Source organism: Stutzerimonas stutzeri (assembly GCF_038561965.1).
GTDB lineage: Bacteria > Pseudomonadota > Gammaproteobacteria > Pseudomonadales > Pseudomonadaceae > Stutzerimonas > Stutzerimonas stutzeri_AA.
Genome location: NZ_CP139348.1, coordinates 517,796 through 575,466, shown reverse-complemented (window position 1 = coordinate 575,466; position 57,671 = coordinate 517,796). Strand labels below are relative to the sequence as shown.

The 57,671-nt window shown below is 62.5% G+C and carries 53 protein-coding genes and 1 riboswitch (1 of these 54 cut by a window edge); of the genes, 20 read left to right on the top strand and 33 right to left on the bottom strand.

What is annotated here, in order from left to right; all coding sequences use genetic code 11:
* The first annotated feature begins 24 nt into the window (after positions 1-24).
* The 5 genes from leuS (at position 25) to SM130_RS02485 (ending at position 5,956) form a co-directional block, all read left to right on the top strand.
* On the top strand, positions 25-2,631 hold the full coding sequence (gene leuS / locus SM130_RS02505) for a leucine--tRNA ligase (RefSeq protein WP_102824260.1): 2,607 nt from the start codon (positions 25-27) through the stop codon (positions 2,629-2,631).
* A gap of 43 nt (positions 2,632-2,674) precedes the next feature.
* Entirely contained in the window at positions 2,675-3,280 is a 606-nt protein-coding gene (gene lptE / locus SM130_RS02500; RefSeq protein WP_102824259.1) for an LPS assembly lipoprotein LptE, read from the top strand.
* Between the two features lie 36 nt (positions 3,281-3,316).
* A complete protein-coding gene (holA, locus tag SM130_RS02495) occupies positions 3,317-4,345 on the top strand; it encodes a DNA polymerase III subunit delta (protein ID WP_102824258.1) in 1,029 nt (342 codons plus the stop codon).
* A 91-nt stretch (positions 4,346-4,436) separates the two neighbouring features.
* Positions 4,437-4,595: an alternative ribosome rescue factor ArfA gene (arfA, locus tag SM130_RS02490; RefSeq protein ID WP_003285150.1), complete on the top strand. Its 159-nt coding sequence runs from the start codon at positions 4,437-4,439 to the stop codon at positions 4,593-4,595.
* A 62-nt stretch (positions 4,596-4,657) separates the two neighbouring features.
* The gene (locus SM130_RS02485) at positions 4,658-5,956 is read left to right on the top strand and encodes a lytic murein transglycosylase (protein ID WP_102824257.1); all 1,299 of its coding nucleotides are present in this window, start codon (positions 4,658-4,660) and stop codon (positions 5,954-5,956) included.
* 85 nt (positions 5,957-6,041) lie between these two features.
* Here SM130_RS02485 and SM130_RS02480 read toward each other — a convergent pair whose 3' ends face one another.
* From SM130_RS02480 to SM130_RS02420, 13 genes are all read right to left on the bottom strand, one after another.
* Positions 6,042-6,386, bottom strand: a complete 345-nt coding sequence (locus SM130_RS02480) for a hypothetical protein (protein WP_102824256.1) — start codon at positions 6,384-6,386, stop codon at positions 6,042-6,044.
* Between the two features lie 201 nt (positions 6,387-6,587).
* Positions 6,588-7,565 (bottom strand): lipoyl synthase, encoded by a 978-nt coding sequence (gene lipA, locus SM130_RS02475; RefSeq protein WP_102824255.1) that lies wholly within the window; start codon positions 7,563-7,565, stop codon positions 6,588-6,590.
* Positions 7,558-8,214: a lipoyl(octanoyl) transferase LipB gene (gene lipB / locus SM130_RS02470; protein WP_102824254.1), complete on the bottom strand. Its 657-nt coding sequence runs from the start codon at positions 8,212-8,214 to the stop codon at positions 7,558-7,560. The genes lipA and lipB overlap by 8 nt, the downstream gene beginning before the upstream one ends.
* Positions 8,214-8,495: a DUF493 domain-containing protein gene (locus SM130_RS02465; protein WP_023444922.1), complete on the bottom strand. Its 282-nt coding sequence runs from the start codon at positions 8,493-8,495 to the stop codon at positions 8,214-8,216. The genes lipB and SM130_RS02465 overlap by 1 nt, the downstream gene beginning before the upstream one ends.
* Positions 8,496-8,561: 66 nt before the next feature.
* The gene (locus SM130_RS02460; RefSeq protein WP_102824253.1) at positions 8,562-9,719 is read right to left on the bottom strand and encodes a D-alanyl-D-alanine carboxypeptidase family protein; all 1,158 of its coding nucleotides are present in this window, start codon (positions 9,717-9,719) and stop codon (positions 8,562-8,564) included.
* Positions 9,720-9,766: 47 nt separating this feature from the next.
* Positions 9,767-10,759: a septal ring lytic transglycosylase RlpA family protein gene (locus SM130_RS02455; protein WP_102824252.1), complete on the bottom strand. Its 993-nt coding sequence runs from the start codon at positions 10,757-10,759 to the stop codon at positions 9,767-9,769.
* Positions 10,756-11,733 (bottom strand): lytic murein transglycosylase B, encoded by a 978-nt coding sequence (gene mltB, locus SM130_RS02450; protein ID WP_102824251.1) that lies wholly within the window; start codon positions 11,731-11,733, stop codon positions 10,756-10,758. The genes SM130_RS02455 and mltB overlap by 4 nt, the downstream gene beginning before the upstream one ends.
* Before the next feature lie 47 nt (positions 11,734-11,780).
* Positions 11,781-12,926 carry a rod shape-determining protein RodA gene (rodA, locus tag SM130_RS02445; protein WP_102824250.1) on the bottom strand — a complete coding sequence of 382 codons (1,146 nt, stop codon included), beginning with the start codon at positions 12,924-12,926 and terminating at the stop codon, positions 11,781-11,783.
* Positions 12,923-14,812 (bottom strand): penicillin-binding protein 2, encoded by a 1,890-nt coding sequence (gene mrdA / locus SM130_RS02440; protein ID WP_102824249.1) that lies wholly within the window; start codon positions 14,810-14,812, stop codon positions 12,923-12,925. Before mrdA ends, rodA begins: the two co-directional genes overlap by 4 nt.
* A gap of 18 nt (positions 14,813-14,830) precedes the next feature.
* Positions 14,831-15,298, bottom strand: coding sequence for a 23S rRNA (pseudouridine(1915)-N(3))-methyltransferase RlmH (gene rlmH / locus SM130_RS02435; protein WP_102824248.1), 468 nt, complete (start codon positions 15,296-15,298; stop codon positions 14,831-14,833).
* Positions 15,299-15,301: 3 nt separating this feature from the next.
* Positions 15,302-15,661, bottom strand: coding sequence for a ribosome silencing factor (rsfS, locus tag SM130_RS02430; protein WP_102824247.1), 360 nt, complete (start codon positions 15,659-15,661; stop codon positions 15,302-15,304).
* Positions 15,662-15,676: 15 nt separating this feature from the next.
* The gene (gene nadD, locus SM130_RS02425; protein ID WP_102824246.1) at positions 15,677-16,336 is read right to left on the bottom strand and encodes a nicotinate-nucleotide adenylyltransferase; all 660 of its coding nucleotides are present in this window, start codon (positions 16,334-16,336) and stop codon (positions 15,677-15,679) included.
* Positions 16,336-17,601 carry a glutamate-5-semialdehyde dehydrogenase gene (locus SM130_RS02420; RefSeq protein WP_102824245.1) on the bottom strand — a complete coding sequence of 422 codons (1,266 nt, stop codon included), beginning with the start codon at positions 17,599-17,601 and terminating at the stop codon, positions 16,336-16,338. The genes nadD and SM130_RS02420 overlap by 1 nt, the downstream gene beginning before the upstream one ends.
* A gap of 215 nt (positions 17,602-17,816) precedes the next feature.
* Here SM130_RS02420 and SM130_RS02415 point away from each other — a divergent pair, with 215 nt between their 5' ends.
* The gene (locus tag SM130_RS02415) at positions 17,817-19,136 is read left to right on the top strand and encodes a bifunctional DedA family/phosphatase PAP2 family protein (RefSeq protein ID WP_102824244.1); all 1,320 of its coding nucleotides are present in this window, start codon (positions 17,817-17,819) and stop codon (positions 19,134-19,136) included.
* A gap of 169 nt (positions 19,137-19,305) precedes the next feature.
* Positions 19,306-21,060: a bifunctional alpha/beta hydrolase/class I SAM-dependent methyltransferase gene (locus SM130_RS02410; RefSeq protein ID WP_102824243.1), complete on the top strand. Its 1,755-nt coding sequence runs from the start codon at positions 19,306-19,308 to the stop codon at positions 21,058-21,060.
* Between the two features lie 83 nt (positions 21,061-21,143).
* Here SM130_RS02410 and SM130_RS02405 read toward each other — a convergent pair whose 3' ends face one another.
* Genes SM130_RS02405 through SM130_RS02395 form a run of 3 tightly spaced genes read right to left on the bottom strand, consistent with a single transcriptional unit; the run spans position 21,144 to position 22,817 of the window.
* Positions 21,144-21,728, bottom strand: a complete 585-nt coding sequence (locus SM130_RS02405) for an LON peptidase substrate-binding domain-containing protein (RefSeq protein WP_102824242.1) — start codon at positions 21,726-21,728, stop codon at positions 21,144-21,146.
* Positions 21,729-21,738: 10 nt separating this feature from the next.
* Complete coding sequence (locus SM130_RS02400; protein ID WP_102824241.1) at positions 21,739-22,458, bottom strand: LrgB family protein; 720 nt, start codon at positions 22,456-22,458, stop codon at positions 21,739-21,741.
* A complete protein-coding gene (locus SM130_RS02395; RefSeq protein WP_102824240.1) occupies positions 22,455-22,817 on the bottom strand; it encodes a CidA/LrgA family protein in 363 nt (120 codons plus the stop codon). Before SM130_RS02395 ends, SM130_RS02400 begins: the two co-directional genes overlap by 4 nt.
* A 226-nt stretch (positions 22,818-23,043) precedes the next feature.
* On the opposite strand from SM130_RS02395, the gene SM130_RS02390 reads away from it, so the two are divergent.
* From SM130_RS02390 to SM130_RS02380, 3 genes are all read left to right on the top strand, one after another.
* Positions 23,044-23,499: a MaoC family dehydratase gene (locus SM130_RS02390; RefSeq protein ID WP_102824239.1), complete on the top strand. Its 456-nt coding sequence runs from the start codon at positions 23,044-23,046 to the stop codon at positions 23,497-23,499.
* 77 nt (positions 23,500-23,576) lie between these two features.
* Positions 23,577-25,250 (top strand): C13 family peptidase, encoded by a 1,674-nt coding sequence (locus tag SM130_RS02385; protein WP_102824238.1) that lies wholly within the window; start codon positions 23,577-23,579, stop codon positions 25,248-25,250.
* Between the two features lie 19 nt (positions 25,251-25,269).
* Positions 25,270-25,911, top strand: coding sequence for an oxidoreductase (locus tag SM130_RS02380; RefSeq protein WP_102824237.1), 642 nt, complete (start codon positions 25,270-25,272; stop codon positions 25,909-25,911).
* Positions 25,912-26,098: 187 nt separating this feature from the next.
* Here SM130_RS02380 and orn read toward each other — a convergent pair whose 3' ends face one another.
* Positions 26,099-26,641, bottom strand: a complete 543-nt coding sequence (gene orn, locus SM130_RS02375) for an oligoribonuclease (protein WP_102824236.1) — start codon at positions 26,639-26,641, stop codon at positions 26,099-26,101.
* Positions 26,642-26,669: 28 nt separating this feature from the next.
* Entirely contained in the window at positions 26,670-27,476 is an 807-nt protein-coding gene (locus SM130_RS02370; RefSeq protein ID WP_102824235.1) for a trans-aconitate methyltransferase, read from the bottom strand.
* Positions 27,477-27,598: 122 nt separating this feature from the next.
* On the opposite strand from SM130_RS02370, the gene rsgA reads away from it, so the two are divergent.
* On the top strand, positions 27,599-28,630 hold the full coding sequence (rsgA, locus tag SM130_RS02365; RefSeq protein WP_102824234.1) for a small ribosomal subunit biogenesis GTPase RsgA: 1,032 nt from the start codon (positions 27,599-27,601) through the stop codon (positions 28,628-28,630).
* 10 nt (positions 28,631-28,640) lie between these two features.
* Here the strand turns inward: rsgA and motB are convergent, their stop codons facing one another.
* Positions 28,641-29,618, bottom strand: a complete 978-nt coding sequence (gene motB / locus SM130_RS02360) for a flagellar motor protein MotB (protein WP_102824233.1) — start codon at positions 29,616-29,618, stop codon at positions 28,641-28,643.
* A gap of 9 nt (positions 29,619-29,627) precedes the next feature.
* Positions 29,628-30,479, bottom strand: a complete 852-nt coding sequence (gene motA / locus SM130_RS02355; RefSeq protein WP_102824232.1) for a flagellar motor stator protein MotA — start codon at positions 30,477-30,479, stop codon at positions 29,628-29,630.
* Positions 30,480-30,644: 165 nt separating this feature from the next.
* Here motA and SM130_RS02350 point away from each other — a divergent pair, with 165 nt between their 5' ends.
* The 6 genes from SM130_RS02350 to SM130_RS02325 all read left to right on the top strand — a co-directional run bounded on the left by SM130_RS02350 (position 30,645) and on the right by SM130_RS02325 (position 39,264).
* Complete coding sequence (locus tag SM130_RS02350) at positions 30,645-32,174, top strand: HDOD domain-containing protein (protein WP_102824231.1); 1,530 nt, start codon at positions 30,645-30,647, stop codon at positions 32,172-32,174.
* A 47-nt stretch (positions 32,175-32,221) separates the two neighbouring features.
* Entirely contained in the window at positions 32,222-33,037 is an 816-nt protein-coding gene (locus tag SM130_RS02345; RefSeq protein WP_102824230.1) for a rhodanese-like domain-containing protein, read from the top strand.
* A gap of 11 nt (positions 33,038-33,048) precedes the next feature.
* Positions 33,049-33,942, top strand: coding sequence for an archaetidylserine decarboxylase (gene asd / locus SM130_RS02340; protein WP_102824229.1), 894 nt, complete (start codon positions 33,049-33,051; stop codon positions 33,940-33,942).
* A 141-nt stretch (positions 33,943-34,083) separates the two neighbouring features.
* Positions 34,084-35,925 carry a molecular chaperone gene (locus SM130_RS02335; RefSeq protein WP_102824228.1) on the top strand — a complete coding sequence of 614 codons (1,842 nt, stop codon included), beginning with the start codon at positions 34,084-34,086 and terminating at the stop codon, positions 35,923-35,925.
* A 62-nt stretch (positions 35,926-35,987) separates the two neighbouring features.
* Complete coding sequence (locus tag SM130_RS02330; protein ID WP_102824227.1) at positions 35,988-38,054, top strand: GGDEF/EAL domain-containing response regulator; 2,067 nt, start codon at positions 35,988-35,990, stop codon at positions 38,052-38,054.
* Between the two features lie 136 nt (positions 38,055-38,190).
* The gene (locus SM130_RS02325; RefSeq protein ID WP_102824226.1) at positions 38,191-39,264 is read left to right on the top strand and encodes an NAD(P)-dependent alcohol dehydrogenase; all 1,074 of its coding nucleotides are present in this window, start codon (positions 38,191-38,193) and stop codon (positions 39,262-39,264) included.
* 94 nt (positions 39,265-39,358) lie between these two features.
* Here the strand turns inward: SM130_RS02325 and serB are convergent, their stop codons facing one another.
* Positions 39,359-40,573 carry a phosphoserine phosphatase SerB gene (gene serB, locus SM130_RS02320; RefSeq protein WP_102824225.1) on the bottom strand — a complete coding sequence of 405 codons (1,215 nt, stop codon included), beginning with the start codon at positions 40,571-40,573 and terminating at the stop codon, positions 39,359-39,361.
* 202 nt (positions 40,574-40,775) lie between these two features.
* Between serB and SM130_RS02315 the strand changes: the two genes are divergently transcribed.
* Positions 40,776-42,311: an AhpA/YtjB family protein gene (locus SM130_RS02315; protein ID WP_102824224.1), complete on the top strand. Its 1,536-nt coding sequence runs from the start codon at positions 40,776-40,778 to the stop codon at positions 42,309-42,311.
* Between the two features lie 142 nt (positions 42,312-42,453).
* On the opposite strand, the gene SM130_RS02310 is transcribed toward SM130_RS02315, so the two are convergent.
* The 10 genes from SM130_RS02310 to SM130_RS02265 form a co-directional block, all read right to left on the bottom strand.
* The gene (locus SM130_RS02310; RefSeq protein ID WP_102824627.1) at positions 42,454-43,161 is read right to left on the bottom strand and encodes a PqiC family protein; all 708 of its coding nucleotides are present in this window, start codon (positions 43,159-43,161) and stop codon (positions 42,454-42,456) included.
* 182 nt (positions 43,162-43,343) lie between these two features.
* A complete protein-coding gene (gene parC / locus SM130_RS02305) occupies positions 43,344-45,596 on the bottom strand; it encodes a DNA topoisomerase IV subunit A (RefSeq protein ID WP_102824223.1) in 2,253 nt (750 codons plus the stop codon).
* Positions 45,596-45,976: a bleomycin resistance protein gene (locus SM130_RS02300; RefSeq protein WP_102824222.1), complete on the bottom strand. Its 381-nt coding sequence runs from the start codon at positions 45,974-45,976 to the stop codon at positions 45,596-45,598. Before SM130_RS02300 ends, parC begins: the two co-directional genes overlap by 1 nt.
* The gene (locus SM130_RS02295) at positions 45,973-46,506 is read right to left on the bottom strand and encodes a retropepsin-like aspartic protease family protein (RefSeq protein WP_102824221.1); all 534 of its coding nucleotides are present in this window, start codon (positions 46,504-46,506) and stop codon (positions 45,973-45,975) included. Before SM130_RS02295 ends, SM130_RS02300 begins: the two co-directional genes overlap by 4 nt.
* Positions 46,503-47,486: an esterase-like activity of phytase family protein gene (locus SM130_RS02290; protein WP_102824220.1), complete on the bottom strand. Its 984-nt coding sequence runs from the start codon at positions 47,484-47,486 to the stop codon at positions 46,503-46,505. Before SM130_RS02290 ends, SM130_RS02295 begins: the two co-directional genes overlap by 4 nt.
* Positions 47,483-49,369, bottom strand: coding sequence for a DNA topoisomerase IV subunit B (parE, locus tag SM130_RS02285; protein WP_102824219.1), 1,887 nt, complete (start codon positions 49,367-49,369; stop codon positions 47,483-47,485). Before parE ends, SM130_RS02290 begins: the two co-directional genes overlap by 4 nt.
* 160 nt (positions 49,370-49,529) lie before the next feature.
* On the bottom strand, positions 49,530-50,135 hold the full coding sequence (locus tag SM130_RS02280) for a YqiA/YcfP family alpha/beta fold hydrolase (protein WP_102824218.1): 606 nt from the start codon (positions 50,133-50,135) through the stop codon (positions 49,530-49,532).
* Positions 50,136-50,302: 167 nt separating this feature from the next.
* A complete protein-coding gene (gene cpdA / locus SM130_RS02275) occupies positions 50,303-51,118 on the bottom strand; it encodes a 3',5'-cyclic-AMP phosphodiesterase (protein ID WP_102824217.1) in 816 nt (271 codons plus the stop codon).
* A 155-nt stretch (positions 51,119-51,273) separates the two neighbouring features.
* Positions 51,274-51,720 carry a DUF1249 domain-containing protein gene (locus tag SM130_RS02270; protein ID WP_102824216.1) on the bottom strand — a complete coding sequence of 149 codons (447 nt, stop codon included), beginning with the start codon at positions 51,718-51,720 and terminating at the stop codon, positions 51,274-51,276.
* A complete protein-coding gene (locus SM130_RS02265; protein WP_102824215.1) occupies positions 51,717-52,334 on the bottom strand; it encodes an NUDIX domain-containing protein in 618 nt (205 codons plus the stop codon). Before SM130_RS02265 ends, SM130_RS02270 begins: the two co-directional genes overlap by 4 nt.
* Positions 52,335-52,550: 216 nt before the next feature.
* Here SM130_RS02265 and SM130_RS02260 point away from each other — a divergent pair, with 216 nt between their 5' ends.
* Entirely contained in the window at positions 52,551-53,288 is a 738-nt protein-coding gene (locus SM130_RS02260; RefSeq protein WP_102824214.1) for an RsiV family protein, read from the top strand.
* A 60-nt stretch (positions 53,289-53,348) separates the two neighbouring features.
* Here the strand turns inward: SM130_RS02260 and thiC are convergent, their stop codons facing one another.
* Positions 53,349-55,229 carry a phosphomethylpyrimidine synthase ThiC gene (thiC, locus tag SM130_RS02255; protein WP_102824213.1) on the bottom strand — a complete coding sequence of 627 codons (1,881 nt, stop codon included), beginning with the start codon at positions 55,227-55,229 and terminating at the stop codon, positions 53,349-53,351.
* Between the two features lie 100 nt (positions 55,230-55,329).
* A riboswitch (TPP riboswitch) is annotated at positions 55,330-55,436 on the bottom strand.
* Between the two features lie 175 nt (positions 55,437-55,611).
* Between thiC and SM130_RS02250 the strand changes: the two genes are divergently transcribed.
* Entirely contained in the window at positions 55,612-57,066 is a 1,455-nt protein-coding gene (locus SM130_RS02250) for a TolC family outer membrane protein (RefSeq protein WP_102824212.1), read from the top strand.
* A 300-nt stretch (positions 57,067-57,366) separates the two neighbouring features.
* Here SM130_RS02250 and waaA read toward each other — a convergent pair whose 3' ends face one another.
* Positions 57,367-57,671, bottom strand: the 3' portion of a protein-coding gene (gene waaA / locus SM130_RS02245) for a lipid IV(A) 3-deoxy-D-manno-octulosonic acid transferase (protein WP_102824211.1). It continues 964 nt past the right edge of the window; the window shows 305 of its 1,269 coding nt (coding positions 965-1,269); its start codon lies off the right edge, out of view; the stop codon is at positions 57,367-57,369.

The window sequence follows — 57,671 nt, the reverse complement described above, 5'->3', positions numbered from 1 at the left end:
GCCCCCATTCCAACGCCAGTAGCCATGCACGAACAGTATCAGCCCCGCGAAATCGAAGCCGCCGCGCAGTCCCACTGGGATTCGCAGAAATCCTTTGAAGTGAGCGAACAGCCAGGCAAGGACACTTTCTATTGCCTGTCGATGTTTCCCTACCCCAGCGGCAAGCTGCACATGGGTCATGTGCGCAACTACACCATCGGTGATGTGATCGCGCGCTATCAGCGCATGCAGGGCAAGAACGTGCTGCAGCCCATGGGCTGGGATGCCTTCGGTATGCCGGCAGAAAACGCTGCGATGAAGAACCAGGTCGCGCCAGCCAAGTGGACCTACGAAAACATCGCCTACATGAAGGCCCAGCTGAAAAGCCTGGGCCTGGCCGTTGACTGGACGCGGGAAGTCACCACCTGCAAGCCCGACTACTATCGTTGGGAGCAGTGGCTGTTTACTCGCCTGTACCAGAAGGGCGTGATCTACCGTAAAAACGGCACCGTCAACTGGGACCCGGTCGATCAGACCGTGCTGGCCAACGAGCAGGTCATCGACGGCCGCGGCTGGCGTTCCGGCGCGCTGATCGAGAAGCGCGAAATCCCGATGTACTACTTCAAGATCACCGCTTATGCGGATGAACTGCTGGAGAGCCTGGACGAACTGGATGGCTGGCCGGAACAGGTCAAGACCATGCAGCGCAACTGGATCGGCAAGTCGCGCGGCATGGAGATCAGCTTCCCCTACGACGTCGCCAGCATCGGCAGCGAAGGTCTGATGAAGGTCTTCACCACCCGCCCCGACACCCTCATGGGTGCAACCTACGTGGCCGTTGCAGCTGAGCATCCGCTGGCGACCCTGGCGGCGCAGAACGACCCCGAACTGCAGGCCTTCATCGACGAATGCAAGCGCGGCGGCGTTGCCGAAGCGGACATCGCCACCCAGGAAAAGAAGGGGCTGGCCACCTCCCTGCGCGTGCAACACCCGCTGACCGGCGAGCTGCTGCCGGTATGGGTCGCCAACTACGTGCTGATGAACTACGGCGAAGGCGCCGTGATGGCGGTGCCCGCCCATGATGAACGCGACTTCGAGTTCGCCAGCAAGTACGGCCTGCCGATCACACCGGTAGTACGCACCAGCGCCGGCGACATGACTCCGGCACCCTGGCAGGATGCCTACGGCGAGCATGGCGAGCTGATCAATTCCGGCATCTTCGACGGCCTCGATTTCGAGGGTGCATTCGACGCCATCGAAGTGGCACTGCAGAAGAAATGCCTCGGCCAGGCGCGCACCCAGTTCCGCCTGCGTGACTGGGGCATCAGCCGCCAGCGCTACTGGGGCTGCCCGATCCCCATCATCCACTGCGAAACCTGCGGCGACGTGCCGGTTCCCGAAGACCAGCTGCCCGTCGTGCTACCAGAAGACGTGGTCCCAGACGGCGCCGGCAGCCCGCTGGCGCGCATGCCTGAATTTTACGAGTGCAGCTGCCCGAAGTGCGGCGCACCGGCCAAGCGCGAAACCGACACCATGGACACCTTCGTCGAGTCCTCCTGGTATTTCGCCCGCTACGCCAGCCCCAATTACGACCAAGGCATGGTCGACCCGGCCGCCGCCAACCACTGGCTGCCAGTGGACCAGTACATCGGCGGTATCGAACACGCGATCCTGCACCTGCTGTACGCGCGTTTCTTCCACAAGCTGATGCGTGACGAGGGGCTGGTCAGCTCCAACGAGCCGTTCAAGAATCTGCTGACTCAGGGCATGGTGGTGGCCGACACCTATTACCGAACCCTGGATAACGGCGGCAAGGACTGGTTCAACCCGGCCGATGTCGTGGTCGAGCGTGATGCCAAGGCCAAGGTCATCGGCGCCAAATTGGCGAGCGACGGCCTGCCGGTTGAAATCGGCGGCACCGAGAAGATGTCCAAGTCGAAGAACAACGGCGTCGACCCACAGGCCATGATCGACGCCTACGGCGCCGACACCTGCCGCCTGTTCATGATGTTCGCCTCGCCGCCTGACATGAGCCTGGAGTGGTCCGACTCCGGCGTCGAGGGGGCGAGCCGCTTCCTGCGGCGCGTCTGGCGTCTGGCCCATGCGCATGTCAGCGCAGGGGTTGCGGGCGTGCTGGATACCGCCAGCCTGAGCGATGAGCAGAAGGCCGTGCGCCGCGCGATCCATCTCGCCATCAAGCAGGCCAGCGTCGATGTCGGCCAGCACCACAAATTCAACACCGCCATCGCCCAGGTGATGACGCTGATGAACGTGCTGGAGAAAGCAGCGACCGCCAGCGAACAGGACCGAGCCCTGCTGCAGGAAGGCCTGGAGACCGTTGCGTTGTTGCTTGCGCCGATCACACCGCACATCTCTCACGAACTCTGGCAGCAACTCGGCAAGCAGGGCGTGATCATCGACGCGCAATGGCCGAAAGTCGACGAGTCTGCCCTGGTGCAGGACAGCCTGACCCTGGTAGTGCAGGTCAACGGCAAGCTGCGCGGCCAGATCGAAGTGCCGGCCGCGGCCACTCGCGAGGATGTCGAGGCCACCGCCCGAGGCAATGAAAACGTGCTGCGCTTCACCGAAGGCCTGACGATTCGCAAGGTCATCGTGGTGCCGGGCAAGCTGGTCAATATCGTCGCTAACTGATTCGGCCCCGGCGTGCGCGCCGGGCCTGCAAGGGGATAACAGTATGAACAAACGGAATCTGGTGGTGCTGGGCCTGACACTGCTGTTGAGCGCCTGCGGCTTTCAGCTGCGCGGCACCGGCGACGTCGAATTCGGCCTCAAGGAAATCAACCTGCAAGCCCGCAACAGCTACGGCGAAACGGTGCAGCAGCTCGAAGACCTGCTGAAGAGCAACGGCGTACGCGTCAGCCCGGCCGCCAAGTACAGCCTCAACTTGGCCCGCGAGCAGACCCGCCAGCGCACCGCCAGCTACACCAGCTCGGCACGCAGCGCCGAATATGAACTGACCAGCACCCTCGACTACGAATTCCGCGGCCCGCAGAACACGCTGCTGCTCGAAGACAGCATCGAAGTGCAGAAAGTCTACGTACACGACAGCAACAACCTGATCGGTTCGTCGCAGGAAGGCGATCAGCTGCGGCAGGAAATGCGCCGCGAGCTGCTGCAACAGCTGGCTCTGCGCATCCAGCGCATCACTCCGTCGCAACTCGATCGCCTGCAACAGGAAGCCGAAGCCAAGGCACGGGCCGAAGCGGAAGCGATGGAAGCCGCCCGTCGTGCGCAGGATGCACAGCCGCAACAGTCGCCCATCCAGCTGCCCATCCAGTAACAGGTACGGGGGCCTCAAGGCCCCCGTCTTCGCACCATGAAGCTCTCCCCTGCTCAGCTCGGCAAACACCTACACGGCAACCTGGCCCCCGTATACGTCGTCTGTGGTGATGAGCACCTGCTGTGCCAGGAAACCTGCGATGCAATCCGCGCAGCAACGCGCGCGCAGGGTTTCAGTGAGCGTCAGGTCTTTCACGTGGAAACCGGTTTCGACTGGAGCCAGCTGATCGAGGCGGGTGCCAGCCTGTCGCTGTTTGCCGAAAAGCGTCTACTCGAATTGCGCATTCCCAACGGCAAACCCGGTGACAAGGGAGCGGCGGCGCTGCTGGAGTATCTCGCTCGCCCCGCCGAGGACACCGTGCTGCTGATCAGCCTACCCAAACTCGACGGCAGCGCCCAGAAGACCAAATGGGCCAAAGCGCTGATCGACAGTAAGGATGTGCAGTTCCTGCAGATCTGGCCGGTAGATGCCGCGCAGTTGCCGCAATGGATTCGCCAGCGCCTGGCCCAGGCGGGTTTGTCCGCCGATCAGGAAGCCATCGAACTGATCGCTGCCCGGGTCGAAGGCAACCTGCTGGCAGCGGCACAGGAAATCGAAAAGCTCAAACTGCTTGCCGACGCCGGACAAGTCACCGCGGATACCGTGCAAGCCGCGGTCGCCGACAGCGCCCGCTACGATGTCTTCGGCCTGATCGATGCCACCCTGCATGGCCAGGCCGCTCACGCACTGCACATGCTTGAGGGGTTGCGGGGTGAAGGGGTCGAGGCGCCGGTGATCCTCTGGGCGCTGGCACGCGAACTCCGTTTGCTGGCCAATATCGCTCAGCAAATTGCTCAGGGCACCCCGCTTGATCGCGCCTTCAGCCAGGCCCGTCCGCCGGTCTGGGACAAACGTCGACCGCTGGTTTCCAAAGCACTGCAGCGGCACAACGTGGCCGGCTGGAGCCGATTACTGATGGATGCGCAGCGCATTGACGAACAGATCAAGGGCCAGGCGGCCGGCGATCCGTGGATCGGACTGGCCGATATCTGCCTGCAACTGAGCGGTCGCCGGGTCGGCGGCTAGCTGCCGAAGCGGTTTACTGGCCCACTGGACATTTTTTGTACAAGCCCTATGATGCCCTCGCCCGATAGCGGGCCACCAAGAGGGAAATCGCATGAGCACACGCAAAAAGCGACCAAACAAGGCCAAGCACCTGGTCGCGCAGCCACTGTTCCGCCTACGCCAGGAAACGCCGAAAAAAGGCAAAGGCAGCTACCGCCGCGAAGCCTCCCAGTCCACCAACTGGGAGGCTTCGGTCCTTCTGGCAGCCTGAAAACCCAACACCGCTAAAGCGTGATAATGTCTGCGACCGACGACACGTTTCGAGAGTGGTGCATGTATCACACCTTCGTTCCCGTTCTGCTGCTACGTACCCTGGTTGCCGCTTCGGCGATGAGCCTGGTCGTTGCCTGTGCAGCCGAACCCCTCGCGCAGTCCACTCTGGTCAGTAATGCCTCACCCTCGGCCACCCCGCGTAGCGACACCGCCGCGGTCGATGTGCGCCCGGAAGCCGCCCATCTGAGCTTCAGCCAGTGGCGCGAACAGTTCCGTAGCGAAGCCCTGGCGGCAGGTATTTCCGCCAAGACCTTCGACCAGGCGTTCGCTGGCGTTGAACCCGACCCTGCAGTGATTGCCGCAGATCGTAGCCAGCCTGAATTCACTCGCCCCGTTTGGCAGTACCTGGAAGGCGCCATCTCCCCCCAGCGCGTGCGCAGCGGGCAACGCCTGCTTAACGAGAATGCCGCTACCCTGGACAAGATCGAGGCACGCTACGCTGTCGATCGCGAAACCCTGGTCGCCGTATGGGGCCTGGAAAGCAGCTTCGGCCAGATCATGGGTGATAAATCGGTCATCCGTTCGCTGGCCACCCTTGCCCATGAAGGCCGGCGTCCGGCGTTTGCCAAGAGTCAGCTGATCGCCGCACTGGAAATCCTCCAGCATGGCGATGTCGCGCCCCAGCGCATGCGTGGCTCCTGGGCTGGCGCCATGGGGCAGACGCAGTTCATTCCGACCACTTACAACACCCACGCCGTGGATTTCGATGGTGATGGCAAGCGCGATATCTGGAACAGCTCTGCCGATGCCCTGGCTTCGGCCGCGCACTACCTGCAGGCGTCCGGCTGGAAGCAGGGGCAACCCTGGGGATTCGAGGTGCAGTTGCCGAAAGAATTCGACTACGCGCTGGCCGACAACGAGATCCGCAAGCCGCTTGCCGAATGGCGCCGCCTCGGCCTTCGCGGCCTGCCCAGCGACCAGGAAGAAGCCAATGCCAGCCTATTGCTGCCAGCAGGCCATCGTGGCCCGGCGTTCCTCATCATGGATAACTTCCGCGCCATCCTGCGCTACAACAACTCCTCGGCCTATGCGCTGGCGATTGGTCTGCTGGCAGAGAGCTTCCAGGGCAAGGGACAAGTTGCGGGCAGCTGGCCGCGCGGTGAACAGCCGCTGAGCCGCTCCGAGCGCCTCGAACTGCAGGAACGCCTCGTTGCGCAGGGCTTCGATCCGGGTACGCCGGACGGCATCATCGGAGCCAATACCCGCAAGGCCATTCGCGGCTTCCAGCAGCGCCTGGGGTGGCCGGCCGACGGCCATCCCACCCAGGAACTGCTCGGCCGGCTACGCGCCCAGCCCTGATCGCGCAACGCAACTGACGATACAAAAAAAGCCCCGGTCATGCCGGGGCTTTCGTTTTCGTCCATAGCTGGACGCCTGCTTACCATCAGTGTTTGACGGCCACCTCATAGAGGTAATCCGGCAACGGATCGATGACCACCTGCTTGCCTTGGTAATGGGCTTGCACCGCCTCAAGCGGCACGACGCCGTGAGGTACGCGCTGATCGCCACCAAGACGCTGGCGAGCGCGGTAGTCGATCACGCAGCCATCGGTTTCGACCCAGAAATGCGGTGACACCACCTTTCCGTCCAGCTCGACCTGCCCCAACATGGCTCGGTATGGGATGTGCTGCTTGGCCAGCCGCGTCACGACCAGGCGACTCATCGCATCGCACTCGACCTTCGCGGCATCCAGATCGTCAAGGAGGTCCTTTAACTGGGGTTCGTTCATCTGCTGCGGCCCTCGGTTGGCCTCATGGTGTAAACGAACGCCACTATAGACCAAAGTCTAATGCGGCGTAATGCCGCAATTTTCTTGCCATTGCATTCGAGACGACTTCTAGCCATGCAGCGGGCAAGAAAAAGCCGCGTTGGCAGTAGCGCCTGCCAACGCGGCTTCGGGGAGCCAATGCCCCATAAAGGTACGCGCCGTTTAGTCCTGCTTGGCTCCGTGCGCCTGCTGATCGGCGTGGTATGAGGAACGCACCAGCGGACCGGAAGCGATGTTCTTGAAGCCCATCTTCATGCCCTCTTCGGCAAACCAGGCGAAGATATCGGGATGCACGAAGCGCTGCACCGGCAGATGGTTGCGCGAGGGCTGCAGGTACTGGCCAAGTGTGAGCATATCGATCTCATGCTCACGCATGCGATGCATGACCTCGATGACTTCTTCATCGGTTTCACCCAGGCCGAGCATCAGCCCGGACTTGGTCGGCACGCCCGGTACGCGCTGCTTGAACTTCTCCAGCAGATCCAGCGACCACTCGAAATCCGAACCCGGACGCGACGACTTGTAAAGCCGCGGTACGGTTTCAAGGTTGTGGTTGAACACATCCGGCGGTTCGCTGGCAGTAATGTCCAGCGCGATATCCATGCGGCCCCGGTAATCAGGCACCAGGGTTTCCAGCTGGATCGATGGCGACAGCTTGCGGATCTCGCGCAGGCAATCAGCGAAATGCTGGGCACCACCGTCTCGCAGGTCGTCACGGTCCACCGAGGTAATCACCACGTACTTCAGGCGCATGTCGGCGATGGCTTGGGCGAGGTTCTTCGGCTCATCCGCGTCCAGCGCATTCGGGCGGCCGTGGCCAACGTCGCAGAACGGGCAGCGACGCGTGCAGATGTCGCCCATGATCATGAAGGTCGCGGTCCCGCTGGAGAAGCACTCGCCCAGATTAGGGCAGGAGGCCTCTTCGCAAACGCTGTGCAGCTTGTGCTTGCGCAGGGTCTGCTTGATCTGGTCGACCTCAGGGGAGACCGGGATGCGCACGCGAATCCAGTCCGGCTTCTTCGGCAGTTCATCGGTAGGGATGATCTTCACCGGAATCCGCGCAACCTTCTCGGCGCCGCGCAGCTTGACGCCGGCCTCTACCTTGGCTGGGCGCTTGCCTACTGTTTCTATACTACTCATATGCTTCGATTCCGCCCGCGAGGGTCTTCTGTTGCGCGTATCCGAGCTGCCGGACCAGTTGCTCGCGCAGTCTATCGGCCACTTGGCTGATGTCGACCGGCCCGATCAAGTCACGCATCTGGGTCATGGGCAGCCCTGCATAACCGCAGGGATTGATGCGCCGGAAAGGCTCGAGATCCATGTCCACGTTCAGCGCCAGGCCGTGGAAGGAACGGCCGTTGCGAATGCGCAGGCCCAACGATGCGATCTTCGCGCCGTTGACGTAAACACCGGGTGCATCCGGCTTGGCGGCGGCCTCGACACCGTAACCGGCAAGCAGATCGATCAGGCTGCGCTCGATACGGTTTACCAGTTCACGCACACCAATGCCAAGGCGGCGCACATCGAGCAACAGATAGCCAACCAACTGGCCGGGCCCGTGATAGGTCACCTGACCGCCACGGTCCACCTGGACCACCGGAATATTGCCCGGAAACAGCAGGTGCTCGGCCTTGCCGGCCTGCCCCTGGGTGAACACCGGAGGATGCTGCAGCAGCCAGATCTCGTCACCGCTGTCAGCACCACGTGTATTGGTGAACTGCTGCATGGCCTGCCAGGCAGACCGATACTCGATCAGACCGAGCTCACGCACACCCACTTCGTGGGTCATCACAGCACCATGTGAACACGGCCAGTGGCACGCAGATCGACATGGATGGCCTGCAACTGCTCGACGCCGGTGGCGGTGATCAGTACCTGCAGCGAAAGAAAGCGCCCGTTTCGACTGTCACGGGTGACTACGGTGGCCTCATCGAAATCTGGCGCATGGCGCTGGATGACTTCAATCACGACCTCCCGAAAACCCTCGCCGGCGTCGCCGATCACCTTGATCGGGTAGCGCTCGCAAGGAAAGTCGATCTTGGGTGCAGCTACATCTTGGTTATCGGTCATGGCGTAACGGACTCGTGATCCGCAAGTGCGCCGCGGCGGGATCAGCCAGGGCGCACTCGAGCGTGGTCAGTTGAACAAGCTGTAGAAGAAGAGGCGAATGCTATCCCAAAAGCGACGGAACAGCCCACCCTCTTCGATGGTTTCCAGCGCTACCAGGTCGGTGCTGCGCACCACCTTGTCGTCCAGCTTGACCTCGACCTTGCCGATCACGTCGCCCTGCTGGATCGGCGCGGTGAGCGTGCCGTTGAAGCTCATCACAGCCTGCAGTTTTTCTACCTGGCCACGCGGCAGGGTCATGGTCAGATCCTGCGCCAGGCCGGCCTTGAGCTTGTCCTGCTGGCCTTTCCAGACCTGCGCCTGGGCCAGCTCAGTACCTTTCTGGTAGAAGGTGCGGGTTTCGAAGAAGCGGAAGCCATAGGTCAGCAGTTTCTGCGTCTCTGCTGCACGGGCCTGCTCGCTGTCGGTGCCGAACACCACCGAGATCAGGCGCATGTTGTCGCGCACGGCAGACGCCACCAGGCAGTAGCCGGCTTCTTCGGTATGGCCGGTTTTCAGGCCATCGACGGTCTTGTCGCGCCACAGCAGAAGGTTGCGGTTAGGCTGTTTGATGTTGTTCCAGAAGAACTCTTTCTGCGCATAGATGGCGTAGTGCGCTGGATCTTCATAGATGATCGCCCGCGCCAGCTTGGCCATATCGCCAGCCGAGGAGTAGTGATCCGGGTCCGGCAGGCCGGTGGCATTCATGAAATGGGTATTGGTCATGCCCAGACGCTGGGCGGCGCTGTTCATAAGATCGGCAAAGGCTTCTTCGCTGCCGGCGATGTGCTCGGCCATGGCCACGCTGGCATCGTTGCCCGACTGAATGATGATGCCGTGCAGCAGATCGTCCACCGAAACCTGCGTGTTGACCTGGATGAACATACGCGAGCCGCCAGTACGCCAAGCCTTTTCACTCACGGTGACCATGTCGTTGTCGCTGATCTGGCCCTTCTGGATTTCCAGGGTGGCGATATAGGCAGTCATCAACTTGGTCAGGCTGGCGGGTGGCAGACGCTCGTCGCCATTGTGCTCGACCAATACCTCGCCGCTGGCCGCGTCCATCAGCAGGTAGGACTTGGCGGCAAGCTGAGGAGCCGACGGCAGGATCTGGGCCGCCCAGACGGTCGGAGCGACCGTCAGCAGAGCCAGGACTATGAAACGTTGCACGAGGCTGGTGATGTTCATCCGAATCTCAAAGTTGGTCAGGTAAAACAGGCAAGGTTTGCAAAGGGTCAATCGGCGGCGACGCGACGCGGCTGCCCGAGATTGGCCAGGCGAACGCTTTGCTCGAGCTGCATGGCTTCATCCGGCGTATCGATGGGCCCCAGCCGCACCCGATGCAGGGTCTGCTGGTTGTGCACCACCGAGCTGATGAACACCGGCGCAGACACCACGCCGCTCAGCTTGTCCTTCAACAACTGAGCTGCATCCGGATTGGCGAAGGCGCCAACCTGGAGAAACAGGCCAGCGGCTGCGGGCGAAGCGTTTTTTTTTGCGTCGATTTCAAGCGGCACAGTGGCCGCAGCGTGCTGCTGAGGCGGTGGTGTGTACTGCTCGATCGGCTGGGCAATGCTGCTGGCGGGTTTGGCGGCGGCCATCTGCGGCTGCGCCATCATGCTCGGCACCGGCCGGCCCTGCTGCGCCCACCACTGCTCTGGGTCGATGCCTTCGACCTTGACCCGCGCCGTGCCGCTTTCTGCAAAGCCGAGCTTCTTCGCCGCAGCAAAGGACAGATCGATGATCCGATCGGAGTAGAACGGGCCGCGATCATTGACGCGCAACGTCACCACGCGCCCATTATCCAGATTGGTAACCTTGACGTAGGTAGGTAGCGGCAGCGTCTTGTGCGCAGCGCTCATGCCGTAGAGGTCGTACTTTTCGCCATTGGCGGTGGGCTGTCCGTGGAACTTGGTGCCGTACCACGACGCCGTCCCGGTAGCCGAGTAACGGCGGCCATCACTGATCGGGAAATAGGTCTTGCCCAGCACAGTGTAGGGGTTGGCCTTGTACGACCCGTAATGCGGCATCGGTACCGCGTCCTGGATCTGCGAGACGTCAACATCCCACCAGGGCGCGCCGTCCTTGTGCGGCCGGGCATAGTCGCCAGGGCCGCTGCTGCCGGCCGGCTTGCTCTGCGTGCTGCTGGGTGCCGGCGTCGACGAACAGCTCGCCAGCAATACGCCTGTCACACCCAACGCCATCAACCTTGTCCAGAGAGCACTCATTGTTCGCCTCGCGCTTCGGCCAGCAGCTGCGACAGCTGATGCACGGCCATGGCGTACATGACGCTGCGGTTATAGCGGGTAATGACATAGAAGTTCGGCAGGCCCAGCCAGTATTCGTCGCCCTCTGCGCCTTCCAGACGGAAAGCCGTCACCGCCGTGTCATCAGCCACGGACTTGTCGAACTTCCAGCCCAGGGCGCGCATCTCGCCGGCGTTCTTCTGCGACTCGAGGCCGACGGTCAGGCCCTCCTCGAAACGCTTGCCGGATACCTTCGCGCGAGCCACGACGCGATCACCAGCGGTCCAGCCGTGCTGTTTGAAATAGCTGGCCGCACTGCCGATCGCGTCGGTGGGGTTGTTCCAGATATCGATGCGGCCATCGCCATCGAAGTCCACGGCATAGGCGCGGAAGCTGCTCGGCATGAACTGCGGCAAGCCCATGGCACCTGCATAGGAGCCCTTGAGGGTCAACGGATCGACCTGTTCCTCGCGGGTCAGCAGCAGGAACTCCTTGAGCTGCTGGCGGAAGAAAGGCTGCCGCGGCGGGTAGTCGAAGCCCAGCGTCGACAGCGCATCGATCACTCGATGACTACCGGTGTTGCGGCCATAAAAGGTTTCGACGCCGATGATCGCCACGATGATCTCAGCCGGCACGCCGTATTCGGTTTCTGCGCGAGTCAGCGAGGCTTCGTTCTCGCGCCAGAAATCGACGCCCTGAGCGATGCGCGAATCGGTGAGGAAGATCGGCCGGTACTCCTTCCACGGCTTGACCCGCTCGGCCGGCCGCGAAATGGCATCGAGAATCGCCTGCTTGCGTTCGGCCTGCTTGAACAGGTCGCGCAGCTGCTCTCCGGCGAAACCGTAGTCGCGGGTCATTTCCACGATGAACTCGTCCACGTTGGGGCCGGTGTAGTCCGCGGCCTGCAGCGGCAGACTTCCCAGCACAGCGCCGGCCAAGCCCACGCCCCCCAGCATCCGTGCCACCCAGCCACGCCGTAATGAAGTCAACAAATTCACTCTCGTCAAACCTGTGCGATCCACTTGCGATGGGTGTGAATCGACATTAAAACCCCGAACCCTGACAGCAGGGTCACCAATGAAGTTCCGCCGTAACTAATGAAGGGCAAAGGCACCCCCACCACCGGCAACAGCCCACTGACCATACCGATATTGACGAAAACGTAAACAAAGAAGGTCATCGTCAACGCACCGGCCAGCAGTTTTCCAAACAATGTCTGCGCCTGCACCGTGATGACCAACCCTCGGGTAATCAGCAGGATATACACCAACAGGAGCAGACAGACGCCAACCAGGCCGAACTCCTCGGCGAGCACGGCGATGATAAAGTCAGTATGGCTTTCCGGCAAAAAATCCAGATGCGATTGGGTTCCAGCCAGCCAGCCCTTACCGAAAACGCCACCCGAGCCGATCGCCGCCTTCGACTGGATGATGTTCCAGCCCGTGCCCAGCGGATCGCTTTCGGGATCGAGGAAGGTCAGCACGCGCTGCTTTTGGTAATCGCGCAACACGAAGTACCACATCGCCACGGCGATCGGGACCACGGCGGCCACAGCACTGATGATCCAGCGCCAGCGCAGACCGCCGATGAACAGCACGAACGCACCAGAGGCGAGAATCAACAGCGCGGTACCGAGGTCAGGTTGCTTGAGAATGAGCACGAAGGGAGCAAGGATCATCGCCAGGCTGATCGCGGTGTGCTTGATGCCCGGCGGCAGACTGCGCGAGGACAGATACCAGGCGATGGTCATCGGCATGATGATCTTCATGAATTCGGACGGCTGAAAACGGACCACGCCAGGAATATTGATCCAACGTGTGGCCCCCATCGCCGTGTGGCCGACGACCTCTACCGCCACCAGCAAGCCCACGACGCCCAGGTAAGCGAGCGGCACCCAGCGCGCCATGAAGCGCGGCTCGAACTGGGCGATGACCAGCATGGCGCCAAGGCCGAGGCCGAACGAGGTCGCCTGCTTGATGACCAGATCCCAGTTCTTGCCGCTGGCCGAATAGAGGATGAACAGGCTACCGGCCGCCAGCATCAGTAACAGCACGAGCAACAGCCCATCGATATGCAGGCGCTGCAACAGACTCGCGCGGCGGCGCAGCACGTCCTCGCTCGACAGCGTACGGTCGAAATTGCCGCTCATGGTTTCTTCCCTTGGGCGGTCACGGGTGGGGCGAATTCCGCCTTGAGCTTGCCCTCCTCATCCAGCAGCCAGGCGTCCATCACCAGCTTGGCCACGGGCGCCGCGACGCCTGACCCGGATTCGCCGTTCTCGACCATCACCGCGACGGCGATCTTCGGGTCATGGACCGGTGCGAAGGCGACGAACAGTGCGTGGTCGCGATGGCGCTCGGCGAGCTTGGCGCTGTCGTACTTCTCGCCCTGGCGGATCGCGACGACCTGGGCGGTACCGCTCTTGCCGGCGATCCGGTAGACGGAGCTGTCACCGACCTTGCGTGCCGTGCCGCGAGCACCGTGCAACACCTGCTCCATGCCGTGCGCCGCGTAGTCCCAGAAGCGCGGATCACGCAGCTGGATATCCGGCACCGGATCGGAATCGACTGGCGCCTGGCCGCCAACGCTGCGCGCCAGATGCGGGCGAATCCACTTGCCGCGAGTCGCCATCAGCGCAGTGGCCTGAGCCAGCTGTAGCGGTGTGGCCTGCATGTAGCCCTGCCCGATGCCGAGGATGACGGTTTCGCCGGGATACCAGGGCTGACGGTAACGCGCCCGCTTCCAGTCGCGAGACGGCATTAGCCCGGCGGTTTCCTCGTGCATGTCGAGCGAGACGCGCTGACCCAGGCCGAAGCGGGTCATGTAGTCATGCATGCGATCAACGCCCAGCTTGTGGGCCATGTCATAGAAGTAGGTGTCGTTGGAGCGCGCAATGGCCAGATCCAGATCCACCCAGCCGTCGCCGCTGCGGTTCCAGTTGCGGTACTTGTGCTGCACGTTGGGCAACTGAAAGAAGCCCGGATCGAAAACCCGGGTGGTCGGCGTGACCACGCCTGCGTCGAGTCCGGCAACGGCCATCATCGGCTTGATCGTCGAACCCGGCGGATACAGACCACGCAGCACGCGGTTGTATAGCGGCCGGTCGATGGAATCGCGCAGCTCGCCGTAGTCCTTGAAGCTGATACCGGTGACGAACAGGTTGGGATTGAAGCTTGGCTGACTGACCATCGCCACCACTTCGCCGGTAGCCGGCAGCAGCGCGACGATCGCACCGCGACGCCCGCCCAGCGCTTCCTCGGCAGCTTCCTGCAGATCCAGATCGAGCGACAGGGTGATGTCCTTGCCGGGAATCGGATCGGTTCGCTTGAGCACCCGCAGCACGCGGCCGCGCGCATTGGTCTCGACTTCTTCGTAGCCGACCTGTCCGTGCAGCTCATCCTCGTAGAACTTCTCGATGCCAGTCTTGCCGATGTGGTGCGTGCCGCTGTAGTTGACCGGATCGAGCTGCTTGACCTCCTGCTCGTTGATCCGCCCGACATAGCCCACCGAATGGGCGAAGTGCGCGCCCTGCGGGTAGTGCCGGACCAGCTGCGCAGCCACCTCGACGCCTGGCAGGCGGAACTGGTTCACCGCAATACGGGCGATCTGCTCTTCGGATAGCTCATACATGATCGGCACCGGCTCGAACGGCCGTCGCCCCTGCAGCACGCGCTTCTCGAACAGCCCGCGCTCTTCTTCGCTGAGATCCAGCACCTCGACCACTGCGTCGAGCACCGTCTTCCAGTCGCCGGCGCGCTCACGGGTGACGGTCAGGCTGAAGCTCGGCCGGTTGTCGGCAATCACGCGCCCCTGCCGATCGAAGATCAGCCCGCGATTGGGCGGAATCGGTTGCACATGGACACGGTTGTTTTCCGACAGCGTCGAATGATGCTCGAACTGCACCACCTGCAAGTAATACATCCGCGCCACCAGCACACCGATCAGCAGCAACACCAAGGCAAGGCCCACGGCCACGCGCCGGCGCACCAGCACGGCGTCCTTCTCGTGATCCTTGAGCTGAATCGGTTGCGGCATATCGAAGGGGTTCGCGGACTACTTGTGATAAGGATGACCGGACAGCAACGTCCAGGCGCGGTAGATCTGTTCGCCGATCAGAATTCGCACCAGCGGGTGCGGCAGGGTTAGCGGTGACAGCGACCAGCGCTGCTCGCTGCGCGCGCAAACCTCCGGCGCCAGCCCTTCCGGGCCGCCAACCATGAGATTGACGTTGCGTGCGTCGAGCCGCCAGCGCTCGATTTCAGCAGCCAGCTGCTCGGTGCTCCACGGTTTGCCATGCACCTCGAGCGTGACGATGCGCTCGCCCGGCTGGACCTTGCCCAGCATGGCCTCGCCTTCCTGGCGAATCAACCGCGCCACATCCGCATTCTTACCGCGGGTGTTGAGCGCAATCTCGTGCAGTTCCAGCGGCAGCTCGGACGGCAGACGCTTGGAATATTCCTGCCAACCGTCCTCGACCCAACGCGGCATCTTCGAGCCGACCGCGATCAGCTTGATACGCACGGATTATTCCGAGTCGTGGGTGTGCTGCGCGCGGCTCTGTTCGGCGCCCTGCCACAAACGCTCCAGGTCGTAGAACTGACGGGTCGGTACCTGCATCACATGGACGACCACATCGTCCAGGTCCAGCAGTGCCCACTCGCCACCCTCGAGCCCTTCGCTGCCGAGCGGACGAACGCCCTGCTCCTTGACCTTCTCCAGTACGTTTTCGACGAGCGACTTGACGTGCCGGCTGGAGCTCCCGCTGGCAATGATCATGTAATCGGTGACACTGGTCTTGCCGCGAACATCGATGGTGGTGATGTCCTGGCCTTTCAGATCTTCCAGGGCGGTAATTGCCAGCTGGACCAACTCTTCAGTTTGCATAACGTGAAAACAACCTCAGTTCGACGCCCGGTACAGTCCGTGCGCGTTGATATAAGCCAGTACGGCATCGGGAACCAGGAATCGGACCGACTTGCCACTGGCCAGCAATTGGCGAATCTGCGTGGCGGACACCTCCAGTGGTGTCTGCCAGACGAAAGCAATCTGCCCACTCCCCCCACAAAGCACCTGAGGGTCTGGCACGCTGCGCGCAGCCAGCAGATCACGTAGCGCTTGCGGCGCCTCGCTGCCGGCGTCCGGCCGCTGCAGTACGAGGATATGGCAATAATCGAGCAGCTCCTCCCAGCGATGCCAGGTGGGCAGCCCGCAGAAGGCATCCCAACCCACTACCAGCAACAGTTGGTCTTCCTCGTCCAGTTCGGCGCGCAGCGAGATCAGCGTATCGATGGTGTAGGACGGCTTCTCCCGCTCCAGCTCGCGTGCGTCCACGCACAGCGGCGGCAGATCCTGCACCGCCAGACGGACCATCGCCAGGCGATCCTGCGCCGAGCAATTAGGGGTGTCACGATGCGGCGGCCGTGCATTGGGTATCAGCCGCAGCTCGTCGAGAGCGAACATCTCAGCCACTTCCAGCGCGCCGCGCAGGTGGCCGATATGTACCGGATCGAAGGTGCCGCCGAGAATACCAATGCGCCGGGCGCCGCTGCCTTGGCTCATCAGGTACGGACGTGGCCGTCGCCGAAGACGACGTACTTCTCGCTGGTCAGCCCCTCCAGGCCAACCGGGCCACGGGCGTGAAGCTTGTCGGTGGAAATACCGATCTCAGCACCCAGGCCATACTCGAAGCCATCGGCGAAACGCGTCGAGGCGTTAATCATCACCGACGCCGAATCCACCTCGGTGAGGAAGCGTCGGGCATCGCTGAAGTTCTCGGTGACGATCGCATCGGTATGCTGCGAGCCGTATCGATTGATGTGTTCGATGGCCGCATCCAGTGAATCAACGATGCGGATCGACAGGATCGGTGCGTTGTACTCGGTCGCCCAGTCTTCTTCGCTGGCCTCGAGCACGCCGCTGCCAAGCAGCGCTCGAGTCCGCTCGCAGCCGCGCAGCTCCACGCTCTTTTCACGGTAGATCGCGGCCAGCGGCGGCAGGACCTGCTCGGCGATATCCGGATGAACCAGCAGCGTCTCCATGGTATTGCATGGTGCAAAGCGCTGGGTCTTGGAGTTGTCGGCGATGCGAATGGCCTTGTCGACGTCTGCTGCGACGTCAACGTAGACATGACAGATGCCGTCAAGATGCTTGATCACCGGCACCCGTGCGTCGCGGCTGATGCGTTCGATCAAGCCCTTGCCGCCGCGCGGCACGATCACATCGACAAACTCCGGCATGCTGATCAACGCGCCGACCGCGGCCCGGTCAGTGGTTTCCACGACCTGCACGGCGGCTGCCGGCAATCCGGCCTCGGCCAGGCCGAGCTGAATGCAACGGGCAATCGCCTGGTTGGAATGAATCGCTTCGGAGCCGCCACGCAGAATAGTTGCGTTGCCCGACTTCAGGCACAGGCTGGCGGCGTCGATGGTTACGTTGGGCCGCGACTCGTAGATGATTCCGACCACGCCCAGGGGCACGCGCATCTTGCCGACCTGGATGCCGGACGGCATATAGCGCATGTCGCGGATCGCACCGATCGGGTCTGGCAACGTGGCGACCTGGCGCAGCCCTTCGATCATGCCGTCGATTACCTTGGGCGTCAGTGCCAGGCGGTCGAGCATCGCGGCGTCCAGACCATTGGCACGGCCACCGGCCAGGTCCAGCTCATTGGCAGCCACCAGCTCGTCGCGGGCGGCGTCGAGCGCGGCGGCGGCAGCCTGCAGGGCGCGGTTCTTCTGCGCCGTACTGGCGCGCGCAAGCACTCGCGAGGCCTCGCGCGCGGCGCGGCCCAGGCGGGTCATGTAATCGAGTACGGACTCGGTCATGGATCTAGCTGGCCTGACTGAAGGGAAAGCGGCGGATTATAGCCACCCCGGGCGCCCACGCACAGCGGCGCCGGGCGAAAGGCGCTCGAATGCCATGTCGCCCCGCTCAAGTGCGACGGCGCTGCGCACCCGCCAATGTCGCGGAGTATCCTCGCCTGAGGAAACCCACAGCCCTTTCGCCAGGTCGAAAGCGCTCACGATTCAAGGAATTACCCATGAGCCAATGGCTCGAAACCCTCACCCAATGGCTGGCCGCCAATCCGCAGTGGCTGGGTCTGGCGCTGGTCATCGTCGCCTGCATGGAGTGCCTGGCCGTGGTCGGCCTGATCATTCCAGGCACCATCATGGTCTTCGCCATCGCGGTGCTGGCCGGCAGCGGCGTGCTGACCCTGGGGCAGACTCTGCTGCTGGGCTTTGTCGGCGGGCTCATCGGCGACCTGCTTTCCTATGCGCTCGGGCGGCGCTATCACCAGGGCATTCGCAGCCTGCGCGGCCTGCGCGACCATCCGGAGTGGCTGTTACGTGCCGAGCACTATTTTCAGCGCTACGGCGTGGCCAGCCTGCTGGTTGGCCGCTTCATCGGCCCGCTGCGACCCATGCTGCCGATGACTGCCGGCATGCTCGACATGCCGTTCGGACGCTTCCTGCTGGTCAGTCTGTGCGCTGCAGCTGGCTGGTCGATGGCCTACCTGCTGCCGGGCTGGAGCGCCGGAGCCGCCATGCGTCTGCCGCTGCAAGACGGCTTCTGGAGCGAGGCGGCCGTGGTTGTCGGCGCCCTACTGATACTTGTTGGCGCAACCGCCTTCGGCAGTCTGCGGCAGCTGCGCTGGGTGAGCGCCGTGTCGGCCGGGCTCAGCGTCGTCATCCTTCTCGGGCTATTTTTCGGCTGGCCTCATTTGAAAGAGCTCGATGAAGGTCTGCTCGCGGTAATCCAGGGCGAGCGCAGCGCAACCTTCGACCGCATCATGGTCATCATCACCCGCGTCGGTGACTTCCATACCCAGCTGTGGGCCGCCGTGCTGTTGTGCGTATTGCTCCTGGCGTCGCGCCAATGGCGTGCAACGGTATTCGCCATTCTCACGCTACTGGGAACGGCAACGGCGAACGGTGCATTGAAGGCAACCTTTGCTCGGGTCCGTCCCGAAGTGCTGATGGAGCCGCTGAGCAGCTACAGCTTCCCCAGCGGGCACAGCTCGGCGGCTTTCGCCTTCTTCCTGACCCTCGGGGTGCTCGCTGGCCGCGGCCAGCCGCCCCGCCTGCGGCTCGCCTGGTTGGTACTGGCCAGCCTGCCGGCAACGGCAATCGCGCTCTCGCGGGTCTACCTGGGAGTGCACTGGACCACGGATGTCACCGCCGGCGCATTGCTCGCCGCTTGCATCTGCGCAGTCAGCCTGACCCTGGCGCAGTGGCGCAGCCCATTGACCGCGATGCCGCCGAAGGTCTGGTGGCTGATTCTGCCGGCGTGCCTGGGCCTGCTCGGTGCATTCAGCATCTGGGCGTTACCAACGGCGATGCAGATGTACCGGTATCAGTGATCACGTCTGCGAACCTGCGATCCGCAATATTTTTTAGCGCGAATCAGAAATGTGCGAGACATCGTTGCGCATATCGCACCACCGACGGAAAGTGCCACCTTGGCAGAGCAGCCTTCTGCCGTTGAGTTTTGGATAACTCACTAATTGTCCAGGGACCAGGATCATTCCGATGCGCGAGTCACACCTTCTAACGTTCAGTACCCACGATGCGGTAGAGCTTTCCTACCGCCATTGGCCCGCGCTTTCGCCCGTAGAGACTAAAAGGCGGGCCGTCGTGATGCTTCATCGCGGGCATGAGCATTCGGGTCGACTGACCCACCTCGTCGATGAACTTGAGCTCCCTGACTGTGACTTCTTTGCCTGGGATGCGCGCGGGCACGGTCTGTCGCCTGGCGCACGCGGGGACAGCCCAAGCTTTGCAACGAGCGTGCGAGACGTGCAGACGTTCATTGATCACATTGGCTCGACCCACCGCATCGAAGAGGAAAACCTGGCCATTGTTGCGCAAAGCGTAGGAGCGGTGGTCGTTGCGACATGGGCTCACGACTACGCGCCCAAAGTTCGGGCTCTGGTACTGGCATCACCAGCGTTCAAGGTGAAGCTTTACGTACCGTTCGCACGGACGGCTCTAAAGTTGATACGGGCGCTTCGCGGCAACTTCTTCGTCAACAGCTACGTCAAGGCCCGTTTCCTGACGCACGATCCTGTGCGGATCCAGAGCTATCAGCAGGATCCGCTCATTGCCAGGGCCATTTCCGTGAACATGCTCCTCGGGCTGCATGAAGCTGCACGGCGCGTGGTTGCAGATGCGCAGGCGATTCACATCCCAACTCAGCTCCTCATTTCAGGCGCAGACTTCGTTGTCGAACGCAAACCGCAGGTAACTTTTTTCGAAAGACTTGGCAGCATACGGAAAGAAAAACACGTCCTGCCCGGCTTCTTTCACGACACGCTGGGCGAGCGAGATCGTAGCCGGGTAATAAGCCAGGCCCGTCGCTTCATACGTCACAACTTTGATACGCCAATGGCGTCCCCGTCGCTCCTCGATGCGGACCGAATAGGCCCGATGTGTGCAGAAGCGGAAGCACTGGCTGCCCCTGTTCCTCCGAATTCCATACAAGGACATTACTGGCGCGCCATGCGTACAGGAATGAGCCTTGGCGCCCAGCTTTCCCATGGGCTGAAGCTCGGTTTCGAGACCGGTTTCGATTCCGGCAGCACGCTTGATTACGTCTACAGAAACAAACCGACGGGCCTGACTGTGCTGGGGCGCAAGATTGACCAGCTCTATTTGAGTTCCATAGGCTGGCGCGCAATACGCCGGAGAAAAAGACATGTAGAAGAACTGTTACGCGGGGCGATCAGCCGCCTGCGAAGCGCCGATCAGCCAGTGCGCATCGTGGACATTGCCGCCGGCCATGGTCGCTACATTCTCGAAGCAATACAGGACCTCGAAGAGCGCCCAGCATCGATCGTTCTGCGCGATTACAGCGATATCAACGTCCGCGACGGCAGTGCCCTGATCCAGGCAAAGGGTTTCGGCGAGGTCGCCCGGTTCATCAAGGCAGACGCATTCGACCAAGCGGATCTGGCCACACTCTCGCCGCGCCCCACGCTTGTAGTGGTGTCGGGACTCTACGAGTTGTTCGGCGACAATCAACTGGTCGGCCGCTCTCTGGCCGGCGCCGCCGAAGCGCTGGAACCGGGCGGGTATATCGTGTACACGGGACAACCCTGGCACCCACAGCTGAAACTCATAGCCCGAGCGCTAACCAGTCACCGAGATGGACAGCCATGGGTCATGCGGCGGCGTACCCAAGCGGAGATGGACCAACTGGTAGCAGCGGCAGGCCTGGTTAAAATCACGCAGCGTATCGACGACTGGGGAATCTTTACGGTCTCGTTGGCACAAAAGCCTTACTGACAGCTCCCCGGCCCTCTCTGGCGACACCATGGTCGGCCGATGCGGCTTTAGGTCACTTCGGCTCACACATGAGAAGACAGGCCTTAGGCCCCATCCTGCAGCAACTCGAGCAGGCCTTGAATCTGCTCAAGCTGCTGCTCCGGCTCATCCAGCCCAAGCAGTTCGATCTTCTGCTCCGGCTCGAACGGCAGCAGGTAGGCCAGCTGGCTGGCCAGGGATGCCTGGTCGCTCACCGCGCCGCCCAGGCCCAGGGTTTTCACCATCGGGTGCTGGCCGAGCGCTGCAAGCAGGACGATCAGGTCAGCGTGTTGCTCGGCCAGCGGCTGCGGATCGGGCTCGCTGCGCCAGGCAACCTCGGCGACGGTCAGCTGGTCGCGCAGCACCTCGGATGACTGGACGTCGAACCGCCGCCCACCCTCCACGCGAATGCCCAACAGCCCGTTGGGCAGCTGCTGCCAATCGCGAATCAATGCCTCGCAACCGACCCTGGCGAAGGATGTCGGCGCGGCACCTACTTCACTGCCAGCGAGAATATGCACGACACCAAAGCCATGCCCTGCCTTGAGGCACTGACTGACCATGTCGAGATAGCGCGCCTCGAAAATCTGCAGGTCGAGGGCGCAACCGGGGAACAGCACGGTATCCAGCGGAAACAACGGCAATCTCATGCGGACTCCATCACAGCAACAGGGCCACCACCAACGGCAACAGCACCGCGGTCATCACCCCCATCAGGCTCATGGCCAACGCCGCGAAGGCACCGCATTCGTCGCTTTCCTGCAGCGCTTGCGCGGTGCCCACGGCGTGGGCAGTCAGCCCGAGCGCAATGCCACGGGCTGCAGGATGCTGAACGCCAAAGCGGCGCAACAGTTCCGGACCGAGAATCGCACCGAGCACTCCGGTGATCATCACGAACACCGCAGCCAGGGCCACCACGCCGCCAATCTGCTCGGCCACCAGCATGGCGATCGGCGAGGTCACCGACTTCGGCGCCAGGGTCATCAGGATCATCCGGTCGGCGCCGAACAGCCAGGCCAGCGCCATGCCCAGCGCCGTGGCGAACACACCGGCAAACAGCAAGGTGATCACGATTGGCCCGAACAGCTCGCGGATCCGTCGCAGGTTCAGGTACAGCGGCACGGCCAGGGCGACGGTGGCCGGCCCCAGCAAAAGCGTTAGCCACTGCGCACTGATGCGATATTCGTCATAGTCGATGCCACACAGCAGGAGGATGCCGACGATCATCGTCATCGACACCAGCACCGGCTGCAGGAATACCCAGCGGGTCTTCTCATACGCGGCATAGGCCAGCTGAAATACGGCCAGGGTAATACCCACACCGAACAGTGGATGATGGATCAGCGCCTGCCAGGCGGCATACCAATTCAATTCAATCATGCGGCCTCCTTGCGGCGCTGCTTGCGGCGGATCAGCGTCTGCATCAGCCAACCGGTGAAAATCAGCGAAAGCAGCAGCGAGATCACCAGTACGCCGACGATGGCCCAGAAGTCCTTGAGAATTGCCTCGGTATAAGCCATCACCCCCACCGCCGGCGGCACCAGCAAGAGCGGTAGATAGCGCAACAGACTGCTGGCGGCCAGTTGCAGCGATTCACTTGCCCTGCCGCGCGCCAGCAGGCCGGCAAACAACAGCACCAGCCCTATGATCGGCCCCGGCAGCATGGGCAGGAACAGCACATTGAGTACGGTGCCGAGCAACTGGAATGCGACCAGCCAGGTCAGACCTCTGAGCAGCATGGGAGCCTCCTGCAAAATTGCGACAGTATAAGGGTCAACTCCACCCGGCGCCCGCGCAGCGCTATGACGGGCCATTCGCGTTGCCGATGCTGGTTTGCCGGCACCCACGCTCGTGCTGATCTAGACCTGCTTACGACGCCAACGCCCACTAGCACTTTGGGCCCGGCGGCGCACCTCTAGCCAAGCTGCACGCCTTGCAGCCGTACAAGAACAATCAGGAGGACATATGCCACAGGTACCCGTTGGACAGCTCAAGGACTACATCGGCAAGGAACTGGGCCATTCCGAATGGCTGACCGTCGACCAGGAGCGCGTCAACCAGTTCGCCGACTGCACCGGTGACCACCAGTTCATCCACATCGATAGCGAGAAAGCCGCCCAGACGCCCTTCGGCGGCACCATCGCCCATGGCTTCCTTTCGCTGTCGTTGCTGCCGATGCTCTCTGGCGACCTGCTTGTGGTACCGGAAGGCATCAAAATGGGCGTCAACTACGGCCTGGACAGCCTGCGCTTCATCCAACCAGTGCGCGTCGGCTCGCGGGTGCGCCTGGGGCTCACACTGATAGATGCCCACGAGAAAAATCCCGGGCAGTGGCTGCTCAAGGCCCGCGCGGTTATGGAGATCGAAGGCTCGGAGAAACCGGCCTACATCGCCGAAACCCTGGCCCTGTGCATTCTCTGACCACCACGCCGGCGCAGTTGTCGCAGCCCGCCAGGTTTGCGGCATACTGCGGTCGTCTCGCCTGAGCGGATGTCCGCATGCTGCGTTTTCTTCCCTTCGTTCTGATCGGCCTGCTCACCGCCTGCGGTGAAGGCGAACCTCTCACGCCGGTCAATGCGGTGTTGCCGGATGGCGGCCGCTATCGCGGCGACATCGTCGACGGGCTGCTGCAAGGCGGCGGCCGCATCGACTATCCGAACGGCAGCTATTACCTCGGCCAGTTCAAGGACGGCCAGTGGCACGGTCTGGGCACCTGGCACAGCGCGACCGGCGACCGTTACGAGGGTGAGTTCAAGCAGGGTCTGTTCGACGGCCTCGGCCGTTTCAGCTATGCCGAGGGCGGCGTCTACGAGGGCGAATTCAAGGACGGCAGCATGCATGGCCATGGGCGCTTCAGCCAGGACGGCACGGTCTATGAAGGTGAGTTCCGCGACAACCTTTACCACGGCCAGGGCAGTCTGGAATACGCCGACGGCTTCAGTCATCACGGCCAGTTCCGCAAAGGCCAGCCGGATGGCCCCGGCACACGCAGCGACGCCGATGGCCAGCTCAGTGGCGACTTCATCGCCGGCAGCCTGAAGGGCGAAGGCAGCTTCGTGACCAGTCAGGGCGAGCGCTACAGCGGGCAGTTCGAAAACGATCAGTTCCACGGCCAGGGTCACTACGAAGACAGCGCGGGCAATGCCTGGAGCGGTACCTTCATCCACGGCGAGCTAAGCGGCACTGGCACACATGTCGCTGACGACGGTAGCCGCTACAGCGGTCAGTTCCGCAACTGGCGCTACCACGGCCAGGGTCGCCTCGATCGCGCCGACGGCAGCTTCTATGCCGGCGGCTTCCGTCAGGGCCGCTTCGACGGCGATGGCGTACTGACCCAGGCGGATGGCACCGAACATCGCGGCATCTGGCGCAACGACAGGCAGGTGCGCGACGAACAAGGGCGCGCCCTGCCAGACCCCCTCGAACTTGCCCTGCTCGACCAGGGCGCTCTGCTTGAACGTGCCATAGGAGCGCTACCGCTTTCCAGCCCAACCCAGGAGCTTTACACGCTTACGGTTGCCGGCGACGGCCGCCAGAGCGTGTTCATGCGCGAGGCCGACTATGTGCAAAAACTGCTCGCCGAGCGCTTCGCCGCCCACGGCCAGCTCAGCCTGGTCAACCATCGTGACCATCTGACCGACCGCCCGCTGGCGACTCGGGAAAACCTGGCCCGGGCGATTCGCGCGCTAGCCGAACGCAGCGGCGAGGAGGATCTGATATTTCTCTATTTCACCAGCCACGGTTCGGCCGATCACGAACTGGTGCTGAACCAGCCACGCCTCTCGCTGGACGACTTGCCCGCAGCCGATCTGGCGCAACTGCTCGCGCCACTCGCCGGGCGCAACACCGTTTTGGTCATTTCGGCCTGCTATTCCGGTGGTTTCATCGAGCCATTGAAGAATGAGCACACCCTGATCATGACCGCCGCTCGCGCTGATCGGGTCTCCTTCGGCTGCTCCGAGCAGAGCGACTTCACCTACTTCGGCCGCGCGCTGTTCGCCGAAGCGCTGCAGGAAACCGACGATATCGTGCAGGCCTTCACGCTGGCCACGGCAAAGGTTGCCGAACGCGAGCAGGCCGACGACTATCAAGCATCGGAACCGCAGCTGTGGGCGCCTGAACCGGTCGTCCAACGCTGGCAGGAACTGCAGCAGCGGCGTGCCACCCAATGATCGCCACAGGAGCAAGACCATGTATTTGACGCCCCAGCGTATTTTGCTTGCCGGCGCCACCGGACTGACTGGCGAGCACCTGCTCGATCGCCTGCTCAACGAACCCACCGTCGAACGTGTGCTGGCGCCCACGCGCAGGCCGCTGGCCGCCCATCAGCGCCTGGACAACCCGATCGATGAGCTGCTGACCTTGCTGCCCACCCTCAGCGGCGAGATCGATACAGCATTTTGCTGCCTGGGCAGCACGCTCAAGCAGGCCGGCACGCAGGATGCGTTCCGCGCCATCGACCACGACCTGGTATTGGCCTTCGCCCGGCGGGCCAAGGAGATGGGCGCCCGCCATTTGCTGGTGATCAGCTCACTGGGCGCCAACCCGGACAGCTCGATCTTCTACCTCAAGGTCAAAGGCGAAATGGAAGCGGCGCTGCAGCAACAGGACTGGCCGCAGCTGACCATTGCGCGACCGTCGCAGCTGATTGGTCCACGCCTGGAGCCACGGCTTAGTGAACGCATCGCCGCTCCGCTATCGCAATTGCTGCCAGGCAAGTACCACGGTATCGAAACGTGCACGCTGGCTCGCGCGCTATGGCGACTGGCACTGGAAGAAGGCGAAGGCGTACGCATCGTCGAATCGGACGAGCTGCGCAAGTTGGGGAAATAACTGTCGGCGCCTCGCCAAAAGGCGCCGCTTGACTACTGGATGGACGACGCTGCGGCATCGCTCTCACGATGATCATCAGTGACGTAGGGTGGATGTCGCTTTTTACACCCACCTGGCCTCGCCGGTGGGTCGGCGAAGCGTGATCCACCCTACGATCAGCAAGCGCGTCAGGCGTTAACGCCGCCTTTCAGACCTTGATGAAATGCTCGCGGTAATGGCGCAGCTCGGCGATAGAGTCACGAATGTCGTCGAGCGCCAGGTGAGTGCCACTCTTGTTGAAGCCTTCCATGATCTGCGGCGCCCAGCGTACCGCCAGCTCCTTGAGTGTCGACACGTCCAGGTTGCGGTAGTGAAAATACGCTTCCAGCTTCGGCATCCGTCGGTAGAGGAAGCGCCGGTCCTGGCAGATGCTGTTGCCGCAGATGGGCGACTTACCCTTGGGTACCCATTGCTCCAGAAAGGCCAAAGTCATTTGCTCGGCCTCTGCAGTGGAAATCTTGCTCTCACGCACCCGTTGAGTCAGACCCGAGCCGCCATGCTGGCGGGTATTCCACTCATCCATGCGCGCCAGCGTTTCGTCGCTCTGGTGCACCGCGATCACCGGCCCTTCGGCGAGCACGTTGAGCTGACTGTCGGTAACGATGGTCGCCATCTCGATGATGACGTCGGTATCCGGGTCCAGACCGGTCATTTCCAGGTCGATCCAGATCAAATTTTGCGGGTTCTGCATGGCGGGCTCCTTGGCTGTGCGGCGCAGTTTAGCCGCTCGTATCGACGCCGTCAGGTGCCGTACTGCCTGGGTACCAGATCAGCAGCCGCGAACTGCGCCAATCATCGAGCTGCAGCACTTCGAAGGGCTCGACCCCTGGCACCGCGAAGCTGTTGCTGATCAACAGCGCGCCGGGGCGCATCTCGGTGCGCGCCTTGTTCCACAAGGCCGGCATGGGCGCCGGCGAAAGGAAGCAATAGACCACGTCGTACTCGCCGAGATCGACACGCCATAGACTGAGCAGACGGATATGGCAGTTACGTCGCGGCAGACAGCGCAACCAGGACAGCCCGAAGGTCAGCGGCGCGGTTTCCACGCCGATGAACTGTGCCGCCGGAAAGTCTCGCGCCAGACGTGACAAGGAACCTGCCAGCCCGCTGCCCAGATCGATATAGCGGAAGTCAGTCGGCAGCGCGGCCAGCCGGCTGCGCAACCGGCGCTCGGCTTCACGACCGGTCAGGTAGAGCGGCACCCGCTCGGTGAAGGCGTTCCAGTTCAGCAGCAGCAATAACGAGAACGCGCCCAGCGGAATCCAGCCTGGCACATCCAGATCGCGCAGCAAAACCAAGCCAGGGACGAACATCAGGTTGATTGCCAGCCACCAGACCGATAGCCCGAGCCGGGCTCCGATCAGCGCAGCCAGACAACCCTGCGCCAGTGCGACAACGACAAGACTCGGGCGTACGCCGAGCATGCCGGCCAGGCCAAGCAACAGCAGCCAGACAACCAGCAGCGCCAGCAACTGGGCCAGCAGCGCACGCAGGATCGGCAAGCGAGTAAGGACAGAGACGGGCATGACCGACAATCAACAGGTGATGAAGCGCCAGTCTAACCCTCCGACTTCAACGCCATACAGGCCTAAGTGGCCGTGTTGCAGCGTGCTAGACTCGCTCATCAATCTCAGAGACAACCGAATTCATGGCCAAACGCCAACTCAACCGCCGGCAGAACTGGCGCATCGAGAAAATTCAGGAAGAGCGCGCCGCCCGCGCTTCGCGCCGCGAAAGCCGTGCATTGGAAGAACTCGAAGGCGGCGACCTTGGCCCGGAGCAGACCGGGCTGGTGATTGCGCATTTCGGTGTGCAGGTCGAGGTCGAAGCGCTGGAGGGCGAGCAGAGCGGACAGGTGTTCCGCTGCCACCTACGCGCCAACCTGCCAGCGCTGGTCACCGGGGATCGCGTGGTCTGGCGCCCTGGCAACCAGGGCATTGGCGTCATCGTCGCGCAACTGCCGCGACACTCGGAACTCTGCCGACCGGACACCCGCGGCCAGCTCAAGCCGGTGGCGGCGAATGTCGACCTGATCGTCATCGTCTTCGCCCCGCTACCCGAGCCCCATGCCAACCTGATCGACCGCTACCTGGTCGCCGCCGAGCACGCCGGTATCACTCCGCTGCTGCTGCTGAACAAGGCCGACCTGATCGACGCGGACAACGAGGCAGCGCTGAACCGCCTGCTGGACGTCTATCGGCAGCTGAATTATCCCTTGCTGGAAGTCTCTGCCCACGGTGGCGGCGGCATGGATGCGCTCAAGGCACGACTCGACGGGCATGTCAGTGTTTTTGTCGGGCAATCCGGGGTGGGCAAATCCTCGCTGGTGAACAGCCTGCTGCCGGGCGTCGATACCCGCGTCGGCGCGCTGTCGGAGTTGACCGGCAAGGGCACCCATACCACCACCACGGCACGGCTTTTCCACTTTCCCGGTGGAGGTGAGCTGATCGACTCGCCCGGCATCCGCGAATTCGGCCTCGGCCATGTCAGTCGAGACGATGTCGAAGCGGGCTTCATCGAATTCCAAGATTTGCTCGGCCATTGCCGCTTCCGCGACTGCAAGCATGATCGCGAACCCGGTTGCGCGCTGCTCCAGGCACTGGAAGACGGACGCATCCAGCCGCAACGCATGGCCAGCTATCGGCACATACTCAGCAGCCTGCCAGAGCCCGAATATTGAAGTCGGGCGCTTAGCGAGCCCCAGGCTGACTGAACTGCAGCACGCCGTCTTCGAAGATATTCAGCCGCTCGCGTAGTTCTGGCGCTTGCAGCGGGTCTTCGACTGCAGGCACAGCGCCTTCGGCATCAGGTCGTCCGGCCGCATCGGGTTGCTCGCCCTCGATAGAACGCTGCGCCTTCTTGGTCAGTACGAGAATATCGATTCGACGGTTGACCGGATTGAGCGGGTCTTGGCGGTCGAACAACGCCGATGAGGCGTAGCCCACCACCCGGGCGATCTGATCCTCCGGGTAGCCGCCGATGACCAATGTACGCCGGGCCGCATTGGCGCGGCCCGCCGAGAGCTCCCAGTTGCCAAAGTCGCCACGGCCGGAAAACGGCTTGGCATCCGTATGCCCGCTTACGCTGATCTTGTTCGGCACCGCCGCGATGGTATCCACCAGTGCCAGCAGGATGTCTTCGAAGTACGGCTGCAGCTGCGCGCTGCCGAGGGCAAACATTGGCCGATTCGCGGCATCCATGATCTGGATGCGCAGGCCGTCCTGGGTGATTTCGAAGAGGATCTGGTCCTTGAACTTCTGCAGCTCAGGGCTCTCGTCAACTTTGTTCTGCAGCTCTTGCAGTACGAGATCGAGACGCTCGCGCTCCAGTTGCTCGGCAAAAGTCTCGGCCTGCTCGCTGTCAATCTGCGCTTCCTTCTGCGCCGGCTCCAGCTCCTGATTGAGCGTGCGATCCGGGGAGGGCGTTGGCGTGCCGCCCAAATCGATGACGTGCGGGCTGGCACTCTCGGTGAAGCCGATCGGGTCCTGAAAGTAGCCGGAAATGAGTTTCTTCTGTTCCGGCGTGGCCGAACTCATCAGCCACATCACCAGAAAGAACGCCATCATTGCCGTGGCGAAGTCAGCAAAAGCGATCTTCCAGGCACCACCATGATGGCCGGCAGCGACCTTCTTGACCCGCTTGACGATGATCGGTTGAGTATTGTCCATGGCGAGCCTTTACGCGCCGCGCATGGCTTGCTCGAGCTCGGCAAAGCTCGGGCGGTGCGCCGGATAAAGAACCTTGCGCCCGAACTCGACGGCCAAGGTCGGCGGCATGCCGGAGGCCGAGGCGACCAGCGTCGCCTTGATTGCCTCGTAAACGTTCAGCTCTTCCTTGGCGTCGTGCTCCAAGGCCGAGGCCAGCGGGCCGAAGAAACCGTAGGAGGCCAGAATCCCAAGGAAGGTCCCCACCAGTGCCGAGCCCACTTTGTAGCCGATCATCGCGTTGTCTGCTTCGGCCAGGATCGACATGGTGATCACGATACCCAGCACCGCCGCGACGATACCCATCGCCGGCAGGCCGTCCGCCACCTTGCTGACCGCGTGCGCAGGATGATCGAGCTCTTCCTTCAGGCTGTTCAGCTCCATATCGAACAAGCCTTCGAGCTCGTGGGGCGCCATGTTGCCCGATGACATGATGCGCAGGTAATCGCAGGTGAAGGCAGTCATTCGCTCGTCCTGCAGAAACCCGGGGTACTTGCTGAACAGCGGGCTCGCGGCGGGATCTTCCAAGTCAGCCTCGATGGCCATCATTCCTTCACGACGGCTCTTGTTGAGGATCGAGTAGAGCAGGCTGAGCACTTCCAGGTAATAGGCGTGGGTAAAGCGCGTGCTGAACATTTTCAGCGACTTCTTGAACACCAGCATAGTGGTGCTGCCCGGGTTGGCCTGTAGAAAGCCACCCAGCGCTGCGCCACCGATGATCATCACCTCGAACGGATGTATGAGCGCGCCGATCTTGCCGCCCGAGAGCACGAATCCGCCCAGCACACTGGCGAACACGACGATAATCCCGATAATTTTGACCATAGGAGGTACGTCTAGAACCTGGTTACGAGCCGTCAGGACCGCGGGCAACAGCTGCCGCCAATCGCCGCCAGACGACCTTGCAGAAGGAATGTTGGAAGAATTGTTCTGGTTATCGGAACTTTTGCGCCAGACTAAAGGCCATCCCGATGAAAAGCTAGTTCGGCCATGACCACGACACCTCCGTTGCCACGCACGATACCCGCCTGGATCAAGGCTCTCGACGATGCTCCCCTGCCCGCTTTCGCCTCGGTTCACGGCAAAGTGCGCCTGGCGCTACGCGACAGCGGCAAGTCGATGCGACAGATTGCCGAGCTGATCCAGACCAGCCCGGTTCTGGCCCTGCGCTTCATACAGGAAGCCAACCGCGATATCGGCGATGGCCAACCGGCGGAAAGCCTGGAGGTTGCGCTCAGTCGTATAGGCCTCAAGCGCGCAGAAGCGCTGCTCGCTCGTATCCCCGCCTTAGAAGCACACGAAATTCCGTTGCCGCTGCGCCAACTTGTGCTCATCAGTCGACACGCTAGCCAGCAGGCCAACGGGCTTTTCGCCGCGCGCCTGGCCCGCCTCTGGCAAGACATCCACTGGGGCAGCCTGCTGTTCCTCACGCCTGCCTGGGCACTGGTCGGCGCTTATCCGCACCTGCTCGATTGCTGGGAGCAGCGCGTGCTGGTCAGGGGAGAGCCGGCCAGTCGCGTCGAACGGGAGCTTCTCGGCGTTCCCTTGCTGGAGCTGTGCCTCAAGCTCGCCGAACACTGGCGCCTGCCGGACTGGATCATTCAGGGTTACCGGCTGCTAAGCGGGGATCGACGTCGACTGATCAAGGCCCTGCACATCGCTCGCGATAATGAGCACCCGCTGCACCAGCAACAGATGCTCGATGCCGATCCCGATCTGCGGCGCTGGCTGACGCTCCCCAGCAATACGATCGTCCTGGCCAACGGCCTGGCCCTGTCCTCCCACCATAGCTGGAGCGGCGTGCACAGCCTGCGCTGGCAACGCCTGGCCGGGCTGTATCTGCAGGTGTCGCTGGGCGACCTGCAGCAGATGGTGCATCAGCAGGCGGCCATCAGTGCGCGCGAGTGCGGACCTACCGATCTCTGGCATCCGGCTCAGGGCCTGCTGTGGCCGACCGGCACTCTCTTTCAGACACTGAGGGAGAAACCGCTAGCAGCAACCGACACCGCGAGCGAAGCTGATCTTGCCGGATGGCGCGAGCACTGCCGCCGGCTGCTCACCGAGCCAACTCCATTCAGCAACGTGCTGCAGCTGACCGCCTGTGCCACCCTGGCGCTCACTTGCGCCGGCATGCAGCGCGTGCTGGTGATGCTGGTCGACCGCAAACAGAATCGCCTCGTTGCCCAGCAGTGCGCCGGTCTGCCGCACGATGCCGCGCGCCTGACCCTGGCCGCCGAGCAGAGCCAGATCGTGCGCCGCCTGCTGGAAAAACCTGCCCAACTTCGTCTGCAACCGGCAAACATGGCACAGTTTTCCGCGCTGCTGCCGGGCAGCCTGAAGGCGTTATTCGCTGGGGAACATTTGCTACTGCGCTCCCTCGGCGTCGAGGGGCGAGTCCTGATGCTGGTGATCGCCGACCGGAACGGCGCGCCCATTTCAGATGCGGCGCTGCAAACATTCGCTAAAACAACACAATGCATCGAGCACGCATTAGGCCTCTTCGGCAGGCGCGGGGTCTGAGCTTTTTCGCTAGACTTCGTCCCTTCTACGACTAGTCGAGGCCTGCCGTGTCCGCCTTTTCCACCCTGCCGCTGGTTATCGAGCCCGCCGACCTGGCGACACGCCTCGATGCGCCCGAGCTGATTCTGGTCGACCTGACCAGCGTTTCCCGTTACGCCGAAGGCCACCTGCCTGGCGCTCGCTTCGTCGATCCAAAACAGACGCAACTCGGCCAGCCACCCGCACCCGGGCTGCTTCCAGAGCTGGCGCAGCTGGAACGTCTGTTCGGCGCGCTGGGTCATCGGGCCGACGCCGTCTATGTGGTTTACGACGACGAAGGTGGCGGCTGGGCTGGCCGCTTCATCTGGCTGCTCGACGTAATCGGCCATCAGCGCTACCACTACCTGAACGGCGGCCTGCACGCCTGGCTGGACGAATCACGCCCGGTGACTCAGGAAGTGCCCGACGCGGCATCCGGCTCACCAAGCTTGACGCTGGACGATGCTCCCACGGCAACCCGCGCCTACATCGAAAGTCGTCTCGGCGCGCAGGATCTGGTGATCTGGGATGCACGCTCGCCGGCCGAATACCGCGGCGAAAAACTCTTCGCGGCACGTGGCGGCCACATGCCGGGGGCGATCAACTTCGAGTGGACCGCCGCCATGGACCCAGCCCGCGCGCTGCGCATCCGCGAAGATATCGCCGAGCGCCTGCTGGCCTTGGGCATCACGCCAGACAAGGAAATCATCACTCACTGCCAAACCCACCATCGCTCGGGGCTTACCTATCTTCTGGGAAAGGCGCTGGGCTATCCACGTATCAAGGGCTATGCCGGCTCCTGGGGCGAGTGGGGCAACCTGCCTGACACTCCGGTGCAGCAATGAAAAGGTCAAACATGAAAGATCGTCTGTTCGTCATCAGCCAATACGTGCTGCCGCATCACCTCATCTCGCGCCTGGCCGGCTGCCTGGCCGAGTGCCGTCTGCCCTGGGTGAAGAACACCTTCATCAAATGGTTCGTCCGCCACTTCCAGGTCGACATGCGCGAAGCGTTGACTGAAGAACCTACTGCCTACGAGCACTTCAACGCCTTTTTCACCCGCGGCTTGAAAGAGGGGGCTCGCCCGCTGGATTCGTCGCCTGGCGCCATTCTCAACCCCTGCGACGGCGCCATCAGCCAGCTGGGCCGAATCGAGCAAGGCCGCATATTCCAGGCCAAGGGCCACAGCTTCAGCGCCATGGAACTGCTGGGCGGCGATCACGAGCGCGCCGCACCGTTCATGGGCGGCGCCTTCGCCACCGTTTATCTCTCGCCCAAGGATTACCACCGCGTGCATATGCCGGTCAGCGGTACGCTGCGGGAAATGGTCTACGTGCCAGGGCGGATCTTTTCGGTAAACACGGTGACAGCCCGCGGCGTACCCGAGTTGTTCGCGCGCAATGAGCGGGTGGTCTGCCTGTTCGACACCGAACACGGCCCGATGGCCATGGTGCTGGTCGGCGCAATGATTGTCGCCAGTATCGAAACTGTCTGGGCCGGCCTGGTTACGCCGCCCAAGCGCACCCTCAAGAATTTCCGCTACGACGAAGCGGCTCGCGCTCCCATTCACTTGGAGAAAGGCGCCGAGATGGGCCGCTTCAAGCTGGGTTCCACGGTGATCCTGCTGTTCGGACCGGACAAGGTGAGCTGGGCCGAGCAACTGGGGCCGTTAAGCCCGGTATGCATGGGCGAAGCACTGGGCCACGCAGCGCCGAGTCCGGTTTTCGCCGATCCGATCGAACCGCTCTGAGCGCCGCCAACGACATTCGGCAGGCCGTGGCTGCCGAATGTCGGCTAATATCAACAAGCCATTATTCAGTCCTGCCCGTTGCGGCAGATATTGATAGAGTTCTCATTAATCATGCCCTGACCACCGCGGAGCTCACCCGTTTTGGATAGACAGAGCCACCATCTGCTGTTGCGCGCACCCGCACCAACCCAGCAGACCCTGTCCTTCTGCGACGCTAGCGTACGCGGCGTTACCGGCTGGCTCGCCGGCCTGCCCAAGGCCAATATCGGTGAAACCGCACGCCTGCTCTATCAGGCGCTGATCGAACTCAACCAGCTGCGCGTAGCCTCGGACACCCGGCTGCAAATGCTCGAATTGCTGCGGCCGGACGTGTACTTCGTCTGCACGCAATTGGAAAAACACTACATCAACCAGCCGATCGTGCTCAGCGAACGCCCGCGCAAGGTCGCAGGCCTCTGCCAGGCACTGCAGAATCACCTGGCGGTCGGCTACAAGCTAATCGTGGTCCGAGTGGTCTCCCAGCCCGACCGCGACCGCCACCAACTACTATCGGTCGCCCTGCAGCGCGCCATCGCTAGCCTCGGCGCCCTGTTGATTCGCTCCACACAGCTCTACGGTCCACCCGCACCAGGCCTGTGGCTGGAACTGCACCAGCTCTATCAACTGGCTGTCGATCAGGGAACAGAGCGCCTGCTCGTTCGGGACCCGCTTGCGCGTCACGCCAAGGGCCTGAGCGCTGAGCAGAACTACCTTGCGTCATTGCTGCTCGGCTGCGCCCGTTGCAACCAGATGCGTCAGCAGAGCATCGTCAAGCTTGCGGCGGCGCTGGAAGCCTGGGGCGCCATGGTGCAGGTCCAGGCGGCAAGCGATGCGAACAGCCTATTCCTGCTTTCACCCTCGGTAGATGGGCCGCCTCGCTACCGCTCGCTGTTTCCTGACCGCGACCAGCTGAACCTGCTGGGTATCGACACCCGAATGCTGGTGGAGCTCATCGAGGAACACCTGCGTCTGGCAGCCGACAACCGCCAGCTGACACGTCTTCCTGCGGCAGCGGGACTGGATGATGACCTGCTACGCCATCTGAGTGCCGCTTGGGGCGCCATCTCGGAGCGCACATTCCAGCGCACGCCGGCACAGGGCACGCTGACGCTGTGCATCGGCATGACCGCGCTGCATTATCAGCTCGCCGGGCAGCGCCCGTTCAAAGAAGTACTGGAACTTCCCGGAACCTCGAACCGGGCCGTGTTCAAGCTGCACAACGGAGCGGCGGATGTCTGGGCCAATGCTTTCGATGCGCAAGATACGCCCGTGGAGCTGCTACCGACCCACGACCACATCGAATATGTCCGGCCGGATGTCACCCGACCAGCACCGACCGTCAAAGCCGCTACCCCCGCCACTACACCGCCCAGAAGCTCGCCGGACACCGAGAACCATCCCATCTATCAGGTCCAGCGGGTGGACCATAGCCCGGGTGGTTACTGCCTGGCCTGGGAGGGTGATGTCCCGAGCCAGCTGCAGACAGGTGAGCTGCTGGGATTGCGCGACGGCAACGCGCATAACTGGAGCATTGCCGTCGTGCGCTGGATTCGCCAGGTTCGCGGCGGCAGCACTCAGATGGGGGTGGAACTGATCGCTCCACAGGCCCAGCCGTGTGGCCTGCGCTTGCTGCGCAAAGTCGACCAGGGCAGCGCGTATCTTCGAGCGCTGCTGCTGCCGGAAATCAGCGCCATCTCCCAGCCGGCGATGCTCATCGCGCCGCGCCTACCCTTCCAGGAAGGCCACAAGGTTCAGATCAACTGCAATGGCGAGGAGCAGCGCGCCGTGCTGAATCGCCGCCGTGCAAGCACCGGCAACTACAACCAGTTCGAATACCGCTCCCTTGCCCAGGTGTCGCCGGAGCGAGAGACGCCGGTCACAGGCTGGAAAAGCCACACTCCAGGCGGGGATGAAGATTTTGACTCACTCTGGAAGTCGCTGTAGATTGCCGAATCTCGCATTCCTGCCTGCCCGCGCCGCATCGGCGCGCACTTAAGCTGTTGCCCATGGCCCTGCAAAAGAAAACCATCCGCCTGCTGATTCTCGAAGATTCACAGAACGAAGCCGAGCGTCTGGTCAGCCTCTTCCGCAATGCCGGACAGGCGACCCGGGTGCATCGACTGACATCCAGCGACAACCTGACCGAAGCCCTGAAACAGACGTGGGACCTGCTGATCAACGCACCGCAGAGCCAAAATCTCGATCCTGGCGATGCGATCGCTGCCATTCGCCGGCAGGCCAAGGACATTCCGATCATTCAACTTACGGCAGACAACGATGCCGAAGCGATCACCGAAGCGCTGATGCTCGGTGCTCAGGATGCCCTGCCGCAAGGTGAGGACGAATGGCTCCTGCTGGTGGCCAACCGTGAGCTGGCCAACCTCGAAGAGCGCCGTGCCCGCCGCTCGGCAGAGGTAGCCCTGCGTGAAGCTGAAAAACGCTGCCAGTTGCTGCTCGACAGTTCGGTAGACGCCATCGCTTATGTGCACGACGGCATGCATATCTATGCCAACCGTGCCTACCTGGAACTCTTCAGCTACGAAGACGTGGAAGACTTGGAAGGCATGCCGATGATCGACCTGATCAGTGGCACCGACCAAGGCCGTTTCAAGGCCTTCCTGAAGAACTATCAGACGCTTGATGGCAGCGCCGAACTGGCCTGCGGCGGCGTTCGTGCCGACGGCGAAACGCTCAAGACGCGCATGCATTTTTCTCCGGCGGCCTATGACGGCGAGCCGTGCATTCAGGTCGTGATACGCGCCGAGAACGACAATGCCGAGCTGCAGAAGCTGCGCGAAATCAGCAGCCAGGATCCGGTCACCGGCTTGCTCAACCGTAACAGCTTCCTTGAGGTTATGGACGCAGCGGTAGAGCGAGCGATCAATGCCGGGCAGACCGCCAGCCTCGCCTATATCCGGGTCGACCGCTTTGCTGCGCTGCAGGCTGATATCGGCCTGACCGACTCCGACCAATTACTCAGCCAACTGGCAACCGTGCTGCGCGGCCACTTTCCTGGCAACGCACAGCTGGCTCGCTTCGCCGACGACGTGTTCACCGTTCTGCAACCTGGCGTGCCCCCTCAGCAGGCCGAGCCGGAACTGCGCAAGCTGCTGAGCAAAGTGGAGGGGCAACTGCTCGATATCGACGGGCGTACCGTACAGACCACGCTCAGCATCGGTGTCGCCGGCCTCGACGAAAAGACGGCCAAGGCTCAGGACGCCATCGAGCGAGCACACCGCTGCGCCGATGAGCTGAGCGACGGCAACGCACTGAAGATCTATAACCCGGCCGACGAACTGGCGGCGGCGGCGAACCGCGGTGATATCGTTGCGATGCTCAAGCAAGCGCTGGAAAGCAACAGCTTCCGCCTGCTTTTCCAACCGATCATCAGTCTGCGCGGTGACAGCTTCGAGCATTACGAAGTCTTGCTGAGGCTGCTCGATCCACAAGGTGTGGAAGTCCCGCCGAACGAATTTCTCAGCACGGCGGCCGATGTCGGCCTCGCGGCCAAGATCGACCGCTGGGTGATCCTCAACTCCATCAAGTTGCTGGCCGAGCACCGCACGAAGGGCCATCGGACGCGCCTGTTCCTGCACCTTTCGGCTGCCAGCATTCAAGACGCCAGCCTGTTGCCATGGCTCGGTGTCGTGCTGAAGGCGTCGCGCCTGCCGGGTGACTCGCTGGCCTTCGAATTCGGCGAAGCCGATGCCGTGGCCTACCTCAAGCCGGCCAAAGCACTAGCGCAGGGATTGGTTGGCCTCGGATGCCGCATAGCGCTGTCCCAGTTCGGCTGCGTGCTCAACCCGTTCAATACGCTCAAGCATCTGGAAGCCGAGTTCATCAAGGTCGATGGTTCCTATACGCAGGACCTGACCCGCCAGGAGAATCAGGAAGCGCTGAAGACGCTGCTCGCCGATCTCCACGAGCAGAAAAAGCAGAGCATCGTGCCCTTCGTCGAAAGCGCTACCGTCCTTGCCACCTTGTGGCAGGCCGGCGTGAGCTACATCCAGGGGCATTACCTGCAGGGCCCCAGTCAGTCCATGGACTACGACTTTTCCTCCGACGACGAGTGACATCGTTCACCGGCTGGCGTGCCTGCGCCAGCCGCTTTTGCATTACAGCTATCACCTCTCGGCTTGATCACGATCACTGGGCTGCCGCAACGCTGCGCTAGAGTGTCCGGACGCCAATTCTGAAGAGGAGCTGCGCATGGTCATGATGAAAGCCGCTGTATTCGTCGAGCCGGGCCGCATCGAGCTGCAGGACAAGCCCATCCCCGAAGTTGGTCCTAACGATGCTCTGCTGCGCATCACCACGACCACCATTTGCGGCACCGATGTGCATATTCTCAAGGGCGAGTACCCGGTTGCGCCCGGCTTGACCATCGGCCACGAGCCCGTCGGTGTCATCGAGAAACTGGGCAGCAATGTGAAAGGCTACCAGGAAGGCCAGCGCGTCATCGCCGGCGCGATCTGCCCGAGCTTCAGCTCATATGCCTCCCAGGACGGCCTGCCCTCGCAGGATGGCGGGTGCTCATGCCACGGGTACAAGCCCATGGGCGGCTGGCGTTTCGGCAATACCATCGATGGCACCCAGGCTGAGTACGTGTTGGTGCCAGACGCCCAGGCCAACCTCGCCCCGGTCCCGGACGGCCTGACCGATGAGCAGGTGCTGATGTGCCCGGACATCATGTCTACCGGCTTCGCCGGCGCCGAAGCCGCCAATATCAAGATCGGCGACATCGTGGTGATCTTTGCCCAGGGGCCGATCGGTCTATGTGCTACTGCCGGGGCCAAGCTGCGCGGCGCCGGAACCATCATCGCCGTGGATGGGGTCGACGCGCGGCTGGACATCGCCCGCAAGATGGGCGCCGACGTGACACTCAACTTCCGCAATGTGGATGTGGTGGACGAGGTGCTCAAGCTGACCGGCGGCCGCGGCGTTGACGCCTCGATTGAAGCGTTGGGCCTGCAGTCGACCTTCGAGAGCGCGTTGCGCGTTCTCAAACCGGGCGGGACCCTGTCCAGCCTGGGCGTCTACTCCAGCGACCTGACCATTCCGCTCGGCGCCTTCCACGCCGGCCTCGGCGACAACAAGATCGTCACCTCGCTGTGTCCGGGCGGCAAGGAGCGCATGCGTCGGCTGCTCAATGTGGTCGCGTCCGGACGCGTCGATCTCAGCCCGCTGGTCACTCACCAATATGCGCTGGACGACATCAGCAACGCCTACGACCTGTTCGCCAATCAGCGCGACGGTGTGCTGAAGATCGCCATCAAACCCTGAGCGACTGCAAGCCAGAAGCTTCAAGCCACAATGAAAAGCCCTGGGCCGGAATCGGCCCAGGGCTTCGCTCTTCCCGCACTTTGCCGCTCTGCTCTTACTCGGAGCCTTCGCGATCGCGAAAGCCCAGCAGATAGAGGATGCCGTCCAGGCCCAAGGTGGAAATCGCCTGTTTTGCCGACTGTTTGACCAGCGGTTTGGCACGAAAGGCTACGCCGAGGCCGGCCAGGCCGAGCATGGGTAGATCATTGGCCCCATCCCCTACGGCGATGGTCTGCTCCAGACACAGACCTTCCTGCTCCGCCAACTGACGTAACAGATCAGCCTTGCGCTGCGCGTCGACGATGGGCTCAACCGCTACGCCAGTGACCTTGCCATTCTCGATTTGCAGCTCATTGGCGAATACGTAATCGATGCCGAGCTTGGCCTGCAATTGCTTGGCGAAATAGCTGAAGCCACCGGAGAGAATCGCCGTCTTGTAGCCCAAACGCTTGAGTTCGGCGAACAGCACCTCGGCGCCTTCGGTCAGGCGAAGGCTGGCGCCGATATCGGCGAGCACGTCCTCCGACAGCCCCTCCAGCAACGCCAGACGCTCCTTGAAGCTGGCACGGAAATCCAGTTCGCCGCGCATCGCGCGCTCGGTGATATCGGAAACCTGCTCGCCAACGCCGGCCGCCTTCGCCAGTTCGTCGATCACCTCGGCCTCGATCAGCGTCGAGTCCATGTCGAACACCGCCAGACGACGGTTGCGCCGGTAGACCGAATCACGCTGGAAGGCGATATCGACGTTGAGCTCCTGCGCCACGCTGAGAAACTCCGCACGCAGCGCCGCGGTATCGGCTGGCTCGCCGCGCACCGATAACTCGACGCAGCCTTTGCCCAGCTCTTCGGGCATATCCAGCGGCATGCGTCCGGACAGGCGATCGATATGGTCGATATTGAGCCCGTACTTTGCGGTGATGGAGCTGACCCGCTGCAGTTGCTCGGCGGTAACCTTGCGTGTCAGCAGCGTAACGATATGCCGGGGCTTGCCCTGCCCGGCTACCCAATGCTGGTAGTCGGCTTCCGCCACGGGTGTGAAACGCACCTGCTGGTCATGCTTGTAGCCCATGAACAGCACGTCCTTGAGTACCGACGAGGCCCGCTCGTTATCAGGAATCTCGATCAGGATGCCGAACGACAAGGTGTCATGGATCACTGCCTGGCCGATGTCGAGAATGTTCACCCCACCCTGGGCGAGCACGCCGGTAATGGCCGCGGTCAGGCCCGGACGGTCTTCACCAGTGATGTTGATCAGGACGATTTCGCGCAAGGCGCAGCTCCCATGGCAGGCAATGAAGGCGGGCATTCTACATCAGCTGGCCAGGGTGCTGGACAGCCGCCACAGCAAGCGCGTCGCGCATGCCGGCAACGATAAACAAAGCAATTCGTCAGCTAGCGGTCGGAGACCTTCAGCGCCTCCCGCGCTTTCCGTATACTGCTCGGCAATTTCCCGACGAGAAGAGCCGCGCTCTGTGAACCGGCCCGCATCCGTAAAGCCAGACAACTTCTTCCTGATGGTCTATCGCGCAGTGCGCCAGCATCGTGTCCCGCTGGTGTTGCGTATTGCCAGCCATACGCTGCTGCTCGTGGCTCTCGCGCTGGTCATCTATGCATGGGTGATCGGCATGCAGTTCAAGCATGCTATGGAGCAGCAGGCCGACGCCCTCGGCCAGAGCCTGGTAACCCAGACTGCCGCCTCGGCCACTGATCTGCTGGTCGCCAACGACATCCTCAGCCTCAACGTGCTGCTGAGTAATCTGGTGAAGAACCCGTTGGTCGCTCATGCGGCGATCTACAGCGTGGACAATCGTGTGCTCGCCGAATCCGGTATGCGACCTCAGCAAGGGCTCCTAGGCGACGACAACGGCCTTTATTCGACGCCGATCAGCTTCCAGGAAGTGATTGCCGGACACCTGCGCGTTAGCCTGGACATGAAGCAGTTCCAACAGCCGATGACCATCAGCCTGCAGAGCATGGGCCTACTCAGCCTGATTCTGCTGGCACTGACGCTGATCCTCAGCCTGCGACTGGGCCGGCAGCTGGCGACGCCGCTGATGCAGCTGCGCCTGTGGCTGCGCGACCCGGATGACCCAGCCCCAGGCGCCGGACGTCAAGACGAGATCGGTGATCTTGCGCGTCAGCTGCAGGCCCGCCTGGTACCGGAGAAGCCCGAACCGGAGCTGGATCTGAGCGATGCACTCGACGACGACTACTTTGACCAGGATGACGAGCGCGACAGCGGCGAACCGTCCTTGGGCAGGCACACCGATCGCTTCGATGTCGAGCCGGACGACCAGCCGCAGCGCCCGCCGCGTTTTTCGGCGAACGTTGATGATGACGATCTGGAGATGCTCGAGGACGAGGCGCCATTCGACTTCCCGGCGTTGCACACCCAGGCGGCGCGACCGGCAGCCACACCGCCGCGACCGACCCGCAGCGCGGTACTGGCCATCCAGCTCGGCGGCCAGGATCAACTACGCCGCCTCCCGCGGCCGCGCCTGACTGAGCTGCTCCAGCGCTATCGCGACTGCCTGCAACAGGCTGCAACCCTCTACCAGGCCGAACTGCATACGCTCAACGATGGCAGCAGCCTGATGCTGTTCCATAGCCAGGACGACGAGCAGAACTACCTCACCCATGCAATCTGCTGCGGCGAGCTGATGCGCGCCCTTGGCCATGCTTTGCAGATCGATGTTGCTGACATCGGCATCACCCTCCAGCTGCAGCTCGCCCTGACGCAGGGTGACCACCTGTTCGATTTGAGCCAGGGCGATCTATTGCTCAGTGAACCTGCGCAAGCCGCTCTGGACATGTCGCTGCACAGCCGCAATCTGCTGCTGGTGGAGCGCAGCATCAGCGACGATCGGCTGATCCAGCAGCGCGCGCGCATTCGCCCGATTGCCAGCCCGGAAGGTGCATGCTGCGTCGAACGCCTGCTCGACCCCTACCCTTCGCTGCTGGAGCGCCAGTTAGCGCGGATGCATGAACTGCGTAGCCGTGCACTCTGATCTCGTTGCTGGCGACCCCGGTAACAGCCGCCGCGCAGTTCGCTGATCGAGGCACACCACTCAGTCGACACGAAAAAGCCCGAGCAACTTCTTGCTCGGGCTTTTTTAGGTTGCTGGTGCGATCCGGCTCTGTCGGACAAATTCAGAAGCGGAACACTTCCATATCGGTACGGATGGGTTCTACGGCCGGAATCCGCGGCGCAGGCGTCTCGGCAGACTTGCTCACCTGAGGTTTGGCCGGTGCAGGTTTGGGGGGAGTCTTGGCAACCAGCGCGGGCTTGACCGCACCGGCGACCATTTCGCTCAAGCGTTGTAGCAGCAGGCTCTGTGCCCGCACCTGATCGGTTGCGCTACCCTCATGCTCCTCCTGCAGACGCACCAGTCGACTGCCCAGATGCTTGCCCGCTTTATCCCGCAGGCGCCATTGCGCTTCGAGTACGGCCGGGAACTGCGGCCCGGAATCCAGGCGCGTAATGGACAGCTCAATTTGCACATCTGGCGCGAAGCCTTCGTCAGCCGGGCCGAGTACCAGACTCTGTGTATCCAGACGCCAAGCCAGTTGCCGCAGCAGGAGCTGCTCGACATCGGCTTTCAGACTGCCCGCCCAGCGGGCCTGTTGAGCGTTGGCGGCGAGACTGCCATCGGCGAGACGCTGCAGCAGCGCATCACGTTGCAGGTAGTCGGCTAGCGTGACCGGCGCCAGCAACACTGCGGCGCCGTCGGTGCGCTCGGGCACCTCGGACGAACCGCTGTCCAGCCGATACATCGGCGCCGGCTGCAAACCGATACAACCGGTCAAACCGATGCTGGCCAGCAACAAAACAGTCGGAACACGCAGCAAGTTCTTCATTACCGTCATAACACCAAGTTCAGGCCGCTCGCGACCTGCTAGCACACCGATGCTCATTTGCATGGGGGCCGGACAATCGACTCCGTCGATGCGAAAGAAAGCACCGGGCTAAAACGCCGCAGGCTGGAAAGGCCGCTATCTTCCGTGAAAGCGGCTGTCGATTCCAGCGCCAATGCACATTCTCACACCTCGACCAAGAGGCTCTCTACGCGCTGGAAGCCCCGCGGTAGCTTGTTGCCACGCCTGCCACGCTCACCCTTGTAATGCTCCAGATCCTCGGCCTTGAGCGACAGCGTGCGCTTGCCCGCCTGCAATACCAGCGTGGCGCCCACAGGCAGTACCGCGAGATCAATCAGATACTCCTCGCGGCTGGCGACTCGCTCACCGGGAATGCCAATGATCTTGTTGCCCTTACCCTTGCCCAGCTGCGGCAGGTCGCGCACCGGGAACACCAGCAGACGACCTTCAGTGGTCACGGCAGCCAGCCAATCGTTCTCACGACTGGCTAGTGGCCGCGGAGCGATCACTTTGGCGCCGGTCGGGAGCGAAAGCAGCGCCTTGCCGGCCTTGTTCTTGGCTTGCAGATCGTCGCCCTTGACCACGAACCCGTAACCGGCATCCGAGGCAATCACGTAGAGCGCGTCATCCTCTGGCAACAGCACGCATTCGAAGCTTGCCCCCGGCGGTGGCGTCAACCTGCCAGTAAGCGGCTCGCCCTGGCCACGCGCGGAAGGCAACGAATGCGCCGCCAGCGAGTAGCTGCGCCCGGTTGAATCGATGAACACCGCGTACTGATTCGAGCGACCGGCCGCTGCGGTCTTGAAGCCATCGCCGGCCTTGTAGGAAAGCCCCGTAGCGTCAATGTCGTGGCCCTTGGCGCAACGCGCCCAACCTTTTTCCGAGATCACCACCGTCACCGGCTCGGAAGGCAGCAGCTCGTTTTCCGACAGCGCACGTGCCTCGGCGCGCTGGACGATCGGCGAGCGGCGGTCGTCGCCATAGGTTTCCGCGTCTTCGATCAGCTCCTTGCGCACCAGCTTCTTCAGCTTGGTTTCGCTGCCCAGCAGCGTCATCAGCTTTTCACGCTCCTTGGCGAGTTCGTCCTGCTCACCACGGATTTTCATTTCTTCCAGCCGCGCCAGCTGACGCAGACGGGTGTCGAGAATGTAGTCGGCCTGCAGCTCGGACAGCTCGAAGCGCGCCATCAGCACCGGTTTGGGTTGATCCTCGGTACGGATGATGTGGATGACTTCGTCGAGATTGAGGAAGGCCACCAGCAAGCCTTCCAACAAGTGCAGACGCCTCTCGACCTTGTCCAGGCGAAACTGCAGGCGGCGGCGTACGGTGCCGATTCGATAAGTCAGCCATTCGCTGAGTAACGTGCGCAGGTTCTTGACCTGCGGGCGGCCATCGAGGCCGATGACGTTGGCGTTGACCCGGTAGCTGGATTCCAGCTCCGTGGTGGCGAACAGGTGCTGCATCAGGCCTTCTACGTCGACCCGATTGGAACGTGGAATGATGACGATGCGACACGGGTTCTCATGGTCGGACTCGTCACGCAGGTCGGCCACCATCGGCAGCTTCTTGGCCTGCATCTGGCCGGCGATCTGCTCCAGGACCTTCGAGCCAGACACCTGATGCGGCAGGGCCGTGACCACGATGTCGCCATCCTCAACCCGGTAGACCGCACGCATGCGCACCGAGCCGCGGCCGGTTTCGTAGATCTTCAGCAGATCCGCGCGCGGCGTGATGATTTCCGCTTCGGTCGGGAAATCCGGCCCGAGCACGTGCTCGCAAAGCTGCTCGACGCTGGCACTCGGCTCATCGAGCAAACGCACACAGGCGGCTGCGACTTCCCGCAGGTTGTGCGGCGGCACGTCGGTGGCCATGCCCACTGCAATGCCAGTGGTACCGTTGAGCAGCAGATTAGGCAGCCGCGCCGGCAGGGTCGCCGGCTCGTCGAGGGTGCCGTCGAAGTTCGGCACCCACTCCACCGTGCCCTGCCCCAGCTCGCTGAGCAGCACCTCGGAGTAGCGCGAAAGCCGCGCCTCGGTGTATCGCATCGCAGCGAAAGACTTGGGATCGTCCGGGGCGCCCCAGTTACCCTGGCCATCGACCAGTGTGTAGCGATAGCTGAACGGCTGCGCCATCAACACCATGGCTTCGTAACAGGCGCTGTCGCCATGCGGGTGGAACTTGCCGAGCACGTCACCCACGGTACGCGCGGACTTCTTGTGCTTGGCATCGGCGCTAAGGCCGAGCTCGCTCATGGCGTAAATGATTCGCCGCTGCACGGGCTTCAGGCCATCACCGATATGCGGCAACGCGCGATCCATGATCACGTACATGGAGTAGTTGAGGTACGCCTGCTCGGTGAAATCGGCGAGGGAGCGACGCTCCACGCCGTCCAGGCTCAGGTCGAGGGATTCGCTCATCAGCAGTTTTCTTCAGCAAAGGTTGGATGACTCACGACTTGTTGCTCGCCGAACTTGAGCAAGTTGCCGTGGGTGTCGATGACGTAAAGTTCTTTCATGCCCCAGGGCCGCAGAACAGGCGCTTCCAGGGCCAGGCCACGCCGGCAGAACTCGTGGTACAGCGCCTGGCAATCGCCGGTACGCACGTAGCAGGAGGTGTTCTCGGCGACATGGCGCTCCGGGCAAAGCCAGAAGTGCAACTGCGCGCCATCGCGCTCCACGATCAGGTAGTCGGCAGTTTGCAGCAGGCTCTGGAAACTGAGGATGGTGTAAAAGTCGCGGCTTTCATCGAGGTTCAATGAGGCCAATACGGGCACCGTGGCCTGGATCAGTGCGTTCATCTACGTTGCCCTCGAGGCGTTTGCTGGCGCAGCACCAGAGTGCCAGCGCGTTGCGTGAATTCGAGTTGCTTCAGGGCGCTCATACCGAGCAGCACCTGTTCGCTGCGAAAGCCGGGGGCGACGATGGCGCGCACGTCGTGCAGCCGAATATCACCCAGATCGAGGCTCGACAGCACGGTACGATAGCCAGTGGTCTGGCCGTTGGCGGTGTGCAACATCACCGGCGCACCACGTTGCAAGCCCAGACGCTCGGCCAGTTCGGCCGGAATGGCGACATCGGTGGCTCCGGTGTCGAGCAGGAACGTCACCGGCTGGCCATTGATACGTCCACTGGCGACGAAGTGCCCCTGCGCATTGCCAGCCAGTTGCACTTCGATCTGCTCGCCCTGCACGTGGGACACAGGCTCACGGTTGGGGTTGAGCCGGCTCTCTTCCCATACCGCGAAGAAGCGGGTGGCCAGGAACAAACCAGCGCCCCAGGCCAGCACCAGCATCACGCGCCCGGCGCGACGCCCGGCTGTTTGGCTCACGGTCGAGCCATCCAGCCGCCCTCCGGCGCAGCGAAACGCCAGACGATTGGACGCTTCTCGCCATCGCCGCGCGCCTTGCCATTGTTGTCGACACCGATCCAGGCGCCTTCGGCATCGACCCACAGCGCCTCGGCGTTGCCGTAGGGTTCAGCATAACGACGCGCCTCGGTCAGGGCCTCGCCAGCGAACGACCAGCAACGTTCGACCTCACCGGTTGCCGGGCTGCGCCGGCAGACGCGATAGGCCGAGGGTTCCAACACGAATAGCTTGTCGCGGAAGAAAGCCAATGCCGAGAAACTGCGCGGCAATGGCATGTCGTCCAGCGCGGCGGGCGGCTGCTGGTTACCGCCCTGAGCCATGAGTACGCAACCGCCGGTGCACTGCCAGCTACTCTGCTTGCGGTGCAGCACCAGCAGCCCACGGCGCTCGCGCTCGGCGGCCAGCCACATGCGCTCAGCCTTGGGGTCGACGGCAATACCTTCGAACAGCGCATTGAAGTGCCAGAGCATGCCGCTTGCCCGCGCTTGGCGGACCAGCGAATCGGGTAGCCGCAGCCATTCTGCCGTGCCTGCCGGGCTTACCCGCAGCACGGCGGCATGGGCCTCGCTGACCACATAGCGATTTCCCACGGCGTCACAGCTCAGCCCTTCGAAATCCAGATGGCCGCCGCGCACGTGGCCACTAGCCCAGGTGCGCATACGCATGCCCCAAGGCAAGCCACTGTCCGGTGGCGGGCCGACCTCGAAGCGCTCGGGCTCCGCCTGCCAGGGCGATGCACTGGTATCCAGGCGGTAAAGAACGTCGTCCTCGCGATCGGATACGGCCCACAGCGCATCGCCACACCAGGCCATCCCGGAGAGGTTGCCGCCTGCCATTCCCTCCACCGGATGTTCGCTCAGCATTTTCAATTCGGGTGCCGGCTCGTTGGCCCAGAGCGGTGCCGAGGCCAGACTCAGCAGTGTCAGCCAGCGCCGGATCAAAGCAGAACCTCCGCCAGGTTACCCTTTGATTCGAGCCAGCTCTTGCGGTCGCCAGCGCGCTTCTTGGCCAGCAACATATCCATGATCTCGCGGGTTCCTTCGAAGTCATCCAGAGTCAGCTGCACCAGACGACGGGTATTGGGGTCCATCGTGGTCTCGCGCAACTGCGGCGGATTCATCTCACCGAGACCCTTGAATCGCGTGACCTGGGGCTTGCCGCGGCGCTTCTCGGCGACCAGGCGTTCCAGAATGCCGTCGCGCTCGGCCTCGTCCAGCGCATAGAAGATGTCCTTGCCCAGGTCGATACGGTACAGCGGCGGCATGGCGACATAGACGTGCCCGGCATCCACCAGCGGGCGGAAATGCTGGACAAACAAGGCGCAGAGCAGCGTGGCGATGTGCAAGCCGTCGGAGTCTGCGTCGGCGAGGATGCAGATCTTGCCGTAACGCAGCTGCCCCAGATCGGCAGCACCGGGATCGACGCCAATCGCCACGGCGATGTCGTGGACTTCCTGGCTGGCGAGCACTTCGCTGCCGTCGACCTCCCAGGTGTTCAGGATCTTGCCGCGCAGCGGCATGATCGCCTGGAACTCTTTGTCCCGCGCCTGCTTCGCCGAGCCGCCCGCCGAGTCGCCTTCGACCAGGAACAGCTCGGAACGCATCGGGTCCTGCCCGGCACAGTCGGCCAGTTTGCCGGGCAATGCAGGACCCTGAGTGATCTTCTTGCGCTCGACCTTCTTGCCGGCCTTGAGACGACGCCCGGCGTTGCTGATCGCCAACTCGGCCAGCTGCATGCCGAGTTCGGGATGCGCATTGAGCCACAGGCTGAAGGCATCCTTGACCACACCGGAGACGAACGCGGCGGCTTCGCGGGACGACAGGCGCTCCTTGGTTTGCCCGGAGAATTGCGGCTCCTGCATCTTCATCGAAAGGACGAAGGCGATGCGCTCCCAGACATCTTCCGGCGCCAGCTTCAGCCCACGCGGCAACAGGTTGCGGAATTCGCAAAACTCGCGCATCGCATCCAGCAGTCCCTGGCGCAAGCCGTTGACGTGGGTACCGCCCTGCGCAGTCGGGATCAGGTTGACGTAGCTTTCCTGGACGCTTTCGCCGCCCTCCGGCAGCCACAGCAGCGCCCAGTCCACCGCCTCGGTGTTGCCCGCGAGCGTACCGATGAAGGGCTCGTCGGGCAGACGCAGGTGGTCGCTGACCGAGTCGACCAGGTACGAGCGCAGGCCATCCTCGTAATACCACTCGACCTTCTCAGCGCTGCCTTTGTCCTCGAAGCTGACATTCAGCCCCGGGCAGAGCACCGCTTTGGCCTTGAGCACATGCTTGAGCCGGCTGATGGAAAACTTGGGGGAGTCGAAGTATTTCGGATCGGCCCAGAAACGCACGCTGGTGCCGGTGTTGCGCTTGCCAACACTGCCAATGACTTCCAGATCGGTAGCCTTGAAGCCATCGGCAAAGCTCATGCGGTACTCGTTGCCATCGCGTTTGACGGTCACTTCGACCCGCGTCGACAAGGCGTTGACCACCGAAATACCAACGCCATGCAAACCGCCGGAGAACTGGTAGTTCTTGTTGGAGAACTTGCCGCCCGCGTGGAGCTTGGTCAGGATCAGTTCGACGCCCGGCACGCCTTCTTCCGGGTGAATATCCACCGGCATGCCGCGGCCGTCGTCCAGTACTTCCAGCGAATTGTCTTGATGCAGGATCACCTGAACCGAGCGGGCATGTCCGGCAAGGGCTTCGTCGACGCTGTTGTCGATGACTTCCTGGGCCAGATGGTTCGGCCGCGAGGTGTCGGTGTACATGCCCGGGCGCTTGCGCACCGGATCGAGGCCGGAAAGAACCTCGATGGCTTCTGCGGTATAAGACATCTGTCTGGCACTGTCCTTATGTTCTGAACAATCAGCCTTTACGGGCCGTGAAAAAACCCAGCGCACCGGCCGGAATGAAACGGCGGATGCGCACTCGCGAAACCAGCGGGCAGTTGCGCGCATGATCAGGGCAACCGTTGCGCCGAATCGCATCTGCCTCTCAGAGCTGTTCCAGCCAAATCTGCGGCTCGAAGCCGGCAAAGGCCAGCAGCGCCGGCAAGCGCTCGGCGAAGCCTTCAAAACCATGGTCGCCGCCGGCCTGAATACGCAACGCGCAGCCACGATAGAACTGAGCGGCATCACGGTAATCCAGCGTTTCATCGCCCGTTTGCAACCAGACCTGATAACGCTCGGCGTCCTGCGGTGGTGCGGTTTCCAGCTCCATCAACGCGACGACGTGATCCTCGGTCAACTCCCAGACTTCCCCGCTGTACAGGTTCGTCTGCGGACCGAGATAACCGTCGAAGCGACGGTGCGGTGTCACCGCCGGATTGATCAGCAATGCCTTCAGGTCATGCCGCTCGGCGAGGTGCGTCGCATAGTAGCCGCCAAGCGAGCTGCCTACCAGCAGAGGCCGTCCGAGCTCGACGATGCACGCCTCGATCTGGGCGATGGCCTGTCGAGGATGATGGTGCAGCGCGGGAACCCGCAGCCGTTCGGCTATGCCGAGCTTGCTCAACGCAGCGGACAGCTGGCTCGCTTTCTGCGAAAGCGGCGAGCTGTTGAGGCCATGGATATAAAGGATAGAAGGCGAATCACTGGACATCGATACAGCCTGTAGAAAAACCGCAAGGCTACAAGGCACATGCTGCCGTCTGCAAGCAGACCGGCGGCGAGCCTATGCAAGACAGTCGACGGATAGGAAACAACCAGAAACGCTTCGCTGCGACCTGGCGCCATGGTTCACCGCGCCGGTTCACGAACCACAGGCCCTCAATAGCCCTTCACGCTGTAATCAATCACGAACTCGATACCGCTGACGCGGGATACCGCGGTATCCAGCCGCCCATCATCGTACAGCCGCAGCCAGCGATATCCAGGCGCTACGCTGTCGACTTGGAAATCCTCGCTCTGCGGCGTGAATTGCACACCGGTGGACGGCGACGCCAGCAGGCGCACGCCGTTGCGCGAGTGATCGAACTCCTGATGAATATGCCCCCAGAGCAGTGCCCGCACGTTGTTGTGACGATCAAGCACCTCGAACAGGGCGTCTGGATTGTGCAGCCCGATCGTGTCCATCCAGCGACTGCCGATCGAGACGGGATGATGGTGCAGACAGATCAGGTGATGATGGTCCGGGGCCTCGGTCAGTGCCTGATCGAGCAGCTCGAGCTGGTCGCTGCGCAGCATGCCGAATACCGAGCCCGCCACCAGCGTATCGAGCATCACCACGCGCCAGCCTCCAATCTCCAGCACAGGCTCCATCAGCGAGCTACCACGACTGGCTTCACGCATCGCGGCCAGCTCGTCGTGGTTGCCCGGGCACCAGCGCGCAGGGGCTTCGATGCGCTCGGCAAGCCTGCGAAAGCGCTGGTACGACGCCACCGATCCATCCTGCGACAGATCGCCGGTGGCCAGGACCAGGTCGATACGTGGCTGCTCGTCGATGGCCAGCTCGACCACCCGCTCCAGGCTGTCGCAAGTATTCATGCCCAGCAGCTTGCCGTCCGCCTCGGCAAACAGATGGCTGTCGGTGAGCTGGACCAGCAGAACCGAATCGTCAACAGCAGTCAGGGGCGCACGAGGCAAGGCCCTTCTCCTTGAGCTAAATCGCAACGGAATTATGGTAGGTGCCCGGCGGAAGGGTAAACCTCGGGATGTGGGCGTGGGTCACAGAACGGCGCTGCGCATCAGGAGGCGGATCGAGTGTGTTCACACTTCGACCAGACGCGGCGAAGGGTAAATCAGAGCACCGGTTCGAGTTCGTGCCCGCAGGCCAGACAGTGTCCCAGCCACTCACCGAGGAAAAGGTTGAGCTGATTCTTCTCGTCCGGCTGATGCATTTGCGCATTGGGATAGTGATAGATGCCGCGGAAACGTCGCGCATTTTCGGCGCGAATGACTTCGGCCATCCGTGCATCGTGATAGACGCGTACTTCCATCTTCGGCACCGGCAGCCAGGTCAGACAGTGCTCCTGACTGACCTGCAAGGTTGTGGTGTAGGGGCAGCTTTCCAACACCTCAAGCACCAGCACACCAAGCAACAGATCACCCTGACTGATGGCGATACGACGTGTGTCGCATCCGTTGCGCATGCCCGGGAGCAATCGCATCAGGCGCAGGTAATTGGCCTCACAGGCCGACTGCAGCTCGAGCAGGTCGACTCGGTATCGCTCGCGCGTCTTTCTCATGTCCACGCCCCCCGCACCTGCTCGCGATTCAAGGCCAGCCACTGCAGTGCAATGATGCTTGCCGCATTGTCGATACGACCGTCATTTACTGCACGGAGTGCCTCCTGCAGCGACCAGACATGTACGCGTATGTCTTCGCCCTCCTCGGCCAGGCCGAAGACGCCCTGAGCACCCTCACTGTCGCAGCGGCCAACGTAGAGATGGACGCGCTCGTCGCTGCCGCCCGGAGACGGGAAGTATTGCGTGATCGGCCACAGCTCGCCCAGCTCCAAACCGGCTTCTTCGATCGCCTCGCGTCGGGCAACCTCTTCAGGCGACTCATCCTTGTCGATCAAACCGGCTACCAATTCGATCAACCAGGGATTCTCGACCTTGCCCACCGCACCGACGCGGAATTGCTCGATCACCACCACCCGATCGCGCTGCGGATCGTAAGGCAGCACGCAAACGGCATCGTGGCGCACGAACAGCTCGCGGGTCAGCTCCCTGCCCATGCTGCCGCTGAACTGGCGATGGCGCAGATGCAGGCGTTCCAGCCGGTAGAAACCGCTGAAGCATTGCTCTCTTCGGAGGATCTGGACATCATCCGGCCCGGGCTTGAAGGTCTCGCTCATGGGGTCCTACTCATATCGGTTTGATCCGCGCCGAAAGCAGCGGCGGATGACTGCAACCGTCACATCGTGAGCGGCTTCTTCGTCATCCTAGCGCGGCATCGCCTCTGGTGCAGCCCTTTGCAGACCACCGTAGCCAAAGAAAACGCAACCAGCCGGAAATCACGAACTTCGGGTGTGACCGGCAATCGAAAGCGCACTGCCATGTCTGGACGGACCATGATTTCAACCGCCTATATCCGCAATTTCATCGTGCTAAGCAGCGTCGCCATGCTGCTCGGCGGCTGTCAGCACTTTGCTTCGGAGCGCCCGGTAGCGGTTCAACAGGCCGTGACCGAACAACGGCCTAAGGGGTGCGAAGGGGAAAGCTGCCCGCTGGTGAACGTCGATACCCTGACATTTGCCAACGAGCCGGAACTGAACCGCCTGATTGACGCTCGTCTGCGCCGGATGACCATCAATGGTCCGGATGAGCGACTGCCCGAATCGCTAAAGACTTATGAGCAGCAGTTCCTGAGCACGGCCGAGCCGACCTGGAGCAGCTACCTGCAAGCCAAACTAAGAGAACAGCACGGCAATATTCTGGTGATCGAACTGTCCAGCTATCTCTACGCAGGTGGCGCCCATGGGATGCCTGGCCGTGGATTCATCAACTACGACCGGGAGCGGAACAAGGAGCTGCGCCTGGAAGATCTGCTGATCCCAGGGCAAGTGGGCAACTTCTGGCGCGCCGCACGCCAGGCGCATCAGCGCTGGTTGACGGAGAACGAACATAATCAGGATGCAGCGTTTCTCGAGTTCTGGCCGTTCCAGCAGACCGCGAACATCGCGCTGCTCAAGGACAGCGTGCTGCTCAAATACGACGTGTACAGCATTGCACCGTACTCGAGCGGACACCCAGAGCTGTTCATTCCGCACGAACAGCTCAAGGGCATTGTGAAAGCCGAATACCTCTAACCGAGACGATGCGGGGCGGCTGCATCACCGGCCCACCCCGTCTCACTTACACCTCGTCAATCACACCTGCTTGTAGATCACCGAGCCTTCGTCCTTGAAGCGCGAGGACTGCTCGGCAAAGCCGGCCTCGATGGCCTTCTGCTCATCGGTCAGCCCGTTTTGCGCGGCATACTCGCGCACTTCCTGAGTGATCTTCATCGAGCAGAATTTCGGCCCGCACATGGAGCAGAAATGCGCCACCTTAGCGGAATCCTTGGGCAGGGTTTCGTCGTGGTAGCTGCGCGCGGTGTCCGGATCCAGGCCCAGGTTGAACTGGTCTTCCCAGCGGAACTCGAAGCGCGCCTTGGACAGCGCGTTGTCACGGATCTGTGCGCCTGGGTGGCCCTTGGCAAGGTCGGCAGCATGCGCGGCGATCTTGTAGGTGATGATGCCGGTCTTGACGTCATCCTTGTTCGGCAGGCCCAGGTGCTCCTTGGGCGTGACGTAGCAGAGCATGGCGCAACCGAACCAGCCGATCATCGCCGCACCGATGCCGCTGGTGATGTGGTCGTAGCCAGGGGCGATGTCAGTGGTCAGCGGGCCGAGCGTGTAGAACGGTGCCTCGTCGCAGCATTCCAGCTGCTTGTCCATGTTCTCCTTGATCAGCTGCATCGGCACGTGGCCAGGGCCCTCGATCATGCACTGCACATCGTGCTTCCAGGCGATCTTGGTCAGCTCGCCGAGGGTTTCCAGTTCACCGAACTGCGCGGCGTCATTGGCGTCGGCAATCGAGCCCGGACGCAGGCCATCGCCCAGCGAGAAGCTGACGTCGTAGGCCTTCATGATTTCGCAGATTTCCTCGAAGTGGGTGTAGAGGAAATTTTCCTGATGATGGGCCAGGCACCACTTGGCCATGATCGAACCGCCGCGCGAGACGATGCCAGTGACGCGCTTGGCGGTCAGCGGCACATAGCGCAGCAGCACGCCGGCGTGGATGGTGAAGTAATCGACGCCTTGCTCAGCCTGCTCGATCAGCGTGTCGCGGAACAGCTCCCAGGTCAGGTCTTCGGCGACGCCGTTGACCTTCTCCAGCGCCTGATAGATAGGCACGGTGCCGATCGGTACCGGTGAGTTGCGGATGATCCACTCGCGGGTTTCGTGGATGTGCTTGCCGGTAGACAGGTCCATCACCGTGTCCGAGCCCCAGCGAATACCCCAGGTCAGCTTGGCCACTTCCTCTTCGATGGAAGAGCCCAGTGCCGAGTTGCCGATGTTGCCGTTGATCTTCACCAGGAAGTTGCGGCCGATGATCATCGGCTCGAGCTCGGTATGATTGATGTTGGCCGGAATGATCGCGCGGCCACGGGCCACTTCATCACGCACGAATTCGGCAGTGATTTCCTTCGGGATGGAGGCACCAAAGCTCTGCCCACCGTGTTGCTCGGCAAGCAGGCCGGCGGCGCGCGCCTCCTGCAGCTTCATGTTCTCGCGGATGGCAACGTATTCCATCTCGGGCGTGATGATGCCCTGACGTGCGTAATGCATCTGGCTGACATTTTTGCCGGGCTTGGCGCGGCGCGGGTTGCGCACGTGGGCGAAGCGCATCTTGGTTAGCTCGGCGTCGGCCAGGCGCTGCTGACCGAAATGCGAGGTCAGGCCGTCGAGCAGCTCGGTGTCGCCGCGGTCATCAATCCAGGCTGAGCGTACATCGCCGAGCCCTTTGCGCACGTCGATGGTCACGCTCGGATCGGTATAGGGACCGGAGGTGTCATAGACGACGACCGGTGCGTTGATCTCTCCACCGAAGTCGGTGGGAGTGACGTCGAGACTGATCTCGCGCATCGGGACGCGAATGTCCGGGCGTGAACCCTGCACATAGACTTTCTGCGAACGCGGGAAGGGCTGGATCGACTGCTGGTCGACCTGGGCGGACTCACTCAGGTTTTGTTGTTCTACACGCATCAGGCTGGCTCCTAGAGAATTGTCGGAGCGAACCTGAAAACACGGATGGCAAGGGCATCGGGCGCGCCGGAACTGGCGCCGAGAGAGCTGGCCGAACGACTGGCGAGCACATCTTGTTCCCTACGCAGGCCTTAACCTGATCAGGTTCAACGGGATCCGGAACTTTCCGATCTCAGCCTTCGCTTCAAGGCACCCCGACAAGAACGCCATCGAGTCTAATCAACAGCCAGTGCGAACGCCATGGCAACGGCGAAAGTAGTCGACCGTTCGGTCATTCAACCCGGCTGACCCTGTCGCTGTCGGCCTCCCCACATATGTGCCTTGACCCCCCGTCGGCTGCCGCTTAGCCTTGCCCCTCAGCTCTATTCAGGATGGACCCAACATGCTGCGCAGACTCCCCCTGGCTCTCGCCGTGACCACCATCACCGCCGGAGCGGCCTGGGCGCAGGAGACCATCCCGCTCGCCAGCAAAACCGATCTGGTCAGCGTCTATCAACAAGCCGTCAACAACAACGCCGACCTGGCTGCGGCCCGCGCGCAATTTCGTGCCCGCCAGGAGATCGTGCCGCAGGCACGTGCCGGATTGCTGCCCAACCTCAGCGCCGGCGCCGAAATGAGCGATACCGAAACGGACGTGGATACCAGCATGGGCTCCACCTCGCTGTCGCGCAGCGGCACCGCCTATCAGGCAACGCTGAGCCAGCCGATCTTCCGCGCCGATCGCTGGTTTCAGCTCAAGGCCGCGGAAGCGGTCAGCGAGCAGGCCGCAATCGAATACTCCATCGCCGAGCAGGATCTGATTCTGCAGAGCGCCCAGGCCTACTTCGCCGTGTTGCGCGCGCAGGACAACCTGGCTGCGGTGAAGGCCGAGGAAGCCGCATTCAAGCGCCAACTCGACCAGGCCAATGAACGCTTCGAAGTCGGCCTCTCCGACAAGACCGATGTGCTCGAAGCCCAGGCCGGGTTCGATACCGCCCGGGCCAACCGTTCCATCGCCCAACGCCAGGTCGACGATGCCTTCCAGGCGCTGTTCACCCTGACCAACCGCGAGTACATCGCCCTGGAAGGCATTCGCCACACGCTGCCGGTGCTCGCCCCGGTGCCGAACGAGGCCAAAGCGTGGGTCGACACTGCGACGCGGCAGAACCTCAACCTGCTGGCGGTCAATTACGCAGTGACCGCCGCCGAGGAAACCCTGCGCCAGCGCCGCTCCGGGCATGCACCGACACTCGATGCAGTGGCGTCGTATCGCAAGGGCGACAACGATTCGCTGGGGTTCAGCAACAACCAGAGCATCCCCGGCTTCGACATGCCGCGTTACACCGGCGATGTCGAGCAACGCAGCATTGGCCTGCAGCTGAATATTCCGCTCTACAGCGGCGGCCTTACTACTTCGCAGAGCCGCGAGGCCTATTACCAGCTCAGCCAGAGCGAACAGCAGCGCGAGAGCCTGCGCCGCCAGGTGGTCGAAGCCACGCGCAATCTGCATCGGGCAGTCAATACCGATATCGAACAGGTCGAGGCCCGTCGGCAGTCGATCATTTCCAACCAGAGTGCGCTGGAGGCGACGGAGATCGGCTATCAGGTCGGTACCCGCAACATCGTCGACGTGCTCGACACCCAGCGCCGCCTTTATGGCGCCGTGCGCGATTACAACAACTCCCGCTACGACTACATCCTCGACAACCTGCGCCTGAAACAAGCGGCCGGCACGCTAAATCCGGACGACCTGCAACAGCTGGCGGTCTACTTGAAGCCCGACTACAACCCGGACACCGACTTCCTGCCGCCGGACCTGCCGCAGACCATCGGCCAGCCGGTGCGAATTGACTATTGAGCCAGGAACCACTGTGGTCTGTTTGGACCGCGAATAGGTGGGCTGAAGCCCACCCTACAGCTCAGCCTCCTGGCAACACGAAAGCGCCAGCGTGGGAGATTAGCGCTACTGCTTTTGCCCCTTAATCCTAATCGGAGCGCAACGGCGATTTCAGCCATTTGCTGCATGCAGCGTTGATCACGCCACGATCTGCGGCTGACAGACTGTAGGGTGGACTTCAGCCCACCAGTTGCCTGCATCAAGCGCCTCCGCCAACCAAGCACCCGCACTGCACATCTTTATCTAGAGGCCACTAAGGCTCTAGCCGAGCAACCGTCCCAAGCCTGCCAGCAATCGCGCCAACGCACCCTGATTGGCCTTCAGCACAGCCACCCCCGCATCGCGCATACGCGCTGCCCCATCCGGGTCGCGCCAGAGCTCGCTGACCGTGCTCGCCAGCCCGGCGGCATCCTGCACTTCGCGAAGGGCGCCAGCATCGCGCAACTGCGCGGATATCTCGAGGAAGTTGAACAGGTGGGGACCACTGAGCACCGGTTTACCCAGCGCCGCGGGTTCCAGCAGATTGTGCCCGCCATTTGGCACCAGGCTGCCGCCAACGAAGGCGA

Bases quoted from the DNA above. Each gene is read 5' to 3' on its own strand.
- SM130_RS02455 (WP_102824252.1), bottom strand. From the start codon at position 10,759: ATGAGTGCTCTCTGGACAAGGTTGATGGCGTTGGGTGTGACAGGCGTA.
- asd (WP_102824229.1), top strand. From the start codon at position 33,049: ATGAAAGATCGTCTGTTCGTCATCAGCCAATACGTGCTGCCGCATCAC.
- mrdA (WP_102824249.1), bottom strand. From the start codon at position 14,812: ATGCCGCAACCGATTCAGCTCAAGGATCACGAGAAGGACGCCGTGCTG.
- rsfS (WP_102824247.1), bottom strand. From the start codon at position 15,661: ATGCAAACTGAAGAGTTGGTCCAGCTGGCAATTACCGCCCTGGAAGAT.
- SM130_RS02370 (WP_102824235.1), bottom strand. From the start codon at position 27,476: ATGCCCGTCTCTGTCCTTACTCGCTTGCCGATCCTGCGTGCGCTGCTG.
- SM130_RS02260 (WP_102824214.1), top strand. From the start codon at position 52,551: ATGATTTCAACCGCCTATATCCGCAATTTCATCGTGCTAAGCAGCGTC.
- SM130_RS02485 (WP_102824257.1), top strand. From the start codon at position 4,658: ATGTATCACACCTTCGTTCCCGTTCTGCTGCTACGTACCCTGGTTGCC.
- SM130_RS02390 (WP_102824239.1), top strand. From the start codon at position 23,044: ATGCCACAGGTACCCGTTGGACAGCTCAAGGACTACATCGGCAAGGAA.
- SM130_RS02410 (WP_102824243.1), top strand. From the start codon at position 19,306: ATGCGCGAGTCACACCTTCTAACGTTCAGTACCCACGATGCGGTAGAG.
- SM130_RS02415 (WP_102824244.1), top strand. From the start codon at position 17,817: ATGAGCCAATGGCTCGAAACCCTCACCCAATGGCTGGCCGCCAATCCG.
- SM130_RS02265 (WP_102824215.1), bottom strand. From the start codon at position 52,334: ATGAGCGAGACCTTCAAGCCCGGGCCGGATGATGTCCAGATCCTCCGA.
- SM130_RS02480 (WP_102824256.1), bottom strand. From the start codon at position 6,386: ATGAACGAACCCCAGTTAAAGGACCTCCTTGACGATCTGGATGCCGCG.
- lipA (WP_102824255.1), bottom strand. From the start codon at position 7,565: ATGAGTAGTATAGAAACAGTAGGCAAGCGCCCAGCCAAGGTAGAGGCC.
- rsgA (WP_102824234.1), top strand. From the start codon at position 27,599: ATGGCCAAACGCCAACTCAACCGCCGGCAGAACTGGCGCATCGAGAAA.
- SM130_RS02270 (WP_102824216.1), bottom strand. From the start codon at position 51,720: ATGAGAAAGACGCGCGAGCGATACCGAGTCGACCTGCTCGAGCTGCAG.
- SM130_RS02310 (WP_102824627.1), bottom strand. From the start codon at position 43,161: ATGAAGAACTTGCTGCGTGTTCCGACTGTTTTGTTGCTGGCCAGCATC.
- SM130_RS02385 (WP_102824238.1), top strand. From the start codon at position 23,577: ATGCTGCGTTTTCTTCCCTTCGTTCTGATCGGCCTGCTCACCGCCTGC.
- motB (WP_102824233.1), bottom strand. From the start codon at position 29,618: ATGGACAATACTCAACCGATCATCGTCAAGCGGGTCAAGAAGGTCGCT.
- mltB (WP_102824251.1), bottom strand. From the start codon at position 11,733: ATGCTGGGGGGCGTGGGCTTGGCCGGCGCTGTGCTGGGAAGTCTGCCG.
- rodA (WP_102824250.1), bottom strand. From the start codon at position 12,926: ATGAGCGGCAATTTCGACCGTACGCTGTCGAGCGAGGACGTGCTGCGC.
- lipB (WP_102824254.1), bottom strand. From the start codon at position 8,214: ATGACCCACGAAGTGGGTGTGCGTGAGCTCGGTCTGATCGAGTATCGG.
- SM130_RS02405 (WP_102824242.1), bottom strand. From the start codon at position 21,728: ATGAGATTGCCGTTGTTTCCGCTGGATACCGTGCTGTTCCCCGGTTGC.
- thiC (WP_102824213.1), bottom strand. From the start codon at position 55,229: ATGCGTGTAGAACAACAAAACCTGAGTGAGTCCGCCCAGGTCGACCAG.
- SM130_RS02380 (WP_102824237.1), top strand. From the start codon at position 25,270: ATGTATTTGACGCCCCAGCGTATTTTGCTTGCCGGCGCCACCGGACTG.
- SM130_RS02330 (WP_102824227.1), top strand. From the start codon at position 35,988: ATGGCCCTGCAAAAGAAAACCATCCGCCTGCTGATTCTCGAAGATTCA.
- holA (WP_102824258.1), top strand. From the start codon at position 3,317: ATGAAGCTCTCCCCTGCTCAGCTCGGCAAACACCTACACGGCAACCTG.
- SM130_RS02250 (WP_102824212.1), top strand. From the start codon at position 55,612: ATGCTGCGCAGACTCCCCCTGGCTCTCGCCGTGACCACCATCACCGCC.
- SM130_RS02325 (WP_102824226.1), top strand. From the start codon at position 38,191: ATGGTCATGATGAAAGCCGCTGTATTCGTCGAGCCGGGCCGCATCGAG.
- nadD (WP_102824246.1), bottom strand. From the start codon at position 16,336: ATGAGCCAAGGCAGCGGCGCCCGGCGCATTGGTATTCTCGGCGGCACC.
- SM130_RS02460 (WP_102824253.1), bottom strand. From the start codon at position 9,719: ATGAACATCACCAGCCTCGTGCAACGTTTCATAGTCCTGGCTCTGCTG.
- orn (WP_102824236.1), bottom strand. From the start codon at position 26,641: ATGCAGAACCCGCAAAATTTGATCTGGATCGACCTGGAAATGACCGGT.
- leuS (WP_102824260.1), top strand. From the start codon at position 25: ATGCACGAACAGTATCAGCCCCGCGAAATCGAAGCCGCCGCGCAGTCC.
- motA (WP_102824232.1), bottom strand. From the start codon at position 30,479: ATGGTCAAAATTATCGGGATTATCGTCGTGTTCGCCAGTGTGCTGGGC.
- lptE (WP_102824259.1), top strand. From the start codon at position 2,675: ATGAACAAACGGAATCTGGTGGTGCTGGGCCTGACACTGCTGTTGAGC.
- parC (WP_102824223.1), bottom strand. From the start codon at position 45,596: ATGAGCGAATCCCTCGACCTGAGCCTGGACGGCGTGGAGCGTCGCTCC.
- SM130_RS02300 (WP_102824222.1), bottom strand. From the start codon at position 45,976: ATGAACGCACTGATCCAGGCCACGGTGCCCGTATTGGCCTCATTGAAC.
- SM130_RS02400 (WP_102824241.1), bottom strand. From the start codon at position 22,458: ATGATTGAATTGAATTGGTATGCCGCCTGGCAGGCGCTGATCCATCAT.
- arfA (WP_003285150.1), top strand. From the start codon at position 4,437: ATGAGCACACGCAAAAAGCGACCAAACAAGGCCAAGCACCTGGTCGCG.
- parE (WP_102824219.1), bottom strand. From the start codon at position 49,369: ATGTCTTATACCGCAGAAGCCATCGAGGTTCTTTCCGGCCTCGATCCG.
- SM130_RS02280 (WP_102824218.1), bottom strand. From the start codon at position 50,135: ATGTCCAGTGATTCGCCTTCTATCCTTTATATCCATGGCCTCAACAGC.
- SM130_RS02350 (WP_102824231.1), top strand. From the start codon at position 30,645: ATGACCACGACACCTCCGTTGCCACGCACGATACCCGCCTGGATCAAG.
- SM130_RS02395 (WP_102824240.1), bottom strand. From the start codon at position 22,817: ATGCTGCTCAGAGGTCTGACCTGGCTGGTCGCATTCCAGTTGCTCGGC.
- SM130_RS02465 (WP_023444922.1), bottom strand. From the start codon at position 8,495: ATGACCGATAACCAAGATGTAGCTGCACCCAAGATCGACTTTCCTTGC.
- SM130_RS02420 (WP_102824245.1), bottom strand. From the start codon at position 17,601: ATGACCGAGTCCGTACTCGATTACATGACCCGCCTGGGCCGCGCCGCG.